57 protein-coding genes and 2 pseudogenes (2 of these 59 running past the window's edge) are annotated in these 56,297 nt (G+C 53.1%); 34 read left to right on the top strand and 25 right to left on the bottom strand.

Translation table 11 applies throughout. From position 1 onward, the window contains the following. Positions 1-1,265: the 5' portion of a glycine betaine/L-proline transporter ProP gene (gene proP / locus KAJ71_RS11225; protein ID WP_248945811.1), read on the bottom strand. 238 nt of this gene lie to the left of the window's left edge; only the first 1,265 of its 1,503 coding nucleotides appear in the window; it begins with the start codon at positions 1,263-1,265; the stop codon falls past the left edge of the window. 559 nt (positions 1,266-1,824) lie between these two features. Here proP and KAJ71_RS11220 point away from each other — a divergent pair. The 3 genes from KAJ71_RS11220 (at position 1,825) to KAJ71_RS23445 (ending at position 2,959) form a co-directional block, all read left to right on the top strand. Next, on the top strand, positions 1,825-2,130 hold the full coding sequence (locus tag KAJ71_RS11220) for a hypothetical protein (protein ID WP_248945810.1): 306 nt from the start codon (positions 1,825-1,827) through the stop codon (positions 2,128-2,130). Between the two features lie 124 nt (positions 2,131-2,254). Next, a complete protein-coding gene (locus KAJ71_RS11215; RefSeq protein WP_248945809.1) occupies positions 2,255-2,758 on the top strand; it encodes a YlaC family protein in 504 nt (167 codons plus the stop codon). 69 nt (positions 2,759-2,827) lie between these two features. Then, a complete protein-coding gene (locus KAJ71_RS23445) occupies positions 2,828-2,959 on the top strand; it encodes a hypothetical protein (protein WP_283106725.1) in 132 nt (43 codons plus the stop codon). Between the two features lie 179 nt (positions 2,960-3,138). Here KAJ71_RS23445 and KAJ71_RS11210 read toward each other — a convergent pair whose 3' ends face one another. The 4 genes from KAJ71_RS11210 to mdoC all read right to left on the bottom strand — a co-directional run bounded on the left by KAJ71_RS11210 (position 3,139) and on the right by mdoC (position 7,009). Then, the gene (locus tag KAJ71_RS11210; RefSeq protein ID WP_248945807.1) at positions 3,139-3,318 is read right to left on the bottom strand and encodes a hypothetical protein; all 180 of its coding nucleotides are present in this window, start codon (positions 3,316-3,318) and stop codon (positions 3,139-3,141) included. Positions 3,319-3,377: 59 nt separating this feature from the next. Next, on the bottom strand, positions 3,378-5,099 hold the full coding sequence (locus KAJ71_RS11205) for a potassium/proton antiporter (protein WP_248945860.1): 1,722 nt from the start codon (positions 5,097-5,099) through the stop codon (positions 3,378-3,380). Positions 5,100-5,377: 278 nt separating this feature from the next. After that, entirely contained in the window at positions 5,378-5,602 is a 225-nt protein-coding gene (locus KAJ71_RS11200) for a hypothetical protein (protein WP_248945805.1), read from the bottom strand. Between the two features lie 279 nt (positions 5,603-5,881). Beyond that, positions 5,882-7,009: a glucans biosynthesis protein MdoC gene (mdoC, locus tag KAJ71_RS11195; protein WP_248945803.1), complete on the bottom strand. Its 1,128-nt coding sequence runs from the start codon at positions 7,007-7,009 to the stop codon at positions 5,882-5,884. 253 nt (positions 7,010-7,262) lie between these two features. On the opposite strand from mdoC, the gene KAJ71_RS11190 reads away from it, so the two are divergent. Further along, positions 7,263-8,831 carry a glucan biosynthesis protein G gene (locus KAJ71_RS11190; protein ID WP_248945802.1) on the top strand — a complete coding sequence of 523 codons (1,569 nt, stop codon included), beginning with the start codon at positions 7,263-7,265 and terminating at the stop codon, positions 8,829-8,831. Then, the gene (gene mdoH, locus KAJ71_RS11185) at positions 8,824-11,385 is read left to right on the top strand and encodes a glucans biosynthesis glucosyltransferase MdoH (RefSeq protein ID WP_248945800.1); all 2,562 of its coding nucleotides are present in this window, start codon (positions 8,824-8,826) and stop codon (positions 11,383-11,385) included. The genes KAJ71_RS11190 and mdoH overlap by 8 nt, the downstream gene beginning before the upstream one ends. A gap of 50 nt (positions 11,386-11,435) precedes the next feature. Here the strand turns inward: mdoH and KAJ71_RS11180 are convergent, their stop codons facing one another. Together KAJ71_RS11180 and KAJ71_RS11175 are read right to left on the bottom strand one after the other, a co-directional pair. Continuing rightward, positions 11,436-11,984 carry a GNAT family N-acetyltransferase gene (locus tag KAJ71_RS11180; RefSeq protein ID WP_248945798.1) on the bottom strand — a complete coding sequence of 183 codons (549 nt, stop codon included), beginning with the start codon at positions 11,982-11,984 and terminating at the stop codon, positions 11,436-11,438. Positions 11,985-12,062: 78 nt separating this feature from the next. Continuing rightward, positions 12,063-12,515: pseudogene (locus KAJ71_RS11175) on the bottom strand (AraC family ligand binding domain-containing protein); the annotation flags it as partial. A 132-nt stretch (positions 12,516-12,647) separates the two neighbouring features. Here KAJ71_RS11175 and KAJ71_RS11170 point away from each other — a divergent pair. Next, positions 12,648-13,046, top strand: a complete 399-nt coding sequence (locus tag KAJ71_RS11170; protein WP_248945796.1) for a VOC family protein — start codon at positions 12,648-12,650, stop codon at positions 13,044-13,046. Between the two features lie 48 nt (positions 13,047-13,094). Here the strand turns inward: KAJ71_RS11170 and KAJ71_RS11165 are convergent, their stop codons facing one another. The 4 genes and pseudogenes from KAJ71_RS11165 to KAJ71_RS11150 form a co-directional block, all read right to left on the bottom strand. Then, positions 13,095-14,648 carry a peptide MFS transporter gene (locus KAJ71_RS11165; protein WP_248945794.1) on the bottom strand — a complete coding sequence of 518 codons (1,554 nt, stop codon included), beginning with the start codon at positions 14,646-14,648 and terminating at the stop codon, positions 13,095-13,097. Between the two features lie 486 nt (positions 14,649-15,134). Next, a pseudogene (locus KAJ71_RS11160) lies at positions 15,135-15,488 on the bottom strand (MFS transporter); the annotation flags it as partial. Positions 15,489-15,749: 261 nt separating this feature from the next. Then, on the bottom strand, positions 15,750-16,034 hold the full coding sequence (locus KAJ71_RS11155) for a YciI family protein (protein ID WP_248945793.1): 285 nt from the start codon (positions 16,032-16,034) through the stop codon (positions 15,750-15,752). 61 nt (positions 16,035-16,095) lie between these two features. Next, the gene (locus KAJ71_RS11150) at positions 16,096-17,016 is read right to left on the bottom strand and encodes a Kdo(2)-lipid IV(A) acyltransferase (RefSeq protein ID WP_248945791.1); all 921 of its coding nucleotides are present in this window, start codon (positions 17,014-17,016) and stop codon (positions 16,096-16,098) included. A gap of 327 nt (positions 17,017-17,343) precedes the next feature. Between KAJ71_RS11150 and KAJ71_RS11145 the strand changes: the two genes are divergently transcribed. Beyond that, positions 17,344-17,505, top strand: coding sequence for a histidine kinase (locus KAJ71_RS11145; protein WP_248945789.1), 162 nt, complete (start codon positions 17,344-17,346; stop codon positions 17,503-17,505). 19 nt (positions 17,506-17,524) lie between these two features. Here the strand turns inward: KAJ71_RS11145 and KAJ71_RS11140 are convergent, their stop codons facing one another. Beyond that, positions 17,525-18,622: an NADH:flavin oxidoreductase/NADH oxidase gene (locus tag KAJ71_RS11140; RefSeq protein WP_248945788.1), complete on the bottom strand. Its 1,098-nt coding sequence runs from the start codon at positions 18,620-18,622 to the stop codon at positions 17,525-17,527. 207 nt (positions 18,623-18,829) lie between these two features. Between KAJ71_RS11140 and trhO the strand changes: the two genes are divergently transcribed. Next, positions 18,830-19,882, top strand: a complete 1,053-nt coding sequence (gene trhO, locus KAJ71_RS11135; protein WP_248945786.1) for an oxygen-dependent tRNA uridine(34) hydroxylase TrhO — start codon at positions 18,830-18,832, stop codon at positions 19,880-19,882. Positions 19,883-19,946: 64 nt separating this feature from the next. Here trhO and KAJ71_RS11130 read toward each other — a convergent pair whose 3' ends face one another. After that, on the bottom strand, positions 19,947-20,525 hold the full coding sequence (locus KAJ71_RS11130) for a YceI family protein (RefSeq protein WP_248945784.1): 579 nt from the start codon (positions 20,523-20,525) through the stop codon (positions 19,947-19,949). Positions 20,526-20,551: 26 nt separating this feature from the next. Further along, on the bottom strand, positions 20,552-21,106 hold the full coding sequence (locus tag KAJ71_RS11125; protein WP_248945782.1) for a cytochrome b: 555 nt from the start codon (positions 21,104-21,106) through the stop codon (positions 20,552-20,554). Positions 21,107-21,534: 428 nt separating this feature from the next. On the opposite strand from KAJ71_RS11125, the gene KAJ71_RS11120 reads away from it, so the two are divergent. Further along, a complete protein-coding gene (locus tag KAJ71_RS11120) occupies positions 21,535-22,593 on the top strand; it encodes an AI-2E family transporter (protein ID WP_248945781.1) in 1,059 nt (352 codons plus the stop codon). A gap of 3 nt (positions 22,594-22,596) precedes the next feature. Here the strand turns inward: KAJ71_RS11120 and KAJ71_RS11115 are convergent, their stop codons facing one another. The 5 genes from KAJ71_RS11115 to pyrC form a co-directional block, all read right to left on the bottom strand. Next, positions 22,597-23,235 (bottom strand): helix-turn-helix transcriptional regulator, encoded by a 639-nt coding sequence (locus tag KAJ71_RS11115; RefSeq protein WP_248945779.1) that lies wholly within the window; start codon positions 23,233-23,235, stop codon positions 22,597-22,599. A gap of 217 nt (positions 23,236-23,452) precedes the next feature. Beyond that, positions 23,453-24,565 carry an N-methyl-L-tryptophan oxidase gene (gene solA, locus KAJ71_RS11110; protein ID WP_248945777.1) on the bottom strand — a complete coding sequence of 371 codons (1,113 nt, stop codon included), beginning with the start codon at positions 24,563-24,565 and terminating at the stop codon, positions 23,453-23,455. A gap of 145 nt (positions 24,566-24,710) precedes the next feature. After that, positions 24,711-24,965, bottom strand: a complete 255-nt coding sequence (gene bssS / locus KAJ71_RS11105) for a biofilm formation regulator BssS (RefSeq protein ID WP_024485935.1) — start codon at positions 24,963-24,965, stop codon at positions 24,711-24,713. Positions 24,966-25,297: 332 nt separating this feature from the next. Then, positions 25,298-25,537 (bottom strand): DNA damage-inducible protein I, encoded by a 240-nt coding sequence (gene dinI / locus KAJ71_RS11100; RefSeq protein WP_025123282.1) that lies wholly within the window; start codon positions 25,535-25,537, stop codon positions 25,298-25,300. A 74-nt stretch (positions 25,538-25,611) separates the two neighbouring features. Then, positions 25,612-26,661, bottom strand: a complete 1,050-nt coding sequence (pyrC, locus tag KAJ71_RS11095; protein ID WP_248945776.1) for a dihydroorotase — start codon at positions 26,659-26,661, stop codon at positions 25,612-25,614. Between the two features lie 392 nt (positions 26,662-27,053). Here pyrC and KAJ71_RS11090 point away from each other — a divergent pair, with 392 nt between their 5' ends. Next, positions 27,054-27,329: a putative quinol monooxygenase gene (locus KAJ71_RS11090; protein ID WP_248945775.1), complete on the top strand. Its 276-nt coding sequence runs from the start codon at positions 27,054-27,056 to the stop codon at positions 27,327-27,329. Between the two features lie 58 nt (positions 27,330-27,387). On the opposite strand, the gene rne is transcribed toward KAJ71_RS11090, so the two are convergent. After that, complete coding sequence (gene rne / locus KAJ71_RS11085; RefSeq protein WP_248945773.1) at positions 27,388-30,675, bottom strand: ribonuclease E; 3,288 nt, start codon at positions 30,673-30,675, stop codon at positions 27,388-27,390. A 553-nt stretch (positions 30,676-31,228) separates the two neighbouring features. Between rne and rluC the strand changes: the two genes are divergently transcribed. Further along, entirely contained in the window at positions 31,229-32,197 is a 969-nt protein-coding gene (gene rluC / locus KAJ71_RS11080; RefSeq protein WP_248945772.1) for a 23S rRNA pseudouridine(955/2504/2580) synthase RluC, read from the top strand. Positions 32,198-32,199: 2 nt separating this feature from the next. Here rluC and KAJ71_RS11075 read toward each other — a convergent pair whose 3' ends face one another. Continuing rightward, the gene (locus KAJ71_RS11075; protein ID WP_248945770.1) at positions 32,200-32,781 is read right to left on the bottom strand and encodes a Maf family protein; all 582 of its coding nucleotides are present in this window, start codon (positions 32,779-32,781) and stop codon (positions 32,200-32,202) included. 141 nt (positions 32,782-32,922) lie between these two features. Between KAJ71_RS11075 and yceD the strand changes: the two genes are divergently transcribed. The 14 genes from yceD to ptsG all read left to right on the top strand — a co-directional run bounded on the left by yceD (position 32,923) and on the right by ptsG (position 45,322). Continuing rightward, positions 32,923-33,444 (top strand): 23S rRNA accumulation protein YceD, encoded by a 522-nt coding sequence (gene yceD / locus KAJ71_RS11070; protein ID WP_025123531.1) that lies wholly within the window; start codon positions 32,923-32,925, stop codon positions 33,442-33,444. A gap of 16 nt (positions 33,445-33,460) precedes the next feature. Next, positions 33,461-33,628: a 50S ribosomal protein L32 gene (rpmF, locus tag KAJ71_RS11065; protein ID WP_004943042.1), complete on the top strand. Its 168-nt coding sequence runs from the start codon at positions 33,461-33,463 to the stop codon at positions 33,626-33,628. A gap of 12 nt (positions 33,629-33,640) precedes the next feature. Continuing rightward, a complete protein-coding gene (gene plsX, locus KAJ71_RS11060; protein WP_025123530.1) occupies positions 33,641-34,675 on the top strand; it encodes a phosphate acyltransferase PlsX in 1,035 nt (344 codons plus the stop codon). 6 nt (positions 34,676-34,681) lie between these two features. Then, the gene (locus KAJ71_RS11055; RefSeq protein WP_248945769.1) at positions 34,682-35,635 is read left to right on the top strand and encodes a beta-ketoacyl-ACP synthase III; all 954 of its coding nucleotides are present in this window, start codon (positions 34,682-34,684) and stop codon (positions 35,633-35,635) included. Between the two features lie 18 nt (positions 35,636-35,653). Next, entirely contained in the window at positions 35,654-36,583 is a 930-nt protein-coding gene (gene fabD, locus KAJ71_RS11050) for an ACP S-malonyltransferase (RefSeq protein ID WP_248945767.1), read from the top strand. 12 nt (positions 36,584-36,595) lie between these two features. Then, positions 36,596-37,330: a 3-oxoacyl-ACP reductase FabG gene (gene fabG / locus KAJ71_RS11045; RefSeq protein ID WP_024528544.1), complete on the top strand. Its 735-nt coding sequence runs from the start codon at positions 36,596-36,598 to the stop codon at positions 37,328-37,330. Positions 37,331-37,484: 154 nt separating this feature from the next. Next, positions 37,485-37,721, top strand: coding sequence for an acyl carrier protein (gene acpP / locus KAJ71_RS11040; RefSeq protein WP_004719003.1), 237 nt, complete (start codon positions 37,485-37,487; stop codon positions 37,719-37,721). A gap of 81 nt (positions 37,722-37,802) precedes the next feature. Then, positions 37,803-39,044 carry a beta-ketoacyl-ACP synthase II gene (fabF, locus tag KAJ71_RS11035; protein ID WP_248945765.1) on the top strand — a complete coding sequence of 414 codons (1,242 nt, stop codon included), beginning with the start codon at positions 37,803-37,805 and terminating at the stop codon, positions 39,042-39,044. A gap of 243 nt (positions 39,045-39,287) precedes the next feature. After that, positions 39,288-40,085 carry an aminodeoxychorismate lyase gene (gene pabC, locus KAJ71_RS11030; protein ID WP_248945764.1) on the top strand — a complete coding sequence of 266 codons (798 nt, stop codon included), beginning with the start codon at positions 39,288-39,290 and terminating at the stop codon, positions 40,083-40,085. A 13-nt stretch (positions 40,086-40,098) separates the two neighbouring features. Beyond that, positions 40,099-41,124, top strand: coding sequence for an endolytic transglycosylase MltG (gene mltG, locus KAJ71_RS11025; RefSeq protein ID WP_248945762.1), 1,026 nt, complete (start codon positions 40,099-40,101; stop codon positions 41,122-41,124). After that, positions 41,114-41,752 carry a dTMP kinase gene (tmk, locus tag KAJ71_RS11020; protein ID WP_248945760.1) on the top strand — a complete coding sequence of 213 codons (639 nt, stop codon included), beginning with the start codon at positions 41,114-41,116 and terminating at the stop codon, positions 41,750-41,752. Before mltG ends, tmk begins: the two co-directional genes overlap by 11 nt. After that, complete coding sequence (gene holB, locus KAJ71_RS11015; protein ID WP_248945758.1) at positions 41,752-42,759, top strand: DNA polymerase III subunit delta'; 1,008 nt, start codon at positions 41,752-41,754, stop codon at positions 42,757-42,759. The genes tmk and holB overlap by 1 nt, the downstream gene beginning before the upstream one ends. A gap of 14 nt (positions 42,760-42,773) precedes the next feature. Continuing rightward, positions 42,774-43,550, top strand: a complete 777-nt coding sequence (locus tag KAJ71_RS11010; protein WP_248945756.1) for a metal-dependent hydrolase — start codon at positions 42,774-42,776, stop codon at positions 43,548-43,550. A gap of 338 nt (positions 43,551-43,888) precedes the next feature. Beyond that, positions 43,889-45,322: a PTS glucose transporter subunit IIBC gene (ptsG, locus tag KAJ71_RS11005; RefSeq protein WP_248945755.1), complete on the top strand. Its 1,434-nt coding sequence runs from the start codon at positions 43,889-43,891 to the stop codon at positions 45,320-45,322. A gap of 83 nt (positions 45,323-45,405) precedes the next feature. Here ptsG and KAJ71_RS11000 read toward each other — a convergent pair whose 3' ends face one another. The 3 genes from KAJ71_RS11000 to KAJ71_RS10990 all read right to left on the bottom strand — a co-directional run bounded on the left by KAJ71_RS11000 (position 45,406) and on the right by KAJ71_RS10990 (position 47,613). Further along, entirely contained in the window at positions 45,406-46,161 is a 756-nt protein-coding gene (locus KAJ71_RS11000; RefSeq protein WP_248945753.1) for an SDR family oxidoreductase, read from the bottom strand. A gap of 134 nt (positions 46,162-46,295) precedes the next feature. Further along, complete coding sequence (locus tag KAJ71_RS10995) at positions 46,296-47,012, bottom strand: T9SS type B sorting domain-containing protein (RefSeq protein ID WP_248945752.1); 717 nt, start codon at positions 47,010-47,012, stop codon at positions 46,296-46,298. A 19-nt stretch (positions 47,013-47,031) separates the two neighbouring features. Then, positions 47,032-47,613, bottom strand: a complete 582-nt coding sequence (locus KAJ71_RS10990) for a TetR/AcrR family transcriptional regulator (protein WP_248945750.1) — start codon at positions 47,611-47,613, stop codon at positions 47,032-47,034. A gap of 261 nt (positions 47,614-47,874) precedes the next feature. Here KAJ71_RS10990 and KAJ71_RS10985 point away from each other — a divergent pair, with 261 nt between their 5' ends. From KAJ71_RS10985 to KAJ71_RS10945, 9 genes are all read left to right on the top strand, one after another. Then, a complete protein-coding gene (locus KAJ71_RS10985; protein ID WP_248945749.1) occupies positions 47,875-48,165 on the top strand; it encodes a winged helix-turn-helix transcriptional regulator in 291 nt (96 codons plus the stop codon). Between the two features lie 148 nt (positions 48,166-48,313). Further along, the gene (gene hinT / locus KAJ71_RS10980; RefSeq protein ID WP_248945748.1) at positions 48,314-48,664 is read left to right on the top strand and encodes a purine nucleoside phosphoramidase; all 351 of its coding nucleotides are present in this window, start codon (positions 48,314-48,316) and stop codon (positions 48,662-48,664) included. 12 nt (positions 48,665-48,676) lie between these two features. Then, a complete protein-coding gene (locus tag KAJ71_RS10975) occupies positions 48,677-49,066 on the top strand; it encodes a YcfL family putative periplasmic lipoprotein (protein ID WP_248945747.1) in 390 nt (129 codons plus the stop codon). Between the two features lie 26 nt (positions 49,067-49,092). Further along, the gene (gene lpoB / locus KAJ71_RS10970; RefSeq protein ID WP_248945745.1) at positions 49,093-49,674 is read left to right on the top strand and encodes a penicillin-binding protein activator LpoB; all 582 of its coding nucleotides are present in this window, start codon (positions 49,093-49,095) and stop codon (positions 49,672-49,674) included. Continuing rightward, positions 49,655-50,518, top strand: coding sequence for a phosphotransferase (locus KAJ71_RS10965; protein WP_248945744.1), 864 nt, complete (start codon positions 49,655-49,657; stop codon positions 50,516-50,518). The genes lpoB and KAJ71_RS10965 overlap by 20 nt, the downstream gene beginning before the upstream one ends. Before the next feature lie 37 nt (positions 50,519-50,555). Next, on the top strand, positions 50,556-51,575 hold the full coding sequence (gene nagZ / locus KAJ71_RS10960; RefSeq protein ID WP_248945743.1) for a beta-N-acetylhexosaminidase: 1,020 nt from the start codon (positions 50,556-50,558) through the stop codon (positions 51,573-51,575). Positions 51,576-51,651: 76 nt separating this feature from the next. Continuing rightward, positions 51,652-52,194: an alpha/beta hydrolase YcfP gene (gene ycfP, locus KAJ71_RS10955; RefSeq protein ID WP_248945742.1), complete on the top strand. Its 543-nt coding sequence runs from the start codon at positions 51,652-51,654 to the stop codon at positions 52,192-52,194. A 332-nt stretch (positions 52,195-52,526) separates the two neighbouring features. Beyond that, the gene (locus KAJ71_RS10950; RefSeq protein ID WP_248945741.1) at positions 52,527-53,831 is read left to right on the top strand and encodes an NAD(P)/FAD-dependent oxidoreductase; all 1,305 of its coding nucleotides are present in this window, start codon (positions 52,527-52,529) and stop codon (positions 53,829-53,831) included. Positions 53,832-54,131: 300 nt separating this feature from the next. Next, positions 54,132-54,656, top strand: a complete 525-nt coding sequence (locus tag KAJ71_RS10945; RefSeq protein WP_248945859.1) for a glycine zipper 2TM domain-containing protein — start codon at positions 54,132-54,134, stop codon at positions 54,654-54,656. Between the two features lie 113 nt (positions 54,657-54,769). Here the strand turns inward: KAJ71_RS10945 and mfd are convergent, their stop codons facing one another. Then, a protein-coding gene (gene mfd, locus KAJ71_RS10940) for a transcription-repair coupling factor (protein ID WP_248945740.1) crosses the window boundary here: on the bottom strand, positions 54,770-56,297 show its final stretch. 1,949 nt of this gene lie beyond the right edge of the window; the window shows 1,528 of its 3,477 coding nt (coding positions 1,950-3,477); its start codon lies beyond the right edge, outside the window; the stop codon is at positions 54,770-54,772.

Raw genomic sequence — 56,297 nt, 5'->3', positions numbered from 1 at the left:
GCTGGCATATACAGGTTGCCGGTGGTTTCAACCAGCCAGGCGGCCAGCGTTGGTGTGACACCCGCAATCAGTACCGAGATATTGAATGAAATCGCCAGCGCGCTGTAACGGATGTGAGTAGGGAACATCGCAGGCAGAATGGAGGCCATCACCCCGATAAAGGAGTTGAGCAACACGGCCAGTATCAACAGGCCAACAAAAATCAGGCCAATAACGTTACTGTTGATCAAGATAAAGCTAGGGATGGCCAGCAACAGCAGGCCGACGCTACCGCCAATGATGAAGGGTCTACGGCCAATGCGGTCGCTGGTCATGCCGACCAGTGGCTGGACGAACAACATACCTAGCATGATGGCAATGATAATCAGCACGCCGTGGTCTTCGGAATAGTGCAGGTTATGCGACAGGTAGCTTGGCATGTAGGTCAACAGCATGTAGTAGGTCACGTTGGTCGAGATCACGATACCTACGCATACCAGCAGGCTTCTCCAGTGCTTGGTGGCGATCTCTTTGAACGAAGTCTTCGGCGGGTTCTCAATTGCCGCACGATCGTTCTGTTCCATTTTGTCCATATGCTGCTGGAACGCTGGCGTTTCTTCCAGGGCGTGACGCAAATACAGGCCAATCACACCCAGCGGTGCTGCCAGGAAGAACGGAATACGCCAGCCCCAGTCGAGGAAGTTAGCCTCACCCACGATGCTGGAGATAAGTACCACCACACCAGCCCCTAATACGAAGCCGGCGATGGAGCCAAAGTCGAGCCAGCTGCCCATAAATCCGCGTTTACGGTCTGGTGAATACTCGGCCACAAAGATGGCTGCGCCAGAATACTCCCCACCGACGGAGAAGCCCTGTGCCAGTTTGGCCAGCAACAGCAGGATAGGGGCCCAGATGCCAATTGAGGCGTGGGACGGGATCAGGCCGATACAGAAGGTACTGATCGCCATAATAATGATGGTGATGGATAACACTTTCTGGCGGCCGAATTTATCGCCCATGGCACCGAAGAAGACGCCGCCCAAAGGACGTACCAGGAAAGGAACCGAGAAGGTGGCCAGAGCGGCAATCATCTGCACGCCGGGCGTGGCGCCAGGGAAGAACACCTGGCCAAGTGCGTAGGCGACAAAGCCGTAAACACCGAAGTCAAACCATTCCATGGCGTTGCCTAATGCGGCGGCGGTAATGGCTTTCTTTAACTTGCTGTCATCAATAATAGTGATGTCATTAATCTGTAGTGGTTTATGCTTTTTTTTTCTTAGCTTCATAAATCATCCCATGCAAAATTGATCGTAGGCGAGTTCGTCGGCCCGCTCATTTTTATTGGTCAAGATATCAGTCAGGCTAATGTCACCTCTGTTTTGAAGATTTTCCTTTTGGCTTTTTTCTGAGAGTCTCATCACAATAAATAGAGTTTTAAACAAAAAATGTCATCCTTAGGATTAGTTTTTCTTGTCATATAGCTTAGCGTTATCTGGGGTTTGAATCAAATTGAGTAAAAAATGTTATGTTTTTCAGTGGCTTTTGCTACAGGATTGTCTGAGGGATGGGGGCGAAATGCGCATTTGCCAACTGATAAGTGGCATGGCGGGCGTGTCTTTCAACGCTGCTTTGTGAGGCAGTACAAGCGCAAAGCAATAACGTGGCTAACAACGGGATCGAGCGGTAATGTTTCGATAGCATGTGATGCTCTTTGTTATAGGTATTGAAGGTTCCAGAGGATGTCCCGCTATTCTATCCCAGTAGCAACATATTGAAACCCATCATGATAGCGCAACCCTTGCTACACTTATTACAGGCAGCGTTGCCCGGTTAGTGGAGGTGGATATGTCTGATACCGAACTGCTTCAAGTTCTTTTGCAGCGTATAGAGGCATTGGAAGCCCGTGAACAGGCACTCACTGCGGCCTCCAATGCCTACCAGGCAATCATCACCACCCTATTGGGTAATATGGATAAAACAGCGTGCGACAAGGTGATCTCGATGATCGAACAGGCACATGAAATCGCCTATGTGCGCGCTGCGCATCGCGGTGACGAACCGCAGAAACGTAAAATCAAGCAGGCGGATGACGTGGCACAACGTATGTTTATGGTCGCGCAGGGGCAGGGAAGGGCATCACAATCACGCTGAGCCGAGCTATAACAGTTTGCCGCAATTAATACAGGAATTGATCTACCTCAATAAACTGTCATTGTGATAGCTTGGGCTAAGATTGGTGACAGTAACGATGCGCTGAGGCATTAAGGTTATGGCGATGGATACGATTAAGAACATCCTGGTTGCAGAGATAGAACAGATTAACCGGCGGGAAGGGCGTGATGGTAAGCCGCGTTTTAACAGCGAGTTTGCACGTACCCACCGTTGGTTATGTTTTGCCATGTTCGCTGGCTATTTTGCGGTGATCGCGGTGATGTACCCAGTGCCCTACATGGGGCTGTATTCATTCCTGGGTTTTACTGCCTTTGTTCTGTTTATGTTTGCCATGCTGCTGATTGAAATCAAACCGGTTTACCGCTTTGAGGATATCGGCGTGCTGGATCTGCGAGTCTGTTACAATGGGGAATGGTACTTTACACGCGCATTATCGCCGCAGGCCATCCAGGCTCTGTTGAACGAACCTACGGTGAATTCGGTGTTGAAAACCCGTATGCAGGAAATCATCGCCAACAAGGGAGAGATTGATTTCTATGACGTTTACGATCTGGCCTATGCCAAAAGGTTAGCTACCCCGTCAGCACCGCAGGCCGTGCTGAGCTGAATAGATTGCGCCGGTGTCGATGTTGGCTATAATATCTGTTGGGCATGAGACTATTCTTGGGAAATAGCGATGAGTGATGATGTTTTCGATTTTGACATTGATGCTGAATTAGCCAAAGCGGAAAAAAATGCTGCTCAGAAGGTCAGGGAAGTTCCTGAAATTCTTGAGGATGAAGAAGACTGTGAAGGTTGCAAGATCTGATAGAATTGCCAAAAAAACCGCTGCGGCGGTTTTTTTATGTCTGACAGCCAAACATTGCCTCAATCCAGCACAAAAGCCCAGATCAACAGCCCGGCCACGGTGACGAGGCACAGGGCAGAAACGGTCAGTAGAGCCTTTCCCAGTAAGTCTTTCTCTTGTTGTTTTTGCATCAGGTTGCATCATCCAAGTAGTATTCGATGGACCAAATCGGCGATACCCAAATCCAGTAAGGCAACGCTCAAAGCGATGACGGTCAAGGCTGAAAGGAATTTCGCTTTGTTATTCAAGATGTTATCCGCTTGTTGATGTGCCATAAAACGGCCGACCTCGACGCTGAGGTGGGCATTAATGACCGTCATTAAGAGTTTTGCTGGCCGGATTAGTTCCCGCAGCCGGGCTGTTAATGGCGAATAACGGATTAATCAGTAACGATTTTGACGCCTATTTTACTGATTTGATTAGCCTCCATCTCCGCGATAGTCCAGGTTAAACCATCCCATTCCACCTGATCCCCCACCACGGCTTCGCCCCCGATTAACCGGGTGACGAACTGGCCGAGCGTTTGTTGATCGTCCACGCCGTCTTGCAGATTCAGGCCATAGACCTGTGAGATATCACTCAGGCGCGCATCGGATTGTAGAATGAAGTCACCGAAGAATCGCTCATCCAGAGTAACCGTAGGCGCCTGGCTGAACAGTTTACCCAGCGCAGGCAGATCGTGCTCATGGCCAATAACGCACAGGGTATCGCCTGCAAGCAAGCGGGTACTACCGCTCGGATGTAAAAGTTCTTTGCCACGGAACAGGGCTGCAATGTGGGTTCCCTGCGGCATCTTAAGCTCACGCAGCGCCGCGCCAACGCACCAGTTCTCTGCGCTTAGCTGATAGACAAACTGCTCCCATTGGTTTTCCTGGTGGACATCCAGCCCCACGCGGGAAATCGGGGCCAAAGCCGGTGGTACCACCACCTTGGCCTTTTTGGCAGCAAAGGACAGCGACGTCCCCTGCAACAACAGTGAAACCAACACGACAAAGAATGCGACGTTAAAGAACAAATTGGCATTGGGTAGCCCGGCCATCATCGGGAACACCGCCAGGATCACCGGCACCGCGCCGCGTAACCCCACCCAGGAGATAAACATGCGTTCGCGCAGGTTGAAGTTGCGAAACGGCAGCAGGCCGATAAACACTGAAATCGGGCGTGCAAACAGGATCATCCACAGTGAGAGTAGCAGGGCAGGGATGGCGATAGGCAACAGGTCGTGCGGGTTAAGCAATAGCCCCAGCACCAGGAACATACCGATCTGGCTCAGCCAGGCCAAGCCGTCGAAGGTTTGCACAATGCCGTGGTAGTTACGGATTGGGCGGTTACCCAGCAACAGGCCACACAGATAGACCGCCAGAATGCCGCTGCCATCGAGAGCGGTAGTCAGGGCGAAGATCAAGATGCCGCCGCTCACCGCCAGCAGTGGATATAAACCTTCTGCCAGCTTGATGTGATTAATTAACGTCATCAGTAACCAGCCACCACCCAGGCCTATCACGATGCCCATGCCGAACTGTTGCAATAGGTGGACGATGAACATCCAGCTTAGCGAGGTTTCGCCTGCGGAAATCATGGCAATCAGGGTGATGGTTAAAAACATCGCCATCGGATCGTTGCTGCCGGATTCAATTTCCAGCGTAGCGCTGACACGTTCGTTCAGCCCTTTGCCCCCTAACAGCGAAAACACCGCGGCCGCATCGGTAGAGCCAATAATGGCACCGATCAACAACCCCTGGATCAGGTCGAGTTTAAACAGCCAGGCGGCGGCCATTCCCGTCAGACCCGCAGTGATCAGTACGCCGACGGTGGCCAGAGACAATGCTGGCCACAGTGCGACACGGAAAGAGCTGACGCGGGTACGCATACCGCCGTCGAGCAGGATCACGGCCAAAGCCAGGTTACTGACCAGATAGGCGGCGGGATAGTTATCGAAGGCAATGCCTCCGGGGCCGTCAACACCGGCCAGCATACCTATCGCCAGGAAGATCACCAGAATGGGAATACCCAGGCGTGAAGAGAAAGAACTGAGCAGAATACTTGCCCCCACCAACACGGCACCGATGATGAACAAGCTATTAATCGTGCTGGCATCCAAAATAATGTTCTCCTGCGAGTTGAGCTGAAAGGGTGGGGCACCAAAGCAATGGCACCGAGTCATAATAGCCTGTTTTTCCTGTACAACGCCAAGGCTGATTGCCAAAAAATGGGTGCCATTATGGCTACTTGCCGCAAAATTTAGTGAAAAGAGAGGTGAAATGCGGGTATTTCGGCTTTTATGCCTATTTATCAGCTGATTGAGGATGGGGGAAATAGGTTATTGAGGAAAAACCATTAGCCCCCCGGCAGGAGGCTTAATGGTTTGCAGACGGGAGGTTAGTGATCGAGTGATTGCAGGGCACGCTTGATTAATTCGGCTGCCAGTTTCCTTTCGGCCTCGGAGATCCCGTCCAGGTTGAGGCTGGAAAGCTCGGTTACCAATACGCTGCGATCTTTGCCGCTGATGGAAGAATCCAGTGCAGATAGCAGTCTGCCCAGGATTTTCAGTAGTGTGGCATTTTCTGCTACGGCTTCGGTTACCGCGGTCGGTTTATCGGTCATGAAAAATCCTCTCTGTCGTGGCGGAAGGGAATGTTACCGACGCACGCGATGGTGATGCGCCATCCCTAGGGTTAGTCAGCCCAATCGCTACCGTGAGGCAGGGATGTGGATTTTCTCTTATGCACTGTAGTTATAACAACTCACCGCAATATGCTCCAGCACAACTTTGCATCAACGGGGCACGAGAGGTTGAGCAATATGTGCGCTGACCACCGGCTCGCCAGGGGAGTGATCAATTATAGCCAAGCGGGCGTGGCATGCAGCGCCCGGACAGGGAGGTTAGGCTTTTCCGGAGAACAGGAAGCGTAACAGTGGGATGCGCTTGTGCAACTCATATAACATGAAGGCGCAGGCAAAGACGAATACCAGGCCCAGCAGGAAACCCAGAAGATTGTTATCGATCAGCGGAGTCATGAAGGCCCCGTATATCAGCGTCAGCGGGTGATGAACCAGATAGATAAACAGCGAAGCGTTGACCAGATAGGTAATGCGTGGCGAATGGTAGTCGAGTAACGCATGGCCAAATGAGAACACTACGTTGGCCATCAGGATCCCAAGCACGGTTTTGATCATCATTTCCAGTTCAAATCCAAAGCTGCTGTTCGCCAGCAGTTTCTGGTTGAGCATGTAGGCAACGAACAGCACAAGCGAGCCTAGTACGGCTGGCCATGAGGGCTTGAGGAACACCGCTTTCAGCCACGGGTACTTAAAGGCGTAGGCACCTACAATGAAGAACGGCAGGTAGAACAGGGTTTCCATCACCACGAAGTTGAACAGTCCGTTAGACAGTAAATACGGCGCGGTGATTAAAATAACGCGATGAAACACGCCGTATACAAAGGCATACAATAAAAACCACAATGAGATATTGCTGAGAGTGGTCATTTTATTTATCGGCCGTGGTGCCATCGGCGTTTTTATCGCATTAATTTTTTTAAACAGATAAAAACAGGCGCAGGTCAATAAGCATAAGGTTAATAAAAACCACAGATGGGAAACCAGCTCCCAAACCGCCACGTTTATTTTTTGATAGGGAGTAAAATCATCCCAGCCGATGAGTTTATCGGTAAAGTTCTTGAGTAAAAAAAACTGCGGCAGAGTAATCAATGGGATAGAACTCAGCAGCGGAATAGCAACCCGCTCCAGGCGTACCTTTAACCAGCGGTGGCTGTCATAACGTTCGTACAGCATGTAGGAGAAGTAGCCAGAGATGATGAAGAACACCTGCATGCGAAAGGCGTGAATAAAGTCGTTGAGCACCGTCAGCGAAAACGACGGGGTTGCGCTGTTCACCGCCCACGAGTGGCTGGAGTAAATCAGAGAAAGATGAAAAGGAATGCCCAGCAGCATCAAATAGGCCCGGATCGAATCCAAGAAAAACTCGCGCTGGTTAGTGCCGTTAGTCATAGGTTACCGCTGGTGGTTGCATCTGGGGGTGTGTAAACCCGCTTAATAAGTCGGCAATGGGGTGATCGTAAACTCAAACCCTACTATAGCGACCGACATTTTTCCATAGCGTCTTTGAGCACAGCTTGCTACGCTGCACAACTGCTTAAACTCTAAGCCGTAAACATCAACACACGTTTATCATGTTGTCGGCGAGCTGAATAATCCATTAATATGGATTTTGAATATTTTGAGCACACGAATAGGGGGGGATGTGCTAGTAAATCTATTATCAAAAAAACCACGCGCCACGAGCGTAAGTTGGTTAAGTGCTACCGTTTTGTGCACGTTGTTGAGTTCGCAGGCATGGGCTTTTTCTATCGACGATGTGGCCAAACAGGCGCAGGATCTGGCGGGAAAAGGCTTTGAAGCCCCGAAGAGCAACCTTCCTTCTCAGTTTCGCGATATGAAGTTCGCGGACTATCAGCAGATACAGTTCAACCACGACAAAGCCGTATGGAACAAGCTGAAAACCCCTTTCAAGCTTGAGTTCTACCATCAAGGGATGTACTTCGACACGCCGGTTATCATCAACGAGGTTACGGCGACCACAGTCAAAGAGATCAAATACAGCCCGGATTATTTCAACTTTGGCCCCGTCAAGCACGATCCCGATTCGGTGAAGAAACTCGGTTTCGCCGGGTTTAAAGTGCTCTATCCGATCAACAGTGCGGATAAGAACGACGAAATCCTGAGCATGCTGGGTGCCAGCTATTTCCGCGTGGTGGGTAAAGGGCAGGTTTATGGGCTTTCTGCTCGTGGGCTGGCTATCGATACCGCTTTGCCATCGGGCGAAGAGTTCCCGCGTTTCCGTGAGTTCTGGATCGAACGTCCTAAGCAGGGCGACAAGCATCTGGTGATTTATGCCTTGCTGGATTCCCCACGTGCTACTGGTGCCTACCGTTTCGTGGTTTACCCCGGCCGCGACACCACGGTAGATGTTGAGTCCAAAGTGTTCCTGCGTGACAAAGTGGGCAAGCTGGGTATGGCTCCATTGACCAGCATGTTCCTGTTTGGGCCGAGCAACCCTTCGCCAACGTTGAACTACCGCCCGGCGCTGCATGACTCCAACGGTCTGTCGATCCATGCCGGTAACGGCGAGTGGATCTGGCGTCCGCTGAACAATCCTAAGCACCTGTCGGTCAGCACTTACAGCATCGAAAACCCGAAAGGTTTTGGTCTGCTGCAGCGTGGCCGTGATTTCCGTGACTACCAGGATCTGGACGATCGTTACGATTTGCGTCCAAGCGCCTGGGTTGAGCCGCGCGGCGATTGGGGCAAGGGCAAGGTTGAGCTGGTAGAAATCCCAACCGCGGATGAAACCAACGATAACATCGTGGCATTCTGGACGCCGGACGTACTGCCAGATGCAAAAATGCCGCTGGCATTGAATTATCGTCTGTACTTCACCCGCGATGAGGAGAAGCTGCATTCGCAGGATATTGGCTACGTGGGTAAAACCATGCGTTCAACCGGCGATGTGAAGCAGTCAAACCTGATCCGCGAACCAGACGGCAGCGTGGCGTTCCTGGTTGACTTCGTTGGCCCGGCTCTGAAAGCGCTGGATGCCAAGACGCCGGTAGCTTCTCAGATCAGCATTGGTGACAACGGGGAAATGGTGGAAAACAGCGTCCGCTATAATCCGGTAACCAAAGGCTGGCGTTTGACGGTGCGTTTGAAAGTGAAAGACGACAAACAACCGGTAGAAATGCGTGCTGCGTTGGTCAACGGTGACAAGATCTTGTCGGAAACCTGGAGCTATCAGCTACCTGCCAATGAATAAGTCTACTGAAACTGCCCAGGAATATCTTGCGGCAATGCCCCTGACCGATGAGCGGTCAGGGGTGCTCAAACAACAAATGATGGCGGGTGATACCCCGGCACTGGAGGCTCTGCATCGTCAGATGGGAGCCTCTGATGTCAATGTGGCATCGCTGCCTGCCGATGACATTGCCCTGGCCTCGGTCAAGGCACGCATCAGCCAGGCTTGGCCAGATGCCGTCGATGACGACGATTTTGATTGTGACCCGGAAGGGCGCACCATCCTGAAAGCCACACCGCCGGTAAAACGCACCAGCATGTTCCCCGAGGCCTGGCGCACCAACCCGGTGGGTCGTTTCTGGGATTCTCTGCTGGGCCGTAAGACGCACAATCGCCATGCCAGTAAAGAAGAAGCTGCGGCGGAAAACCGCTGGCGTGTCGTTGGTTCAATGCGCCGTTACGTGCTGTTGATCCTGATGCTGGTGCAAACCGGCATCGCCACTTGGTACATGAAAACCATCCTGCCTTATCAGGGCTGGGCGCTGATCGATCCTATCGCCATGTTCGATCAGGATCTGATGCAGTCGATGTTGCAACTGTTACCTTATCTTTTGCAGACCGGCATTCTGATCCTGTTTGCCGTTCTGTTCTGCTGGGTCTCTGCCGGTTTCTGGACGGCGTTGATGGGATTCCTGCAGCTGTTGATCGGCAAAGATAAATACAGCATTTCTTCGACCATCAAAGGCGATGAGCCTATCGATCCGGCGCACCGTACCGCGTTGATCATGCCGATCTGTAACGAAGACGTCGAACGGGTATTTGCCGGGTTGCGGGCAACCTATGAGTCGGTGAAGGCGACCGGTCAGCTTGAGCATTTCGATATCTATGTGCTGAGCGACAGTTACGATCCCGATATTTGCGTCGCTGAACAGAAAGCCTGGATGGAGCTGTGCCGCGATGTTGAGGGGCACGGGCGTATATTCTACCGCCGTCGCCGCCGTCGTGTGAAACGCAAGAGCGGCAACATCGACGACTTCTGCCGTCGCTGGGGCGGTGAATACAGCTACATGGTGATCCTGGACGCGGACAGCGTGATGAGCGGCGAGTGCCTCACCGGCCTGGTACGCTTGATGGAAGCTAACCCGAATGCCGGTATCATCCAGTCTGCGCCAAAAGCCTCAGGTATGGATACGCTGTATGCCCGCGTGCAGCAGTTTGCCACGCGCCTCTATGGCCCGTTGTTCACCGCTGGTCTGCACTTCTGGCAGTTGGGTGAATCCCATTACTGGGGGCATAACGCCATCATCCGGGTGAAACCCTTTATCGAGCACTGTGCATTGGCCCCGTTGCCGGGTGAAGGCTCGTTTGCCGGTTCCATCCTCTCCCATGACTTTGTGGAAGCCGCATTGATGCGTCGTGCTGGCTGGGGCGTGTGGATCGCCTACGATCTGCCGGGTAGTTATGAAGAGTTACCGCCTAACCTGCTAGACGAGCTGAAACGCGACCGCCGCTGGTGTCATGGTAACCTGATGAACTTCCGCCTGTTCCTGGTGAAAGGCATGCACCCGGTACACCGCGCGGTGTTCCTGACCGGGGTGATGTCCTACCTGTCGGCACCGTTGTGGTTTATGTTCCTGGCGTTGTCCACCGCGTTGCAGATAGTGCATACCCTGGTGGAACCGCAATACTTCCTGCAACCGCGGCAGCTGTTCCCTGTGTGGCCACAGTGGAAGCCAGAGCTGGCTATTGCGCTGTTCTCCACCACCATGGTGCTGCTGTTCTTACCGAAGTTGTTGAGCATCGTGCTGGTCTGGGCGAAAGGCTCGAAGCAGTACGGCGGGCCGATCCGGCTGTTGATTTCCATGCTGATGGAAGTGCTGTTTTCAGTGCTGTTGGCGCCGGTGCGTATGCTGTTCCATACCGTGTTTGTGGTCAGCGCGTTCCTGGGCTGGGAAGTGGTGTGGAACTCACCGCAGCGTGATGATGATGACACCCCTTGGGGCGAAGCCTTCAAGCGTCACGGTTCGCAAATGCTGCTGGGGCTGGTTTGGGGCGGCGGCATGGCATTGCTGGATCTGAATTTCCTGTGGTGGCTGTCACCGATCGTCTTCTCGCTGATCCTGTCACCGTTTGTTTCGGCGCTGTCGAGCCGGGCAACGCTTGGCCTCAAGAGCAAGCGAGCCAAGCTGTTCCTGATCCCGGAAGAGTACGATCCGCCGCGTGAGCTGGTTGCTACGGACACTTATCTGCAACTTAATCGCCAGCGTGCCTTGCGCAACGGCTTTATGCATGCGGCGGTGGACCCATCCTACAACGCCTTGGCTGCCGCGCTGGCAACGGCTCGTCACCATCTGCGTACCATCATTGATCGGACGCGGGAAGAGCGAGTGAACGAGGCGCTGGAGGTCGGGCCAGAGAAGTTGGCGAAAGCCAAACGCCTTGAGCTGTTGAGCGATCCGGTGGCGTTGTCACGCCTGCATCAGCGTATTTGGCTGCTGCCGCAGGGCGAGGCTTGGCGCGAGCATTATCGGCAGTTACCGCGTAATGAACTGGCTCACCCTGTCGGCCAACGCTAACGATAAGCGTTGATAAAAAGGGGAATGCGCACTGCGTGTTCCTCCTTTTTTTAACCGTTGGTGGCGAAGACCACCAGGTGATAATTTTGATTGTTAGAGTGGAAAGTGGTCAACGTTGTCATCCCCAAGCCGTCGACATGGGCGGCCAGCGAGTGCGGGTTATCCTCATTAACAAACAGTGCGCCAACGTCAAAATCCTGCTGAGTTCGCGCTTTTACCGCTGCAAACAACTGGCGTAGCACGCCTTTTCCCCGCCATTCGGCACTCAGGCATACCGGGCCGTAGAGAAATACCCGCCGTTGATCCAACGCCTGGTTTTGAAACCGTTGCGTGGCCAATGTGTGCAGCATGGCATCCACTACCGGTGGCCGGGGCTGGGCATCGGTTGGCATCAGGCAGACAAACCCAGCCAACCGATCATCTTCGGTGGCGATCAGAATACCCAGGCTGCTATTGATACTTGCCAGCTGTTTTTCGTTCATCTGCGAGACGATAAAACCCTGATGTCGCTGCTGGGCGCTGAGGTTGTCTGGTGTATTTTGCGCCTGTAGAGCCAGAATTGCGGGATAATCACCGGGAACCGCTTGCCTGATGAGCATGATACCTGCCTGTGTTAAAGGGATAATGTAGCACAATGCAACGCGTAGCCAGAGGCTTCAAGGCGAGGGTGGGTAACCGCGTGGCTCGGGAAGGTGTAGGGGCAGGATCGGCAGCATACGCAACTCATCGAGGAGCAGTTCCATAATGCGTTCTTCGCGTCCGCCGGGCCGATAGCCGGGCTGAATACCCATCGTGCTGATAATCAGCTCACGCAATAAAGGAGAAATCTGCACGACCTGGCACTGAGCAGGCAAATCGGCACGGGCCAGGGGATCGACGAACAGCGTGCGTGCCGCCACGTTACCGCTAAAACGCAGGTTATGTTCCACTTTGGCCGGTAACCACACACCACGGCCAGGGGGAACCACCCAACTGCCTACGCGCGTATTTACCTGTACCACACCGCTGAGGCCATGGATCAGTTGAGCGCAGCTGTGGTAATGATCCGGTTCGCTATCGCCATCCTGATAGTCCTTTGAAAATGGCACGATAGACTGATTCTCTGGGAGAAAATCGACGTTAAACAGCATTATTCCTCCTCTGGATCCTGATGACGTGTTTTTTGCAGCATGCCATGTCTTGCAGCTACCGCAAAGCGCATTTCCTGTACGCCGTTTTGCCATGAAACGGCTTAGGCTAGCTGTTTGCCAACGGGAGGAAATATGGATCTTGCCAACGCGGTGTTACGGATCGCCCGCCCCACTGACCATTTGGTCGCGATTGCCAAAATGTATTGCCAGGGCCTGGGGTTTGAACAACTGGGTGAGTTTGAAGATCACCAAGGGTTCGATGGCATTATGCTTGGTCATCCGCATCATGCCTATCATCTGGAATTCACCCATCACCGTGGTGTGCTGGTTGGTCGTGCACCCACGCAAGACAACCTGTTGGTATTTTATCTGCCAGACATCGCATGTTGGCAGTGCAGGTGCGATCAGATGCTAGCCAGTGGCTTTGAGCGCGTGCAGGCATACAACCCTTATTGGGATGTGCATGGGCAAACGTTTGAAGATTTGGATGGTTATCGCGTGGTGCTGCAAGCACGTGACTGGCAGGCATAAAAAAAGCCAGCGCAGAACGCTGGCTTAAGGCTGATTACTCAGTGTCTATCAGGCGTGCGTGACCGGTTTGTCACCGCTTTTACCCTGGGTGTTTTCCAGCATGCGGCGGATCGGGACGATCAGCAGGATAAGCACGGCGGCACAGATCACCAGCGCAATAGAGCAGCGGGCGAACAGAGTTGGCAGCATGTCCAACTGATCCGCTTTCACGTGGCCACCGATCAAGCCGGCGGCAAGGTTGCCCAGCGCGCTGGCACAGAACCACAGGCCCATCATCTGGCCACGCATTCTATCCGGTGCCAACAGTGTCATGGTTGCCAGGCCAATCGGGCTCAGGCAAAGTTCACCCAGCGTCAGCATCAGGATACTGCCCACCAGCCACATCGGTGACACGCCAGCGCCGCCATTAGCCAACACTTGTTGTGCGGCCAGCATCATCAGGCCAAAGCCTGCGGCGGCAAACAGAATACCGATCACGAATTTGGTGATGCTGCTCAGGCGGATTTTGTTACGAGCCAGAGCCGGCCAGGCCCAACTGAAGATTGGCGCCAACAGGATAATGAACAGTGCGTTAATCGATTGGAACCATACCGCCGGGATCTCGAAGTCGCCGATCATGCGGTTGGTGTAGTCGTTAGCGAACAGGTTGAACGAGGTTGGTTTCTGTTCGAAGGCCGACCAGAAGAAGGCGGCAGAAATCAGCAGGATAAAACAGACCAGCAGACGCGCACGTTCTTTGCGGCTCAGGCCGGCAAAGAAGAACAGGTAGATAAAGTACAGCGTGACCGAGGCGGCGATGACGTAAACCAGCATACTGGCAACGGCGACCGGGTTAATCACGATAATGCCTTGAGAGATCATAATCACGATCGCGGCAACGCCCACGGCTAGCGCAATCAGCCAGGCACCCACGCCATTTTTCTTGGCAACCGGGCTATTCCAGGTTGAGTCCAGGCCCACTTCGCTGTCATAGCGCTTCATGGCCGGTACGGCGAACACCCGGAAAATTACCAAGGCCACCAACATCCCGATACCACCGATGCCGAAGCCCCAGTGCCAACCGTGTGAACGGATCAGCCAGCCGGAAATCAGCGGGGCAATAAAGGAGCCCATGTTGATGCCCATATAGAACAGCGAGAAGCCACCGTCACGGCGCGCATCGCCTTTTTTGTACAGGGTACCGACCATCACTGAAATACAGGTTTTGAACAGGCCAGAGCCGAGCACGATAAACATCAGGCCGACGAAGAACAGGTCGTTGCCCAAAAAAGCGGACAGGGCAATCGACAGGTGGCCCAGAGCGATCAGGATCGAACCATACCAAACGGCTTTTTGCTGGCCGAGCCAGTTATCGGCTAACCAGCCACCCGGCAGAGCCGCCAGGTACATACTGCCAGCAAAGATACCGACGATTGCCGAAGCGTTTTCGCGCGCTAGCCCCATCCCGCCGTCATAAACCGTAGCGGCCATAAACAGGATCAATAACGGGCGAATGCCATAAAACGAGAAGCGCTCCCACATTTCAGTGAAGAACAGCGAGCCGAGAGGATATGGATGGCCGAGGAACGTCCGGCTTTCTTTCTGATTAACAGAGGATTGCATAAAGTCTTCCCAATATAATGTGCTGCGCGATGGCAGCAGATACTGTGGTATGTCTGTGTCTGTAAGCGAGGAAATCCTGCTGATGCGGATTACCTGACAAAACCTCAGCCGCAGCGCCTATTAAGCTTGAAATACCCGCAGGCCATTTTATTCACTTGGTCAGAATTTTACTTCTGGCGTGATATTATTTAACCATTTGATAACTGAATGGTGGTTTTGTCTAGTACCTGTATCCCATTTTTTAGACGAAAAGTCGACAAACATCTACTTTATTGGTTTTTATGTTGGCTGTGGCATTATTTTCATTGACAGGTTGTTTATTGCTCTAAATATAATTTTTTCACCTAAAAACAATATGTTAATAATATTATTCTTAGGCGTTGGGGGCGCGTCGTCGCGGGGTGATAACAATAATAAAAGTAAGGGAAATGGGGCTTGGTCAATATTTATCAGAACAACTGGCGATAAATGGCGCTATTACTCTTGCGTCAGGATTGGAGCAATCGAGCCAGTGGCTATCTGGATGATCATGGTGGTGACAAACAGGCTGAGGATCAGTTTGGGGCTTTTGAGAGAGGTAAATACCTGGCGCGCATGCAGCATGTCTTTTTTCTGCACCGGGGTGAACTGTTCCCGCACGCAGAACAGCGTCAACAGGAAGCAGATAAACAGCACCGTGGCGGTAATAAAGAACACGGGGCGCAAGCCATACTGGTCAGCCAGCAAGCCGCCAATCAGGGCACCACTGATGCCGCCGGTCGAGAGAGTGCCCAGCGCCCAACCGCTGCGATGGCGTGGCACCTGGGTAGCAATCAGCGCATTGGCGTTGGGAATAAAGCCGCACCGGTAAGAAAGCAGCCAAGCCAAGTGATGAACAGGTTACGTTGCCAATTGATAGGTTCTGCTACCGGGGCCATAGGTTTCCGTGCGGGGAAGAGGTGCCTTGCGCTCGCGCAAGGTAAAAAGTTAGCTTGGTAAGTATGCGCTTAATAACGCAGGTTATCAATTGAGCAGTTGTGTGATTTTGCGTGAAATGAAATAAAGTTTTAAAAATTGGAATGGCAATTATTCCCGCGCCGGATAACGCGGGAGCGGGGTATTTCAGACACCGACCAAGGCTTCGAATCCGGCACCGGTGGTGGTGAGAGCGACATCGGTCACCTCATAATTGGCCACGGCGACGAAGGGATCCTCTGCCAGGATGGCATCCAGCTTGGTGCGCTCCATGTCTTTTACCAGGATCACACCGCCAGTACGTGGGTTCTTACGGCCAGAGGCAATAAAACTGCCGGCTTGAAAATAGTGTTTCAGCCACGCGATATGCCCTTCGAGATGGCTTTCAACTTCTTCAATCGGGCGGTGATAGGTCAGGCTGACGATATACATAGAAGCTCCTGTAGCTGGATAAAGTGATCATATCATGTGGGACATCGCTGGCCCGTAGTGATTAATAGAGCGAAGGTTCACCTTCCGGGCGGGTCTTGAAGCGGCGGTGCAGCCACATATATTGATCCGGTGCCATCAGGATCTCTTTTTCTACCACCTTGTTCATAAAGGCTGCGGCCTCGACTTCGTTATCCAGAGGGAAGTTTTCCACCGCAGGCTGCATGATGAGTTCGTACCCTTTGCCTTCTGGCAGGCGGCGCGGCGTAAAGGGAATGATCGCCGCTTTCCCCATGCGTACCAGCACATAGCTGCCGGTGGTGGTCGCCGCTTTTTCCACCGCAAACAGCGGGGCAAACACGCTGCTGCGCGGGCCGTAATCATGATCCGGTGCGTACCAGATGATCTCACCCTGTTTCAAGGCGCGGATCATTCCCTTGACGTCTTTACGATCCAGCATGGATTTGTTCGAGCGCATACGGCCCCAGGTCTGTAGCCAGTCCATCAGCTTGTTATCGTGTGGACGATAGACGCCGATACCCGGATTGTGGATACCAAAGATACGAGCACCCAATTCCAGCGTAAGGAAGTGCAGGCCAATCAACAGCACCCCTTGATGATTGTCCCGTGCCTTTTGAATGTGCTCTAGGCCACTGACGGTGAACCAGCGCTCAATGCGCCAATTAGGCCAGAACCAGGCCATGCCGGTTTCAAACAGCCCCATCCCGACGGATTCGAAGTTCTTGGCAATCAACGCATCACGTTCGGCTTTTGGCATATCTGGAAAGCAAAGTTCCAGGTTACGTTCAGTTATTGCTAGCCGGCGTTTGAGGAAACGCATTGAAAATCGACCTAACCCAGTCCCCAAGCGATAAATAATCGGGTACGGCAGCAGAACTAACAGGTAAAGTAAGCCGATGCCAAACCAGGTGAGCCAGTAGCGCGGATGCAGTAAAGATCGATTGAAAGAAGGAACTTGCGTCATGGGTTCTCAGCTTAGAAGCAGTCATTTAACAGTAATAACAGATCAAATGCATAGACACGGCGAATTGCCATATGTCGTGTTACGGGGCGTTGTCAGCATTTTTTGCTGACAACAGCTTGCTCGAACGACTCGGTCTATGCGATGGTTTTCTGCCGTTTATAATAGCGTATTGTGACATTTTTCTTTTGTAACGGGAAAACTCACCGCATTAAAACACCATTTTTGGGCCAAAATAAGGTGCGGCTGCTGGTTTTTTCGCCAGGCGCAGTAAGAATGGACCTATTAATTAGACCGAATTTTATTCGCTTATTGATTCAGGAGGTAACTATGTTGGCGTCATGGTTAAGTGCCGGACTGCTGGTGATCGGTGGGGTGCTTGGTTGCCTGGGGGCGTATTTGCAGTACAACCCTTTGCTGGCCGTAGCGGGAACCGGGTTGCTGGCGGGGGCAGTTATTTCTGGGGCTACGGAATGGTCAAGCGGGCGCTAAACACCCGCTTGAGGTTCTGTTAATGGTCTTTGAACAACCCTTTTACCCTGTGGGGTTCTGAGCGCCAATACTGTGGCGGAGCCTGCACTTGGGCACCCAGTTTTGCAGCCGCATGCCATGGCCAACGGGGGTTATAGAGAATACCGCGCGCTAGCGCGACCATATCGGCCTGACCGGTGGCAACGATCGCTTCTGCCTGTTCCGGCTCGGTGATTAATCCTACGGCGATGGTTGGCATCCCCACTTTATGTTTGATGGTTTCGGCAAATGGCACCTGGTAGTTCGGCCCCACCGGGATTTTTTGCTGCGGTGACAGGCCGCCGCTGGAAATATGAATATAATCGCAGCCCAATTCTTTTAAAGCACTGGTCAGCTCAACGGACTGCTGCTCATCCCAGCCCCCATCAACCCAGTCGCTGGCGGAGATCCGCACGCCAAGCGCTTTGTTGGCCGGGAACACTGCCCGTACCTCGCTGAAAATCTCCAGCAACAATCGCATACGATTTTGCAGGCATCCGCCGTAGTGATCGGTGCGTTGATTGGCCAGTGGCGAAAGGAACTGGTGTAACAGGTAACCATGCGCCCCGTGTAGTTCGATCAGCTCGAAGCCGAGACGGTCGGCGCGCCGTGCTGCTGCGACAAACTGTGCCTTCAACTGCTCAATTTGCTCCAGGCTCATGGCCTGTGGAGCTTCATCCAAAGGATTAAAGGGCTGGGTAGAGGCAGATAGCGTTTGCCAGCCGCCCTCGCTCTTGGCCAGTTGTGCACCGCCTTGCCAGGGAAGGGCGCAAGAAGCTTTGCGGCCAGCATGCCCCAGTTGGATCCCCAAAGGTATAGTGGCGTGTTTTTTTACTGCCTGAACCACGTCGCCAAGAGCCTGTTCGGTGGCGTCGTCCCACAGGCCTAGATCTCCCAGGGAAATACGCCCTTCCGGTGAAACCGCAGTGGCTTCCACAATCAGCAAACCCGCCCCGGAAAGGGCCAGATGGCCAAGGTGCATCGTATGCCATTCGGTGGCTTTGCCGTTGTCGGCAGAGTACTGGCACATGGGGGCGATGATAATACGGTTAGGCAACCGCAGTAGCCCCAGGGTGATCGGAGTAAACAGCTGGCTCATAATTTCCTCATGGTCCGTCAAAATGGGTGGGTTGACTTGCACTAGGCTTATCGGTATTTGCGAATAACGTCAAGCTTTGTGCGGAAATCATTGCTGCTGGGTTAATGCTGTGTTGCAGTCTATTTTCGGGTATTATGTGCGCCGCGCACGGGCTAACGGCCCGTGGGCACTCAATCAGTCACCTCCCGAAAGACAGGAAAGTACACCATGCCAGTGTTACATAACCGAATTTCTAATGAGGAACTGAAGGCGCGTATGCTGGCCGAAACCGAGCCACGCACCACAGTTTCTTTTTATAAATATTTCACCATCGACGATCCCAAGGCATTTCGCGATAGCCTGTATATTCAGTTCGATAAACTGAAGGTGTTTGGCCGTATCTACGTGGCCAAAGAGGGGATCAACGCGCAGATCAGCGTGCCACAGAGTCACTTTGACGCGTTCAAAACCGTGCTTTTTGCTTCGCACCCGGCTCTGGATCAGGTACGCCTGAATATTGCGCTGGAAGACGATGGCAAATCCTTCTGGGTACTGCGCCTGAAAGTGCGTGAACGTATTGTGGCCGACGGGATTGAAGATGAGACTTTCAACCCTGCTAACGTGGGCGAGTACTTGCAGGCCGATCGCGTTAACCAGATGATCGACGATCCGAATACGGTGTTCGTTGATATGCGCAACCATTATGAGTACGAGGTCGGGCACTTTGAGAAGGCGATAGAAGTGCCTTCTGACACGTTCCGCGATCAGCTACCTATGGCGGTAGAGATGTTACAGGAGCAGAAAGACAAGAATATCGTCATGTACTGTACCGGTGGGATCCGTTGTGAGAAAGCCAGCGCCTATATGCTGCACAATGGCTTCAAAAACGTCTATCACGTGGAAGGTGGTATTATCGAATATGCCCGCCAGGCGAAGGCACAAGGGTTGCCATTGAAGTTCATCGGCAAGAACTTTGTGTTTGACGAGCGCATGGGAGAACGTATCTCAGAAGACGTGATCGCCAACTGCCATCAGTGCGGTGCGCCTTGTGATACTCATACCAACTGCCTGAACGACGGTTGCCATTTGCTGTTTATCCAGTGCCCAAGCTGTGCCGAGAAGTTTGCCAGCTGTTGCAGCGAGACTTGCCGTGAAGAGCTGAAGTTACCGCGAGAGGAGCAGCGAGCCCGCCGGGCTGGCCGCGAGAATGGCGTAAAAATCTTTAATAAGTCGAAAGGGCTGTTGCAAACCACCATGCATATCCCTGAACCGAAAGAATAGGGTGATGCACGCAGGATAGAGATGGGGCGCTGAAGTTCAGCGCCCTTGTTGTATAAAGAATGTATTACTTCTCGCGAACGCCTTCGACCGAGATGATCAGCTCAACTTCCTGTGAAGCCGGGCCGAGATCGGTGGTGATGCCAAAGTCTTTCAGCTTGATTTTACCGTTGGCTTCGAAACCGGCGCGGTAACCGCCCCAAGGATCTTTACCTTCGCCGACCAGTTTGGCTGCCAGCGTAACCGGCTTGGTAACGCCGTTCAACGTCAGGTTGCCGATTACCGCATAACCTTCACCATCTTTCTTCACTTCGGTAGAGGTAAAGGTAGCCTGTTTGTTCTTTTCGACGTTCAAGAACTCGGCGCTGCGCAGGTGTTTATCACGCTCGGCATGGTTGGTGTCTACGCTGGCGGTGTTGATGGTTACGTTGACTTTATCGTTAGCCGGGTCTTTTTCATCGAAGGTAAAGCCACCGTCAAAATCTTTGAAAGAGCCATAAATCCAGCTGTAACCCAGGTGCTGGATGCGGAATTCGATAAAGGCGTGCTGGCCTTGTTTGTCGATTTTGTAATTGGCAGCCAGTGCGGAACCGGCGTTTAACAGCAGGGCGCCTGCGGCCAGGCCTAATACGGTTTTCTTCAACATAGCAATAACTCCATAAATCCAAAGGGTTAATCGGTGCTGCGGCCCAGCATCCGTTTTAAAGTAACATCACCATCAATAAAGTGATGTTTAAGCGCAGCCAGGGCGTGCAGTACCGAAAGCACGACGACGGCCCAAGCCAGATAAAGATGGATAGTCCCGGCGGTATCGGCTTGCTGTGGCAAACCGGTCACGGTGGCCGGTACGTCAAACCAGCCAAACACGCTGATTGCCTGACCATCGGCGGTAGAAATCAGGTAGCCGCTGATCAGGATGGCGAACAGCAGGGTGTAAAGTGCGATATGGGCAAGCACGGCACTGATATGCGTAAGACGGCTGTAACTGGCCAGAGGCTTGGGCGGCGGCGAGATAAAACGCCAAACCACTCGCACCACCATTACGATAAACAGCAACGTACCAATACTTTTGTGGATCTCCGGTGCCTGGTGATACCAAACGTCATAATAACCCAGTGTCACCATCCATAAGCCGAGGGCGAACATGCCGTACACGACCAACGCCACTAACCAGTGGATCAGTACAGAAATGTGACCAAAGCGGTCAGCGGTATTTTTCCAGAGCATCCGTTTTCCTTACAAAACTCATTTACTAGTAGCAATATTTAAACTTTAAGAAACATAAAGCAATAATAAATTTAACTATGTTACTGCATAAAAATATTAATCAGTAGATTTGTTTGAGTTGTGGCAAGTTGGTCAAAGGAATCGTTGGAGAGGGTGTTTTTTTGGCGGTATTGGGGAGAAGCTGGCCAATTGAAATTTATCGGCTTTATTCCTTATTGTCAGTTTTTGTCATTTTTAGTAAATAACCAGAAGATCCCTGGAAAATAACTGAATAACGACTACGGGTGATTATTTGTGCGCCTTGTTAACCAGGATTAATTTAATTCCTTCAGCAACTTGAGGGTAATATGCCTGCGACAGCGAGAAATAATTTGCTAACATGTATTTATCAATGGCTCTGGCGGGCCTGTATCATACAAGGAAATTTCATGGGCATACCCGAGTTCAATGACCGCAAGCTACGTTTGATCATGATGCTGGCCATGCTGGTGGTGATCCTGGCAGGCATAAAGGCGGCAGCAGATATCGTGGTGCCGTTCCTGCTGGCGGTGTTCTTAGCCATCGTGTTAAACCCGCTGGTACTGCTACTGGAACGTTTTCGCGTGCCCAGAGGGCTGGGCGTGATGCTGTTGGTGATCGCCATTGTCGTGCTGTTACTGACCCTTGTTGGCATGCTGGGTTCTTCATTAAATGAGTTTGCTCGCTCATTACCACAGTATCGGGGCATGATGCTGGAGAAGCTGAGCGAACTGCAATACCAGGCGCAACGCTTCAATCTGGATATTACCTTCTCGGCAGATGCGGTGGTCAAATACGTCGATCCTGGTGCCACCATGAACCTGGTGACCCGCCTGCTGGGACACCTTTCCGGGGCGATGACCAGCATCTTCCTGTTGTTAATGACGGTGGTCTTTATGCTGTTTGAGGTGAAGGTATTGCCCTTCAAGCTGCAGCAGGCGTTGGAAAATCCTACCGAAGGGATGGCCACTATCCGCCGAGCCTTGCAAGGGGTCACGCACTATTTGGTGATCAAGACCGCCATCAGCCTGGCAACTGGCCTGATCGTCTGGGGTTTCCTGAGCTGGGTTGGCGTTCGCTTTGCCTTTATCTGGGGCATGATGGCGTTCATGTTCAACTATGTACCCAATATTGGCTCGATCATTGCCGCTATTCCGCCGCTGATCCAGGCTTTGCTGTTTAACGGCTTTGCCGATGCGGCCGTGGTGGCTGCGGGCTATATTCTGATCAACCTGATCATCGGTAATATTCTGGAACCGCGGATCATGGGCCGTGGGCTGGGGCTTTCTACGCTGGTGGTGTTCCTTTCCCTGATCTTCTGGGGCTGGCTGATGGGGCCCGTGGGGATGTTGCTTTCGGTCCCCTTGACCATTATTGCGCGCATCACGTTGGAAACTATGGATGGAGGTCGCAAGGTGGCCATGATCCTCGGTGATGGGCGTCAGATAGAGGAAATGACGCCGAAGTGAGGCTTACATAGCGGCCCGCAGTTCTAAAGAAGCCGAACCTACAGTGTTAAAGGTGGGTTCTGGCGGATAGAAATAGCGCAGTATGTTATACAGCGAATAAAATTCCAGCCGGTTACGCACGTTGATTTTCTCGGTGATATGGCGTTTATGTACATACACCGTATGGGAGCTGATGTGTAATTTCTTGGCGATGCGATAATTCGGCATCTCGGACATCCAATAGCGCATTACCGTCAATTCTTGCGGGCTGAAAAGTGAATGAGCCTCTTGATCCTTCATTAGCACACTCGGGCTTTTACTTAGCGTTTTTAGCGCATTGGATAACACGGCTTTGCTGAATAAAAAGGTATTGCTGGTGATGCGCAGCGGGCTTTCACTGTAAGGATAAGGAACATCCAGGTAAATATGTACAGTTGTACGCTGGGCCGCCGTGAAAAACGCTGAAAGTAACTGATTATCTGTCGTGTAGCGGCAGTAGTTGGTCAGATTCACCAAAATATGGCTGGGTTTGAAACTGGCCAGAAGAGGGAGTGCGGTATCGATGTCTGGGCAGCACTTTACTGATGCAAACGCGTTGTCAGTAAAGTGGTTGGCGATCCCAACACGAGTGAAACAGCATTCGTCCACAACGAGTAGCTTCATAGTGACGTCCTTGTTGAAGATACAAAAACAGGCTAGAGCCTAATTATGTAAAATAGGCCTTACCCGGTTGTGGGATCAATTCGGAAATCCAGTGGCTATAGGAAGATATTTCCGTTCATAGGAAATTTTTTCATAAATATCATTGCATTGACGGGTTCTTATCGCTGAGGGTTTCCCCTGTCGCTGGACTGAACGGTGCGAACAGGGGATTGAATGGTTAGAAACGCTGCAGGCTGAAGGGAGTGATGTCCAGGGATGAAGGCTTATCCTGCGCAAACAGCGCGGCGATTTCACCCAGTACGCTGGCAAACTTAAAGCCGTGGCCACTCAGGCCGGTGATCACCATCAGCCGTTGGCAGTCTGGCAGGGTGTCAATGATAAAGTCTTCATCCGGGCTCATATCATAGCTGCAGGCTTCCCCGTGCAAACAGACGCCAAGCCCCGGCAGGAAGTGGCGCAAAAAACCGAATACTTCAGTACCGTCGCTGGCCAGGGAGCCGAACGGCTTACGCTGCTCTGCTGTCTCTATGGGTTGTCCGCCATCGTGTTTACCGACCTTTAAGCCGTCATTCTCGGACGGGAATCCGTAGTAGTGGCAGCCGTCTTGCGCTTCGACGGTGAAAGCAGGAAAGCGGTTGTTTTCGCTGTAACGTCCATCGGCCTGATACCAGGAAAACACTTTACGCACCGGTGAAATAGGGAGCTGCGGTAACAGATTTTTGACCCAGGTTCCCGCACAGACCACGGCTTTACGCCCCTGGTAGCGCCCCTCTGGAGTAATGACCTCAACCCCTTGCTCGATTGGCTCGATGGCGGTTACTGGGCAATTAAACAGTTGGGCGCATCCCGCTTCTCTGGCCAATTTGACGTAGCTGGCAACGATCAGTTCCGAACGCAGTATTCCCGCATCCGGTTCGAACAGGCCGACATAACCCGCTGGTGCAGTAAATTCTCGCCAACGCTGTTGGATCTGTTCGGCGCTCAGTAACTGGGTATTGAGGTTAAAGTTTTTGGCACTGCGCTGTGCCGTGGTGACAAATTCACTATTCTGAGGCCCCAGTGTGAGCACGCCACAGGGATGAAACAGCTTGTCGCCGCTTTTCTGCTCTAATCCGTTCCACAGTGCCTGAGCACGCAACAGAAACGGCACATATTTTTCGCCCTCGCCGTAGGCATGGCGGATGATGCGGGTATCGCCGTGGTGGCTGCCCTGACGATGCGGGGGGAAAGCGCTGTCGATCATTAAGACCTTAAGGCCCGCGGCCGTTGCATAATAGCCTGCAGCAGCCCCAACCGAGCCGCTACCCACGATGATCAAGTCATATTCCACGTGCCATGTCCTTTCTTTGATGTGTCGCTGATGGCGGATATGATAAGAGTTTGGCGGCGGTAATGCACCAGGAACCGATGCGGGCCAATACAAAAGAAAAGGCGCCGGATAATTGCCGACGCCTTAGCGGGTGAGGGTGAATGGGTTAATGTTTTCTTCGATCAAGGTCTAAATAATCCGTTGATTCTATCTTGGCGATGCCAGCCTCTAAAATATTGATCAATTGGCGGGCTACGTCTGTGGTTAGCCAAAGAGTCCGATCCACTTGTGCTTCTTCGGCTGTTTGGTCTAGTGAAGACAGGTAATGAAGGCGAATCATCATGGCATCATAAACATCGACGGTACTGATATCCCAGCCAACAAGCGGATGTGTCTGTATTACTTCATCATTTCTGTCCATAAAGACCCCTTATCAAGTAGTGACTAGCTGGAGTTACTAACGAGGATCAATGTGTCTCAACTTCATGGTGAGCTTTTACAGTATACGCATCCAGGATCTGACATGGGGTATTTTCCTGCGGTTTATTGCAAATAAATATTTTTTTGTGCAATTAATCGGCTAGCGGAGTGAATACCTGGGGCTTTGGGTAAACGGCGGAGGCGCCCCAAATATGACTCTTTGCAAGCAGGAGGAAGTTGAACGTGTGCATAGGGCTGTTTCCTCCAGGGAGAGGTAATACGGCAGAAACAAAAAAGCCGGAGAGCGACCCCGGCAACAACTACATTGCAGAATTATTCTGCACTGAACCAATCGTCGGCACTTTCCCAGGTTTCCTGGAGTATCTCCTCGATCAGGTCTTTATCTGTTTTGGCACCGCCTAATACGGAAAGGCCATTGGCACCGGCATAACGGATCTGGACGGTAGTGTCAGGAAACTGGCGATTGACCCGTTTACTGAATTCGCCAGTTAGGGCTTCGATAGCCCCCGGCGGCAGTGGTTTGGTTTTATCTATAGTGACTTCAACACGCATAATTGCCCCCGGAACTGTATACTGGATATTTGTACAGTAAATTAATGCCGGAGGCAAGAGCAGAAATAAAATAATTAGCAGCGGGTCACCGACCAGTTGATATTCTCACCGGCGAGGAAGGGCACCACGGCTTCATTACCCAAAGTTATCTCCTCTGGCTGGGCCACCGGCAGGCGTTGCAGCGTGATAAAGTCCTGGTTGACCGGCAAGCCGTAGAAACGCGGGCCATTAAGCGAGCTGAAGGCTTCCAGATGCTCAAGTGCGCCTAATTGCTCAAATACGGTGGCGTAGGCGGGCATGGCGTTCGGGGCGTTAAATACCCCTGCGCAGCCACAGCTGGACTCTTTACGGTGTTTGGCATGAGGTGCCGAGTCGGTGCCCAGGAAGAAGCGATCACAACCGCTGGCGACGGCGCTGCGCAGCGCTTCCTGATGGACGTTGCGCTTGAGGATCGGTAGGCAGAACAGGTGTGGCCGGATCCCGCCTGCCAGCATGTGGTTGCGGTTAAACATCAGGTGCTGCGGCGTAATGGTGGCACCGAGGAAACGATTGCCTTCCTGCACGTACTGAGCGGCTTCCCGGGTGGTGATATGCTCGAATACGATTTTCAATTCCGGGAACTGGCGGCGTACCGGCTCCATCACCTGGTCGATAAAGCGAGCCTCGCGATCGAAGATATCCACGCTGGCATCGGTGACTTCGCCATGGATCAGCAGCGGCATACCGATCTTCTGCATCTGCTCAAGCAGGGGATAAATCCCGGTCACATCACTCACGCCGTGGCTGGAGTTGGTGGTGGCATTGGCGGGATAGAGTTTGGCGGCGGTGAATACCCTTTGTTCAAACCCGTTGACCAACTCCGCCGCAGCCAGTGAATCTGTCAAATAGCAGGTCATCAACGGCGTGAAGTTATGTTCTGCAGGGAGAGCTGCCAGAATACGCTCACGGTAGCTACGTGCTGCGGCAACAGTTGTGATCGGTGGAGCCAGGTTCGGCATCACAATCGCCCGGCCAAAGACCTGACTGGTATAGGGCAGAACCGTTTTCAGCATGTTGTCGTCACGCAAATGGATGTGCCAGTCGTCAGGGCGACGGATTTTCAGGGCTTGGGGTTGTGCGGTCATGGTGCAGAGCTCCGGCGGTCAAAAAGTCTTAGTGAATGTGAAGTTACCCGATGCATTTCAAGTTGACCGCTCTTGCACGTCCCTGCGCTCGCGGCATTCGTACATCCCTGTACAGCACTGCGAGACGATAAACTTACTCATCCCCAGGAGCTTACTTTCTTGTAAGTGACCGGGGCGACTAAGTGCAGGTAACAATGCTGCAGTTTGAAAGGTGACGGATATGGTTTTGGGTTGTTCACGCCGGGGTGAGAGCATAAGCGGAAAACGTTTCAGATGCATCTATTTGTTAAGGCGAGTTGAAATCGGTGGGTTAATGCGGGCATAGTAACTGAGATGTATCTGTTCCCTCGGGCCAGATTAGTGAGGGATATATTGTTGAAATGGAGAGTTAAATGGAAGTACGTGTCATTGCTACATTGCAAGCCAAACCTGACAGCATCGATGCGGTACATGAAATCATCGAGGCCAGCCGCCTTGAAACGGGAAACTTGCAATACGATCTGCACCGGGATATGGATAAGTCAGGCTCCTTTGTCTTCTTTGAGCGTTGGGCCAGCAGTGAAGCTTTAGAAAAGCATAATGTGACCGAACACTTCAAGCGCTTCGTCAGCCAGATTGATGGCAAACTTGAGTCGCTGGAAATTAAAAAACTCAAAAAAATTGCCTGAATTTTAGTGATAAAAAAAACCCGCCATCTAGGCGGGTTTTTTTATGGCAGGGATTAACTTAGTCGTTAACCGGCTGCGGTTTGGTCGCTGGAGCAGTGGCTTGATTTGCCGCTGCATGACCGCCAGCAGAGCCTTTTCCATCAAAGTTGAAGGAAGGGCGCTGCCACTCGCTGGTCTTCGCGGCTTCCGGCTGATAATCCGGCGCAGGCGCTTTGGTCATCGGGGCGGTAGCGATATGCTTGTAGAGCGCCGGTTGCGGTTGTGCAACCACTGGGGCCACTTGCACAGGAGCTGGAGCAGCCTCTGGCTGTGCTGGCACCACTTCCGGCTCGACAGGGGCCACAGCAGGCTCTGCAGGGGCGGCCACAACGGCTTCCGCTACAGGTTGTTCTACAGCCTCTTGCATAACGGGTTCAGCGATAACCGGCTCAGCTTGCACCGATTCATCCGCAACCGTCTCATTGGCAGTTGTTTCACTGACAACGGTTTCACCCACAACAGCGGCTGTCTCGGCAGTAACGACAACGTCAGCTACGGCTTCAACAGGTGCGGTTTCTACAGGGGCTTCAACTACCGGTGTTGCCACCGCCTCAGCCACTACTGGAGCTGCCACGTTTTCAACTACGGCTGGTGCTTCGTTGACTACTGGCTGAACAGGTGCAGCTTCAACAGCCACTGGTGCTTGAGCTTCTTCGTGTTCAACGTAGGCTGCTGCATGTGCCACAGGATAGCTGACCCAAACTTTGCCTGAAGCCATCTCTGGTGAGGCAAACGCCCCGGCCAACGGCATTGGTGACTGGTTCGGATAACGCTCGTCACGATAGCGACGACGACGTTGACCACTGACGCGCAGATGGCGTGGAGAACGACGAGAGCGACGTGGCATGCCGTTTTCACCGTTACCACGGTTGTCAGCTTGCGCGTCATCTTCAGACTGGGCCGCAATGGTCTGTGGCAACAGTTTAACGCTCTCAGCCAATACCGGAGCCTGGTTTTCTTCAACCTTGGCGACCGGCGCCTTAGGCGCTAACAGTTCTTCAGCGGCGCGATGCAGTTCTTCTTCCACCGACAGGACGCGAACTTTCTGCGCGAGCGGGCGGCGTTGACGACGCTGCGTTGGTTGCTGATGACGGTCTTCATCTTCGTCATTGCTATGGCTGGCAACAACGGCTTCCGCAGTTTCTGGCACTTTGACGTCTTGCGGAGCCTGGCGTTTTTCTTCCTGACGACGGCGTTGACGCTCGGCACGTTGTTCACGGCGCTGTTGCTGATCTTCGCGCTGTACCTTGGCCGCTTCTTCAGTCTGCACTTCGGCGTTGGCAGCCACTGGTGCAGTCTGTTGCTGTGCGTTACGGCGGTTGTTGCGGCGCTGGTCGTCACGGTTTTCACGTGGTTCACGCGGCTCGCGATTTTCGCGTGGCTCACGATCACCTCGTTCACGGTTGTCACGCCCTTCGCCACGTTCTCTACGCTCGCCACGTTCACCTTTACGGCCAGAACCCTGGCGGCGTTGGCCACGACGATCCTGACGACGGTTGTCGCTGTCTTCCGTTTTCTCGGCTACAACCGGTTTAGCTTCTACCACCGGCGTTTCTTCACCGGCGAACAGTGACTTCAGGCCACCGAACAGGCGGCTTAACAGACCTGGTTTGGCCTCAGCGGCAGCGGTTGGTGCAACTGCCGCTTTGGCGGCAACAGCAGGCTTGCTAACCACAGGTTCTTCTTCCGGTGGTGGAGCATCCTGTGCCAGAGAGAAGGAAGCCAGAGCCGGTTGCTCGCGTTTGCGCTCGATTGGCGCATCTTCCTGCGGCTGGGCCATTTCTTCTTCATGCAGCTTCGGCAGCAGGTAGCTCAGGGTTGGTGTTTCTTCACCCTTGCGTACGCGCAGCACGGAGTAATGCGGAGTCTGCATCTGATCGTTAGGCACGATGATCGCTTTCACGCCACCCTGGCGCTTCTCGATCGCGCTGACAGAATCACGTTTTTCGTTCAGCAGGTAGGAAGCAACCTGAACCGGTACGATGGCGTGAACTTCTTTGGTGTTCTCTTTCAGCGCTTCTTCTTCGATCAGGCGTAGAATAGACAGTGCCAGCGATTCGTTATCACGGATGGTGCCGGTGCCGGTACAACGCGGGCACACGTGGTGGCTGGATTCACCCAGTGACGGGCTGAGGCGCTGACGGGACATTTCCAGCAGGCCGAAGCGAGAGATACGGCCAATCTGAATGCGGGCACGATCCTGGCGGACGGCATCGCGCAGACGGTTTTCCACTTCACGCTGGTGGCGAACCGGGGTCATATCGATAAAGTCGATAACGATCAGGCCACCCAGGTCACGCAGGCGCAATTGACGAGCAATTTCATCTGCAGCCTCCAGGTTGGTATTGAATGCGGTTTCTTCGATGTCGCCACCGCGGGTTGCGCGCGCGGAGTTGATGTCGATAGCGGTCAGGGCTTCGGTGGTGTCGATCACGATGGAACCACCGGAAGGCAGACGCACTTCACGTTGGAACGCGGATTCGATCTGCGATTCGATCTGGTAATGGCTGAACAGCGGAATTTCACCACTGTACAATTTGATCTTGCTGCTGAAATCCGGACGGCCCAGGGCAGCGATGTGCTCTTTGGCCAGATCGAGTACCTTCGGGTTGTCGATCAGGATTTCGCCGATGTCCGGGCGCAGGTAGTCGCGGAATGCACGCACGATAACGTTGCTTTCCTGGTGGATCAGGAATGGAGCAGGGCGGCCTTCGGCGGCTTTCTTAATCGCTTCCCAATGCTTGAGGCGGAATGACAGGTCCCATTGCAGAGCGTCGGCGGATTTGCCAACGCCAGCGGTGCGGACAATCAGCCCCATGCCGTCTGGCAATTGCAGCGAGGAGAGCGCTTCTTTCAGTTCGGTACGGTCGTCACCTTCGATGCGGCGGGAAATACCACCGGCACGCGGATTGTTCGGCATCAGAACCAGATAGCTACCAGCCAGGCTGATGAAGGTGGTCAAGGCGGCGCCTTTATTACCCCGTTCTTCTTTATCAACCTGTACGATGACTTCCTGACCTTCACGCAGCACATCTTTGATGTTTGGGCGACCATGAGAGGAGTAATTGCTTGGGAAGTATTCGCGAGCGATTTCTTTCAGGGGGAGGAAACCATGTCGTTCAGCGCCGTAATCTACAAACGCGGCTTCGAGACTAGGTTCAATACGAGTGATTTTACCTTTGTAAATATTCGCTTTTTTCTGCTCATGGCCAGGGCTTTCAATATCCAGATCGTACAGCCGCTGTCCATCTACAAGGGCAACACGCAACTCTTCCTGCTGAGTTGCGTTAATCAACATTCTTTTCATCTTAACTTACTCGTTTTTTTTACATTATCGACAAAGCTGCGGGCAAATTAACCTCATGGCCGGGTTAAAACCGAAAACCCCGTGTCTTCTCGCAAAGTCGTCAACCTCACGGTTGTCGCCTGCATAGGGGCGCATTATCTCGGTAAGCCTGTATTTCTTTGTGAAACACAGCGCTTTTGACTCAGGGAATAGCCTCTGGAATATGCTGCCAGATCTGATTCCATTTGCCGGCCAAGCTGCAACCCGCAGCCCGCTAATTGTTTGATTTCACATTACGTCTTACGCCATTGCTGCGTTTTTGTGCAACCAGACAAACCGTATAATTCCGCAATTCTCCTCGTTTCAAGGGGATCGGCACGGAAAGTTACAGCATTATTCCATTGCAAGCACCGTTATAGCAAGGTGACTTTTCCTTAACTACGATCGAAACCGCAAACGATCAACCTGGCTTGCTGCCTTATTGTTCGCTGGCGCTTCTTTCAAAGTCTGAGAGACAGTTAAGCACATAAAAAGAGGTGGCGCTATTGACTCGCTCTATTTAGAATCCCGCCCCATGAAAACGAACAATCCCGCAGTACAATTAGTGACGATTTCTGACGACGAAGCTGGTCAGAGAATCGACAATTTTTTGCTTGCCCGCCTGAAAGGCGTGCCGAAGAGCATGATTTATCGCATCGTGCGTAAAGGTGAGGTGCGGGTTAATAAAGGCCGCATCAAGGCTGAATATAAACTGGCTCCTGGCGATGTGGTGCGCATTCCTCCGGTACGGGTCGCCGAGCGTGAGGACGCGCCGGTTTCGGCCAAGCTGGATAAAGTTGCTGCCCTGGCGGACTGCATCCTTTATGAGGACGATCATCTGTTGCTGCTGAACAAACCCTCGGGGACGGCGGTGCACGGCGGTAGCGGCCTGAGTTTTGGCGTGATCGAAGGATTACGGGCATTGCGCCCCGAAGCGCGTTTTCTGGAACTGGTGCACCGTTTGGACCGCGATACGTCCGGTGTATTGATGGTGGCCAAGAAGCGTTCGGCGCTGCGTTCGCTGCACGAGCAACTGCGCCTTAAAGGGATGCAGAAGGATTATTTGGCGTTGGTACGTGGTGAGTGGCAGTCGCACTGCAAGGCAGTGCAGGCTCCACTGCTGAAGAATATTTTGCAGAGCGGTGAGCGCATTGTTCGCGTAAACAGCGAAGGCAAACCGTCGGAGACCCGCTTCAAGATCGAAGAGCGCTTTGAACATGCCACGCTGGTGAAGGCCAGCCCGATCACCGGGCGCACCCACCAAATTCGCGTGCATACCTTGCATGCCGGGCATCCTATCGCCTTTGATGACCGTTATGGTGACCGGGAATTCGATCGCCAATTGGCGGGCACTGGCCTGAAGCGCCTGTTCCTGCATGCGGCAGCGCTGCGCTTTGAACATCCCGCCACCGGCGAAACGATGCGTATCGAAGCGCCGATGGATGACGAGCTACGCCATTGCTTGCAGGTATTGCGGCAAAGAACCGCCGCAGCCAAAAAATAAGTTTATACCAGCGGGTTGATTCCTTCAGCCCGCAACATTTTCAGCAATGCGATCAGCGGCAGACCAATCAACGTATTCGGGTCGCGGCCCTCCAGCTTGTCAAACAGCGCAATGCCCAAACCTTCACTCTTAAAGCTGCCCGCACAAAAGAGCGGCTGCTCAAGGCGCACGTAGGTCGCTATCTCCTCGTCACTTAAGGTACGGAAATGAACGTGGAAAGGTTCACATATCACCTGTAGGTGTTGGCTACGGCTATTATAGAGCGCCAAACCGGTATAGAAGGTCACCTGCTGGCCGCTGGCCTTACGCAGTTGCTGGCGGGCGTTCTCTTCGCTATGGGGCTTACCGGTGATTTCTCCGGCGATAACGCAGACCTGGTCGGAACCGATAATCAGATAATCAGGGTAGGCAGTAGCTAGCGCCTGAGCCTTGGCTGCCGACAAACGCAGCACCAGAGCTTCGGCACTTTCCCCAGGCAGCGGTGTTTCATCGGTTTGCGGCGCTGCACAAATAAAAGGCAGGTGCAGCTTCTCCAACAGTTGTTGGCGATAGACCGACGTTGAGGCGAGTAAGAGTCTTTGCATAATTTTTTCCACAAACCATAGCGTAAATATGTCGCACATCTTAAACTGTCGGCCGCTCTGGAAGCGAATATTGGTGAAAGGTGCCGTTTTAGGGCCTTTTTCTTTGACTCTATGACGTTACAAAGTTAATATGCGCGCCCTATGCAAAAGGTAAAATTACCCTTGACCATTGATGCGGTACGTACCGCTCAGAAACGCCTGGACTATGTTGGTTCCTATGCGCCTGAGCTGGTTACACGTGTTGCCGACTCCGTGGTCAGTGTGGACAGTGATGTCGAAGTGCAGTTGTCGTTTGATATCGATAACCAGCGCCTCGCGGTGATAACAGGGCAGGCGGACGTCGCGGTAACGCTGATGTGCCAACGCTGTGGTGTCCCGTTTGCCCATCAGGTCCACACAACATATTGTTTTAGCCCGGTCGTCAATGATGAGCAGGCTGAGGCATTACCGGAAGCGTACGAACCGATCGAAGTTGACGAGTTTGGCGAAGTCGATCTGTTGGCAATGATTGAAGATGAAATTATTCTTTCACTGCCTGTCGTTCCGGTACATGAATCTGAACACTGTGAAGTGTCCGAAGCGGACATGGTGTTTGGCAAACTGCCTCCTGAGGCGGAGAAACCAAATCCATTTGCCGTATTAGCCAGTTTAAAGCGTAAGTAATCGAGGAGTAAGGTCCATGGCCGTACAACAAAATAAACCAACCCGTTCCAAACGTGGCATGCGTCGTTCACACGATGCCCTGACCACCACCACCTTGTCTGTAGATGCGACTTCCGGTGAAACTCATCGTCGTCACCACATCACTGCCGACGGTTTCTACCGCGGTCGCAAGGTTATCGGCTAAGTCAGCGATACTTTGACTCGTCTAACCCTGGCGTTAGATGCAATGGGCGGGGATTTCGGTCCCTGCGTCACAGTGCCTGCTTCATTGCAGGCACTGGCCTCTAATTTACAGCTTCATCTCCTGTTAGTCGGCGATCCCGACATCATCTCTCCGTTACTTGCCAAAGCCGATCCGTCTGTCCTGGAACGCTTGCAAGTCGTACCTGCCGAATCGGTTATTGCCGGTGACGCCAAGCCTTCACAAGCGATCCGGGCCAGCCGAGGCACCTCTATGCGTATTGCGCTGGAGTTGATTAAAAGCGGTGAGGCGCAGGCTTGTGTCAGTGCAGGGAATACTGGAGCGTTGATGGGGCTGGCCAAACTGCTGATCAAACCGTTGGACGGTATTGAACGTCCGGCGTTGATGACCGTGATACCCAACCAACAGCGCGGTAAAACCGTGGTGCTGGATCTGGGGGCCAACGTAGAGTGCGACAGCACGATGCTGGTGCAATTCGCGGTAATGGGAGCAGTGATGGCGGAAGAGGTCTTGGGTATCGCGCAGCCACGTGTGGCGCTGCTCAATATCGGCGAAGAAGAAACCAAAGGCCTGGATAATATCCGCGAAGCCTCCGCCGTGCTTAAAAAAACTCAGGCAATCAACTATATTGGTTATCTGGAGGGCAACGACCTGCTCACTGGCAAAACCGATGTGATGGTCTGCGACGGCTTTGTCGGCAACGTCACTCTGAAAACCATGGAAGGTGTGATAAGACTGTTCTTGTCACTACTTAAGTCATCCTCCGAAGGGGGGAAGCAGGCGTGGTGGTTAAAATTGTTGGGTCGTTGGTTACAAAAAAGGGTGGCAAGGCGTTTTGGTCATCTGAACCCCGACCAGTATAATGGTGCATGTCTGTTAGGATTGCGGGGAACCGTGATTAAGAGCCACGGCGCCGCGAACCAAAACGCGTTTGCGGTGGCAATCGAACAGGCTGTACAGGCGGTGCAGCGGCAAGTTCCGGACAGGATTGCTGCGCGCCTTGAAGCTGTATTACCCAAGAGTGACTGATCGTTCATGTATACAAAGATTCTCGGTACGGGGAGTTACTTACCCGCACAAGTGCGCACCAACGCTGACTTAGAAAAAATGGTGGATACGTCTGACGAGTGGATCGTGACTCGCACCGGTATTCGTGAACGTCGTATCGCTGCCCCGGATGAAACCGTGGCAACCATGAGCTTCCATGCTGCGTCTCACGCGCTGGAAATGTCGGGTGTGGCTAAAGAAGATATCGGCCTGATCGTGGTGGCTACCACCACCTCGAGCCATGCGTTCCCAAGTTCTGCCTGCCAGGTGCAGCAGATGCTGGGTATTCAGGACTGCGCGGCGTTTGATATCGCGGCGGCCTGTGCTGGCTTTACCTACGCCTTGAGCGTGGCCGATCAGTATGTGAAGAACGGCGCGGTAAAACACGCGCTGGTGATCGGCTCTGATTTGCTGTCACGCACGCTCGATCCTGAGGATCGTGGCACCATCATCCTGTTTGGTGACGGTGCGGGCGCGGTAGTGCTGGGGGCTTCTGAGGAGCCGGGCATTATCTCTACCCATCTGCATGCCGATGGCCGTTATGGCAATCTGCTGGCGCTGCCGAATAAAGATCGTCAGAACCCGGATCAGCCTGCCTACGTCACCATGGCGGGTAACGAAGTGTTTAAAGTGGCAGTCACTGAACTGGCACATATCGTTGATGAAACGCTGAAGGCCAACGATCTTGACCGCAGCGAACTGGATTGGCTGGTTCCGCACCAGGCCAACCTGCGCATCATCAGCGCAACGGCAAAAAAACTGAGTATGGGGATGGAGAAAGTGGTGGTGACGCTCGATCGTCACGGAAACACTTCTGCCGCCTCGGTACCTGCGGCGCTCGACGAAGCCGTACGCGACGGGCGCATCCAGCGTGGTCAGCTGGTGTTGCTGGAAGCATTTGGCGGTGGCTTTACCTGGGGCTCGGCGCTGGTTCGTTTTTGATTCAACAGGAACAAAAAAATGACGCAAACTGCTTTTGTTTTTCCAGGCCAGGGTTCACAAACCGTTGGCATGTTGGCTGATTTGGCCGCACAGTTTCCCATTGTGGAACAAACTTTTAGCGAAGCTTCTGCGGCTTTGGGTTACGATCTGTGGCAGTTGGTGCAGGCTGGCCCGGCAGAAGAGTTGAATAAAACCTGGCAGACACAGCCAGCGTTGTTGGCGGCCTCCGTTGCCATCTTCCGTGTCTGGCAGCAGCAGGGCGGTAACATGCCTGTGATGATGGCTGGCCACAGCTTGGGTGAATACTCAGCGCTGGTGTGTGCCGGTGTGTTGGATTTTGCTGCGGCTATCCGTTTGGTAGAGCTGCGCGGCAAGCTGATGCAGGAAGCGGTACCGGAAGGGACTGGCGCCATGTACGCCATCATCGGTCTGGATAATGCCTCGATTGCCAAAGCCTGTGAGGAGTCAGCTCAAGGTCAGGTAGTTTCACCGGTGAACTTCAACTCTCCGGGGCAGGTGGTTATCGCGGGTAACAAAGACGCGGTAGAGCGTGCTGGTGTGGCTTGCAAGGCGGCGGGTGCCAAACGTGCACTGCCGTTGCCGGTGAGCGTGCCTTCGCACTGCGCACTGATGAAACCGGCTGCCGATAAGCTGGCTGTAGCGCTGCAAGAGATCACCTTCAACGCACCGCTGGTGCCGGTGGTCAATAACGTTGATGTACGTGCAGAGACCGCGCCAGAAGCTATCCGCAGTGCGTTGGTTCGCCAGCTGTACAGCCCGGTTCGCTGGACGGAGAGCGTAGAATTTATGGCGGCAGAGGGTGTGACTCTGCTGTTGGAGGTGGGCCCAGGCAAAGTGCTGAACGGCCTGACCAAACGCATTGTCGACACCTTGACGGCGGCAGCGGTTAACGATACTGCCAGCCTGTCTGCGGCGTTAGAACAGTAAAAGAGGATAACCATGAGCTTCGAAGGGAAAATTGTCCTGGTCACCGGCGCAAGCCGCGGTATTGGCCGGGCTATTGCAGAGTTGTTTGTTGCACGTGGCGCCAAGGTTATCGGCACCGCTACCAGCGAGAGCGGTGCTGAAGCCATCAGCAGCTATCTGGGTGAGAACGGCAAAGGCTATATGCTGAACGTGGTTGATGCTCAATCTATCGACAACGTTTTGACCTCGATTCGTGCGGAATTTGGCGAAATCGACATTTTAGTGAATAATGCCGGGATTACGCGTGATAACCTGCTGATGCGAATGAAGGATGATGAGTGGCAGGATATCCTGGACACCAATCTGACTTCCGTATTCCGTCTGTCAAAAGCGGTAATGCGAGCTATGATGAAAAAGCGGTTTGGCCGTATCATCTCCATCGGTTCCGTTGTTGGCACCATGGGGAATGCAGGGCAGGCTAACTACGCGGCGGCTAAAGCCGGTCTGATTGGTTTTAGTAAGTCTTTGGCACGTGAGATCGCTTCACGTGGCATTACGGTCAACGTCGTGGCTCCTGGCTTTATTGAGACGGACATGACACGGGCGTTGACAGAAGATCAACGCGCAGGCATTTTGACTCAGGTTCCGGCTAGCCGGCTTGGGGAAGCTAAAGAAATCGCCAGCGCTGTTGCATTTTTAGCCTCTGACGAGGCCAGCTACATCACCGGTGAGACGTTACATGTCAATGGCGGCATGTACATGATTTAAAAAATGCGAAAACTATTTGCGTTATTTGGGGTAAAAACCGCAAAATAGCGTAAAATCGTGGTTTGACCAGCCGGGATTTAGTTGCATCTTTTTCAACATTTTATACACTACGAAAACCATCGCGAAAGCGAGTTTTGATAGGAAATTTAAGAGTATGAGCACTATCGAAGAACGCGTTAAGAAAATCATTGTTGAGCAACTGGGTGTTAAGCAGGAAGAAGTATTGAACAACGCTTCTTTCGTTGAAGACTTGGGCGCTGATTCTCTTGACACCGTTGAGCTGGTAATGGCTCTGGAAGAAGAATTCGACACCGAAATTCCAGACGAAGAAGCTGAGAAAATCACTACTGTGCAAGCAGCTATTGATTTCATCAACGCTAGCCAGCAGTAAGCGAACATATCTAGGCGGTCATTCGACCGCCTAAGTTTTTTCTATCCCTAGCGTCATATTTTCCCTCCTTGGAGGACAAACGTGTCTAAGCGTCGAGTAGTTGTGACCGGACTGGGCATGTTGTCTCCTGTCGGCAATACGGTAGAGTCCACATGGAATGCTCTTCTTGCCGGTCAGAGTGGCATCAGCCTGATCGACCATTTCGATACTACTGCCTATGCAACGCGCTTTGCTGGCTTGGTAAAGAATTTTAACTGTGAAGATTTCATCTCGCGCAAAGATGCGCGCAAGATGGATGCCTTCATTCAATACGGCATCGTTGCCGGCATGCAAGCCATGCAGGATGCGGGGCTGGATATCAACGAGGCGAACGCTAATCGTATTGGTGCCGCTATCGGCTCCGGTATCGGCGGCCTGGGGTTGATTGAAGAGAACCATAGCTCATTGGTTAACGGTGGCCCACGGAAAATCAGTCCGTTTTTTGTGCCTTCGACCATTGTGAACATGATTGCCGGTCACCTGACCATTATGTACGGCATGCGTGGCCCAAGTATTTCCATCGCTACCGCCTGTACGTCAGGTGTCCACAACATTGGCCATGCCGCACGTATCATTGCTTACAATGATGCCGATGTGATGCTGGCCGGTGGCGCAGAAAAAGCCAGTACCCCTCTGGGTGTCGGCGGCTTTGGGGCGGCTCGTGCGCTCTCAACCCGCAATGACAACCCACAGGCCGCAAGCCGCCCCTGGGATAAAGACCGTGATGGTTTTGTTCTGGGCGATGGTGCGGGGATGATGGTGCTGGAAGAGTACGAACACGCAAAACGTCGCGGTGCGAAAATTTATGCCGAAGTTGTCGGGTTTGGTATGAGCAGCGATGCCTACCACATGACATCACCACCGGAAAACGGTGCTGGTGCAGCCTTGGCGATGGAAAATGCACTGCGTGATGCAGGTGTGACAACGTCACAAATTGGTTATATCAACGCCCATGGCACTTCGACGCCGGCCGGTGATAAAGCCGAAACCCAGGCGGTGAAGTCCGTCTTTGGCGGCGATGCCAAGCGGGTGATGGTCAGCTCCACCAAGTCGATGACCGGCCACTTGCTGGGTGCCGCTGGGGCGATTGAGTCGATCTTTACCGTGTTGGCCCTGCGCGATCAGGCGGTTCCACCCACCATCAATCTGGACAATCCAGATGAAGGTTGCGATCTGGACTTCGTACCGCACGAAGCGCGCCAGACCAAAGATATGGAGTTCACGCTGTGTAACTCCTTCGGCTTCGGTGGCACTAATGGCTCGCTGATTTTCCGTCGCGTATAGATACCCGTCGCCTTTCAAGCTGTAGCGTTGTTACCTGCACTAACTTACCTCAGTCACTTACTAAAGTAAGCTCCTGGGGATAAGCTAGCTTGTCGCCTAGCTACAACTTGAAATTCATAGGGTATGAGAGCTATGAAGCTGATAAAGGCCCGGTGCATTTTGACCGGGCTTTTTTTATGCTGCCAGGCCGTCTATCGTAGTATGCGCCTGTTATGCTGTAGTGAAACCACAGTGAGGAAACGCATGTACTGGATAAATGGACAACAACATGACGCCCTAGCCCCCAGCGATCGCGGTTTGCAGTTTGGCGACGGCTGCTTTACCACCGCCAGGGTGGTGGATGGCAACATCGATCTGTTCCCCTGGCATCTTGAGCGCATGCAGCAGGCGGCGCAGAGGTTGCTACTGCCAGGGGGGGACTGGGCTGCACTGGAACTTGAGATGCGCCATGCGGCAGGATCTCTCTCCCTTGGCGTGGTCAAAGCGATACTGACCCGAGGTAGTGGCGGGCGAGGCTACAGCCCGCACGGGTGTGTGGCTCCTACCAGGATCGTTTCACGCAGCACCTATCCCACACATTACCTGTCATGGCGTGAAGAAGGGATCAATCTGGCGCTCAGCCCGGTTGCGCTGGCACGTAATCCGCTGCTGGCTGGTTTGAAGCATCTTAACCGCTTGGAACAGGTATTGATCCGTGCACATCTTGACCAGGCCGATGCCCATGAGGCGCTGGTGCTTGACACTGCGGGTATGCTGGTGGAATGCTGTGCGGCTAATTTGTTCTGGCGCAAAGGAAAAAGTGTCTTTACGCCAAATCTGGATCAGGCGGGTGTCGCCGGTGTGATGCGCCGCCGCGTGATTGAACTTCTGGCGGGCAGCGAGTATCTACTGCATTACGTCAGTGAGCCGCTAGGGACGCTGGCCGATGCGGAGGAAGTATTGATATGCAACGCGCTGATGCCGCTGCTGCCGGTGAATAGGGCACAATCATGGCGCTACCTCTCGCGCCAACTGTATGATTTTTTGCGACCACACTGTTAATGATGGCTGATTGATGAAGAGAAAAAAGCTCAAGATTGTTGTACTGCTGCTGATCCTGGCGTTGGCTTCGCTGTATTGGGGGCATCAGCGGATTGAACGCTTTGCCGAGACTCCGCTGGCGATTGGGCAGGAAACCTACTTCAAACTGCCCGCAGGCACTGGCCGCGTGGCGCTGGAAGGGCTGCTGGTACGCGACAAGCTGATCCACAATGGCCGCTGGTTCCCCTGGTTGCTGCGCCTGGAGCCGGAATTGGCCGAATTCAAGGCTGGCACCTACCGTTTAACTCCGGGGATGACGGTGCGCCAGATGCTGAAACTGTTGGCTAGCGGTAAAGAAGCCCAGTTCAGCGCGCGCTTTATCGAAGGTTCTCGTCTGAAAGATTGGTTGCAGGTGTTACAAGAGTCAAAGTATGTCAAACATACCCTGGCAGGTAAAAGCGAGGCGGAAATCGCTGCGGCGCTGGAGTTAACGGAAGGTGGCGTACTGGAAGGCCGTTTGTATCCTGACACCTATCTCTACACGGCGGGAACCACCGATTTGGCATTGTTAAAACGCTCGCAGTTGCGGATGTACAAGACCTTGCAGGACGTTTGGCATGCGCGAAATACCAGCTTGCCATACAAAACCCCGGAAGAGCTGCTGACGATGGCCTCAATCATTGAGAAAGAGACTGCGGTAGCGGAAGAACGAACCAAGGTCGCTTCGGTGTTTATCAATCGCCTGCGTTTGGGCATGCGTTTGCAAACCGATCCTACGGTGATCTACGGCATGGGTGACAGTTACACCGGTAACATCACCCGTAAGGATCTGGAGACGGCAACGCCCTATAACACCTATGTGATCAGTGGATTGCCGCCAACGCCGATCGCCATGCCGAGCCGTGCTTCGCTGGAGGCTGCGGCCAATCCGGCTAAAACCGATTATTTGTACTTTGTTGCCGACGGCAAAGGGGGGCATACGTTCACCACCAATCTGGCCAGCCATAATGCGGCGGTACGTGCCTATCGGCAGGTACAAAAGGAAAAGAATGAAAAGTAACTTTGTAGTGATTGAAGGGTTGGAAGGTGCGGGCAAAACGACCGCGCGCAATACCGTGGTCAACGTGCTCAACGAGCAGGGTATTAACGATATTGTCTTTACCCGCGAGCCGGGCGGTACACCTCTGGCGGAGAAGCTGCGTGAACTGTTTAAATGCGGTGCAGAGGGTGATTTGCCGACCATCAAAGCGGAACTGCTGATGATATATGCCGCGCGCGTGCAACTGGTGGAAACCGTGATCCAACCGGCGTTGGCGCGGGGAGCCTGGGTGGTTGGCGATCGTCACGACCTTTCCGCACAAGCCTATCAGGGCGGAGGGCGGGGAATCGACCCACACTTGATGAGTTCGCTACGTGATACGGTACTGGGTGACTTCCGCCCCGATCTGACCCTATATCTCGACTTACCGCCATCGGTGGGCCTGCAAAGGGCGCGTGCGCGTGGAGAGTTGGATCGTATTGAGCAAGAAGCGCTACCGTTCTTTGAACGTACCCGCGCGCGCTATCTTGAGCTGGCCTCACAGGATGCGAGCATCGTTACCGTGGATGCGGCACAAACGCTGGAACAGGTCACCGCCGATATTCGCCAGGTGATTACACAGTGGTTGCAACAGCAGGAAGGAGCGTAATGAACTGGTACCCGTGGCTTAACGTTCCCTATCGTCATTTGGTGGGGCAGTATGCGGCTGGGCGTGGCCATCACGCATTACTGCTGCATGCGGCGGCGGGCAACGGCGATGCTGAGCTACTCTATGCCCTGAGCCGCTGGCTGATCTGCCAAAAGCGCAATGGTGAAAAGAGCTGCGGTGAGTGCCACAGCTGCCGGTTGATGCTGGCAGGCAATCACCCGGACTACCACGTACTGGCCCCGGAAAAGGGCAAAAGCAGCCTGGGTATCGAACCGATCCGCCAGGTGATTGAGATCCTCTATTCCCATGCCCAGCAGGGGGGGGCCAAGGTGGTGTGGCTGTCGCAGGCAGAACTGTTAACCGAGGCCGCCGCCAACGCCTTGCTGAAAACCCTGGAAGAGCCTCCGGCCAATACCTACTTCCTATTAGGTTGCCGTGAGCCAGCACGCCTGCTGGCGACGCTGCGTAGCCGCTGTTTCTACTGGCATCTGGCCAGCCCGGATGAACAGCTTAGCCTGCAATGGTTGAACCGCCAGGGGGTGGGCAATCCGATCGATCGTCTGACCGCATTACGTTTGCATGACGGCGCTCCCCTTGCAGCCGAACAGTTGCTGCAACCGACTCGTTGGCAACAGCGGGCCACACTGTGCAATGCTTTGAGCACCGCTCTACCACAGTGCGATATGTTGGCCCTGTTACCAGCACTGAACCATGACGACGTGGCGGACCGGCTACACTGGCTATGCGCATTGCTGATGGACGCGATGAAATATCAGCAGGGTGCCGCGAGCTATGCTTTGAACCAGGATCAACTGCCATTGGTCCAGCAGTTGGCCAGCCGCTTGAGCAGCGTTTCGCTCCAGCAAATCATGCAGCAGTGGCTTAACTGCCGTCATCAGTTACTCAGCGTGGTTGGCGTTAACCGCGAGCTGTTGCTGACAGAACAGTTACTCGGTTGGGAGCAGATGCTCGGCGTTACCGGTTACTCCCCCCCTCATTCGTTGTAAAAGAGTTAATTATCATGTTATTAGTAGATTCTCACTGCCACCTCGACAGCCTGGACTTTGCCACCTTACACCACAGCGTGGACGATGCCCTGGTCAAAGCCAAAGCACAGGATGTGGGTTTTGTGCTGGCGGTTGCCACCACGCTGCCGGGTTATCAGGCGATGACCCAGCTGATCGGTCAACGTAACGACGTCGCCTTTTCCTGTGGCGTTCATCCGTTGAATCTTGAGGGGGGTTACGATTATGCCGAATTGCGCAGTCTGGCAGCGGCAGAGCAGGTGGTTGCCCTGGGGGAAACCGGGCTGGATTACTTCTATCAGCAAGACAATATCCCGTTGCAACAAGAGTCGTTCCGCCAACATATTCGTATAGGCCGGGATCTCAACAAGCCGGTGATTGTGCATACGCGTGATGCGCGTGACGATACGTTGGCCATTCTGCGTGAAGAAAACGCACAGGATTGCGGCGGTGTGCTGCACTGCTTTACCGAGGATTTGCCGACGGCGAAAGCCTTACTCGATCTGGGCTTCTATATCTCGTTTTCCGGCATTGTCACTTTCCGTAACGCCGAGCCGCTGCGCGAGGTAGCCCGTTACGTGCCATTGGATCGTATGCTGGTGGAAACCGACTCGCCATACCTGGCACCAGTTCCCCATCGCGGCAAAGAAAACCAACCTGCCTATGTACGTGATGTTGCAGAATACCTGGCCGTATTGAAGGGTGTGAGCCTGGAAAACCTGGCGCAAGCGACTACTACCAACTTTTCACAGTTGTTTCACATCGATCTATAATCCTTCGCCTAGGCTTAACTAACGCCATAGTTAAGCCAATTCTTTTTAAGCTCGTAATTAATCCTTGAAACGGGTAATGTTCCCACCCGTTTCTGGGGGGCCGCCGGGCAAGTTTTCATCTTTCATCACAAAAAATAGACGATTTTTGAAAAATGACCGGTCAGATTCATCGAAACGTGACTGTCATCAAACATTGTTCAGGGTATTTATTTTACTCTGCGTAAAAATTAAAGGGGTGCTCAGACACCCTGAAAATGCAGGGGTTTTCTCTCCCCCCTCTGCAACGCGAAAATTCGCGAGAAGTAGCAAAGCACTATTACTCAGGAGCACACTCAACTATGTTCAAGAACGCATTTGCCAACCTGCAAAAAGTAGGTAAATCGCTGATGCTGCCGGTTTCCGTATTGCCTATCGCAGGTATCCTGCTGGGCGTCGGTTCCGCCAACTTTAGCTGGCTACCTCTGGTAGTCTCACACGTGATGGCGGAAGCCGGCGGTTCCGTATTCGCCAATATGCCGTTGATCTTCGCTATCGGTGTGGCCCTGGGCTTCACAAACAACGACGGCGTTTCTGCACTGGCTGCGGTAGTAGCTTACGGCATCATGGTGAAAACTATGGCCGTGGTTGCACCACTGGTACTGCATTTGCCAGCCGAAGAGATTGCGGCCAAACACCTGGCGGATACCGGTGTGCTCGGGGGGATTATCTCCGGTGCCATTGCTGCCTACATGTTTAACCGCTTCTTCCGTATTCAACTGCCAGAATACCTGGGCTTCTTTGCCGGTAAGCGTTTTGTACCGATCATCTCTGGTCTGGCCGCTATCATTCTGGGTGTGATCCTCTCCTTCATCTGGCCGCCAATCGGTACGGCTATTCAGACCTTCTCCGAATGGGCGGCTTATCAGAACCCGGTGGTGGCGTTTGGTATCTACGGTTTTGTTGAGCGTTCTCTGGTGCCGTTTGGTCTGCACCACATTTGGAACGTTCCGTTCCAAATGCAGATCGGTGAATACACCAATGCGGCCGGTCAAGTGTTCCACGGCGACATTCCGCGTTACATGGCGGGTGACCCAACTGCGGGTATGCTGTCTGGTGGCTTCCTGTTCAAAATGTATGGTCTGCCTGCTGCAGCGATTGCCATCTGGCACTCTGCCAAGCCGGAAAACCGTGCCAAAGTCGGCGGTATCATGATCTCCGCTGCGCTGACCTCGTTCCTGACCGGTATTACCGAGCCGATCGAGTTCTCCTTCATGTTCGTTGCGCCGATCCTGTACGTAATCCATGCGATCCTGGCCGGTCTGGCGTTCCCAATCTGTATTCTGTTGGGTATGCGTGACGGTACCAGCTTCTCACACGGCCTGATCGACTTCATCGTACTGAGCGGCAACAGCAGCAAAATCTGGCTGTTCCCAATCGTTGGTATCATCTACGGTCTGGTGTACTACACCATCTTCCGTGTGCTGATTGCCAAACTGGATCTGAAAACCCCTGGCCGTGAAGATAATTCTTCCGAGCAGGTGGCTCAGGGCGGTTCTGAAATGTCTGCTGCGCTGGTTCAGGCATTCGGCGGTAAAGAAAACATCACTAACCTGGATGCCTGTATTACCCGTCTGCGCGTTAGCGTGGCCGACGTATCCAAGGTTGACCAGGCTGGCCTGAAAAAACTGGGTGCTGCCGGTGTGGTAGTCGCTGGCTCAGGCGTTCAGGCGATCTTTGGTACCAAATCCGACAACCTGAAAACCGATATGGATGAATACATCCGTAACAACTGATTCAGGTAGGGGAGTTAATGGGGAGGCTTAGGCCTCCCTTTTTTTATGGGGATTATTAATAAAAATAGGGAAGGGGGCATCTTTCAACTCCCTGCCAGACTCCCTACGCCACCGTCGATTAATAGTTCACTGCCCACCATATAACTGCATTCGTCAGACGCGAGGAACACGGCGGCTTTGGCCAATTCCAGCACGGTCCCCATGCGGCCAATCGGTACCAGAGCGTGGATCTCTTCGCGCAATGCCTGTTCAGCCTGTGCCGGTAAGCCCAGCTTGCCCAGCGCCGGAGTTGCCGTTGGGCCAGGACTGAGGCCGTTGACGCGAATACCGCGCGGGTGCAGCTCGGCTGAAAGCGAACGCGCCAAAGACAAAATTCCGGCTTTACTGGCGGCATAGACGCTACTTTGCGCCAGGCCAATATGGGCGCTGACGGAACCACACAGGATCACCGAGGCGGGATTGCCCAGCAATGGCAGCAGAGCCTGGATCAAAAACAGTGGGCCTTTGAGATTGGTGTTCATCAGTTGGTCATATCGCTGCTCATCCCATTCCTGCAACGGCAGGTGCGTGACATCACCGGCATTGATATACAGAATGTCCAATCGGGGCCAGCATTTAGCCAACTGCGCGGCCAAAATCGGCTGTTGATCGATATCCCCGGCATCACTGTGTAACAGTACGACTTCCCCTAGCGTTTCGCCAGCTGCTGTTAACCTGCTTGCGCTGCGCCCAGTGATCGCCACTGTGGCCCCTTCGGCAATAAACTGCCGGGCTGTCTCCAGCCCGATGCCGCTGGTTCCCCCAGTAATCAACGCGTATTTACCTGCTAATCGTGACATAACCCTTCCTCTCGTTGGACAGTTACGCCATTATTGATGTGTTAGTACCTTTTGCATAGTAGGTGCCATTTGGATACTAAAGGACAAGGTGGGATGCAATGGCGTCAACAGTGAAACGAGCGGCAGAAATATATTTAATCGACGATATCAACGACGATCTCTTTTACGATATCTTTCGCTGAAGTTATGGTTGATAGATCGTCAAATAGTTCACCGTTACTGCCATTTGGGCTGCTATGGCCAATGAGTTGCGCCTTAAACGTTTTTTGTTGTGAACTAAGATCAATCACCGCCTGGTAAACCAATGCGGGCTGGCCGCTGCCTTCTTCACCTCCAGAGTAACCGGCATCACCTGGCTTGGCAGATTTGGGGTAGTAATCATTGAAGTCAGTGGAGTGGTTAAATTCTGCTTTTAAAATGAACTGCGCTTGTCCATTTGGTTGCGAGATTTTAAGGTCGAAGTCAGCCGACGGAGTTGCCCCGGTGATAGCATCAGGTAATGGCGCTTTTTTACTTGGTAGATATAAGCCGTCGTTATCTTGTACCCCACGCTTATGACTCCAGTAGGGTAGTGCTTCTTTACGTCGATTGCCGCCGGAAAATATCCATCCCTGTGTGGCAATTTTCTTGCTGACATACACTGTTGAAAGATATCTTCCCTCCATATCTTCTAGCCAGATGGCAATCTGAGGATCGTTTTTGACTTTAATTCCCCAAAATAGTTTAAAAGAATGTTGCCATTGTTCGCCAGTTTTTATATCCACGCTAATATTTCCGTGGGTAAACTGTTTGGTCTCTTGTTGGCATGCAGTAAGGAATAATAAACTGAGTGCGACGGTTGTTTTCTTCATGGTGTTAGCTCCTTGCTATTTAATATATGAGATCTATTAACTTATCTATACCTTGAATGATGTGTTCCCAGCCGGTATCGCTCCGAATATTTATCCCATTATACTCATGGCAGTTTTCTTCTAATAATATCAGATAACTGACCGCTGCACTCGTGATCGTAGCGATGGCTGCGTGCTCGGTTTGGGATACTTTACTAAATTGACTAATAAACTTCGTCAGGCGTAACCCATTTAACTCTCTTTGCTCACGCAATTTATTAATCAGGGGGTTATCTGCAGATAACTCCCAGCGATGAAGGCGCTTTAATGCGATATTTGCTCTCATTTGAGTTATTTGCTCGCGGAACATCTGTTTTAAATATATTTTTATATTTGATTTTTCGGGGAGCTTCTGCGGTAAGTTGATCCAAAAATCATTTTTCTCCATATAACGATATATTAATTCATCCAGTGAATTGAAGTATCGGTATATTAATGCTTTCGAGACGCCAGCTTCTTTTGATACGATATTTACACCAATGTTTTCAAATCCTACTTTCTCAATGAGATGACCTATGGAATCAATTAGTTTTTGCTCCGTTATTTCTCTGTCTTTGACCATTCTCTTATCTCATTAATTCTCTGAAATTTAAAACTCATCTTATGTTACCATGTGGTAACATTGCAAGCGTTTTTTAACCAGATGAGCACAATAGAAAAATCTATTGGGACGTAACCTTGCCACTGATTGACAAGTTACTGCTTCATTGATGCTATAGTACCTTTTAGGTACTAAAGGAAAAGGTAGGATGCAATGGCGTCAACAGTGAAAGGGCCGGTCGAAAAAATTTTTCCACTTCCGCCCGCGGGGGAACCGTGCCCGATGGTGAGCTTCGTCAATTTGATTTCAGGCAAATGGGCGATCCCGATCCTGTATCGCCTGATGGTGATCGACGGCCCGATACGCTTTAGCGAGTTACAGCGCGCGGTTGCCCCAATCGCGCAAAAAGAGCTGACGCGTCAGTTACGCCAGTTTGAACAATGTGGCCTGGTTACCCGTCAGGTGTTTCCACAGGTGCCACCACGGGTGGAGTACCAGATAACGCCACTGGGTAAAACGCTGCGCCCCACGTTGGACTCGTTGGCTGATTGGATGCGTGGCCATGCTCCGTAGTTGATCGGCAGTAAATCATCTAGCTAATACCGGTTTGATTGAGTGATTCTCCATCACTCGATACGGAAAGTGCGCAATCGGGTTGATAGCAGTAGAATTTGTCACGATACTGCGTAAACCAATATTTTCGCTGAACAAGGAGTTCCAGATGGCCGAAGAAACGATTTTCAGTAAAATTATTCGCCGTGAAATCCCTGCCAATGTGGTTTACCAGGACGAACTGGTCACCGCATTTCGTGATATTTCTCCACAGGCACCGACCCATATCCTGATCGTGCCGAACGTGCTGATCCCAACGGTGAACGATGTGACCGTGGAACATGAGGCTGCGTTGGGCCGGATGATCACCGTGGCGGCCAAAATTGCCGAGCAGGAAGGGATTGCCGAAGACGGCTACCGCCTGATCATCAATTGCAATCGTCACGGCGGGCAGGAGGTCTATCACATTCATATGCATTTAGTCGGTGGGCGCGTTCTGGGTCCGTTGTTGTCACGTTAACCGAGGAAGGCCATGCGCTATATCCACACGACGCGTTACTTGATGGCGTTGGTACTCCCCGCCGCAATGTTGATGGGCTGTAGCAGCCCGAAGGGTATCTCGGTCAATGAACGGCAAACGGTGGTGATGGATTCACCGGTACTGACGGCGGGTATTCTGGCGGATAACCCGTCGATTGCCGACGCGTCTGGCCGTCTGCGGGCCAGTTCGGTGCTCAGCAACACTCAGACGACGCCAGTGACCCTCCACTACCGTTTCTACTGGTATGACAAACAGGGGCTGGATATCCTGCCTTTTGAACAGCCGCGCACGGTCACCGTTGCTGCCAATTCAGACGCCGAGATTTATTCGTTGAATAGCAACCTTGATGCCAAACGTGTACGGCTGTATTTATTCTTGTAATTCTTGGTTTATGTGGGAGAAGGGTAATGAAAAAGTTCCTATGGGTGGCGCTGGCCGCGTTGGTGTTAACCGGCTGTCCATCGCGCCCGCCAGAGCCTACGGCTCCGGTGACGGTCGAGCCACAGCCGCAACCAGAGCCTCAGCCTGAACCGTTGCCACCGACCACCGAACCGGTGCCACAGCCGCCGAAGATCCAGCAGCTTGACTGGCTGGGCAGCGTGCAGCCGTTGGTCAATCAGATGTTGAAGGCCGATGGCGTAGCACCTGGCAGCGTATTGCTGTTGGACAGCGTGAAGAACAATACCAATGGTTCATTGAGCATCGGTAACGCCACGTCGGCGCTGCACCAGGCTTTGGCCTCCAACAAAATCTTTGCCGTCGTGCCGGAAGCACAGTTGGCAAGCGCCAAACAGACGCTGGGCCTGTCGGCGGAAGACAGCCTCGGATCGCGCAGCAAAGCCATTGGCCTGGCGCGCATCGTCAACGCGCAATACGTGTTGTATAGCGACGTTAGTGGCGATGTGAAGTCACCGGCAATGGAAATGCAGCTGATGCTGGTACAAACCGGTGAGATCGTCTGGTCAGGCAATGGCGACGTCAAATACTGAATCCCAACTGCGGCGACTCTTGAGTAACAGGCTGCCGGCGGTAAATACCGCCGGTTGTCATTTTAGCCGGGTGCAGGGGTTGACCGGAGAAAGCTGGCGGATCGACGGCGACGATGTGCAACTGCTGGCCCGTCCACAAACGCCGGAAAAACGCATGCTCGGCGTTAACCGTCGGCGTGAGGGGCAAGTACTCAAGCGCGTTGGATTGGGCCTGGGTCCAAAGGTATGGCTACAGAGCCCAGAATGGTTGATCGTCGAATGGCTTGCTGGCGAGAGCGTTGACGAAACGGCGTTTGCTTCCTTCACGGCCAATGGCGAGTTGGCCGAACTGACCGCCCGGCTGCATAACCGTGGGTTGAGTGGTTACCGGCTGGATCTGCAACAGCAGTTTACCCGCTATTGGCAGCAGATCGATCGCCGGCGGGTCACGCCTGCCTGGCTACGCTGGCAGCGCTATTTCATCAGTGGCACCCTGCCGTGCCCGTTGCAGCTGGCACCGCTACACATGGATATTCATGCCGGTAATCTGCTGCTACAGGGTGGGCAACTCAGGCTGATCGACTGGGAGTATGCTGCCGATGGCGATATTGCCCTGGAGCTGGCGGCAATGTTTCGCTTCAATCAATTTTCCCCGGCTGTTAAACAACGCTTTTTAGAGCAATACCAAGCACACGGCTATGCCGATTTGCCGCAGCTGGCCTCACAGGTTCAGCGTTGGTTGCCGTGGGTGGATTACTTGATGCTGATGTGGTGCGAAGTGCGCTGGCAGCAGTGTCGAGATGAGGAGTTTTTGCGTTGGGGCGCAGCGTTATACCGGCGTTTTTGTTTATTATCGTCCAATTAATCATGAATACTGATGTGAGGTGGCCGTGGGCCCAGTAATGCTAGATGTCGTCGGCTATGAGCTGGACGCAGAAGAACGCGAGATTTTAAAACACCCGCTGGTAGGGGGCCTAATCCTGTTTACCCGCAACTTTGCCGATCCGCAGCAGTTGCGTGAGCTGGTTCGCCAGATCCGCGCGGCCTCGCATTCGCGGCTGGTGGTGGCGGTGGATCAGGAGGGCGGGCGCGTGCAGCGCTTTCGCGAAGGTTTTACCCGCTTACCGGCGGCGCAGTCCTTTGCGGCAATCAACGATGCCCAGGAAGGCGGCCGTCTGGCTCAGGAGGCCGGGTGGTTGATGGCCTCGGAAATGATTGCCCAGGATATCGATATCAGTTTTGCCCCGGTATTGGACATCGGCCACGCCAGCGCGGCGATTGGCGAACGTTCTTTCCATAGCGATCCGCAGCAGGCGTTAGTGATGGCTGAACGCTTTATCCAGGGGATGCACAGTGCCGGGATGAAAACCACCGGCAAGCATTTCCCAGGGCATGGTGCGGTCACGGCAGACTCGCACAAAGAAACTCCGCGCGATCCACGGCCATTGGCCCAAATCCGCGAACATGATATGACCATTTTTCGTGAGCTGATCCAACGCGGGTTGTTGGATGCCATCATGCCAGCCCATGTCATCTATACTGAGGCAGACCCGCGCCCGGCCAGCGGCTCACCTTACTGGCTGCAGCAAATCTTGCGTCAGGAGTTGGGCTTTGAGGGCGTGATCTTCTCTGACGATCTGTCGATGGAAGGGGCGGCGATCATGGGCAGCTATGCCGAGCGTGGCCAGGCTGCGCTGGATGCCGGTTGTGATATGATCCTGGTTTGTAATAATCGGGCAGGGGCGGTCAGCGTGTTAGATAACCTGTCCCCGGTCAAAGTAGAGAAATTGCAGCGGTTATATCATCGCGGTCAGTTCACCCGTCAGGAACTGCGCGATTCCGACCGTTGGCAAAAAGCGCATAGTGCGCTGAGTCAATTGCATGAACGCTGGGAAGAGCATAAGCAACGCTCAGCGGGGTGAACTGCCAGGGCGCCGCAAGAAGGCGGCGTTAATAATGGGGGCTGCCAGCGGCCCCCAGCTTGTTGCGAGGAACCACATGATTATTTATTTGCATGGCTTCGATTCCACCAGTCCCGGCAATCATGAAAAGATTCTGCAGTTACAGTTCATCGATCCGGACGTGCGTTTTATCAGCTACAGCACTTTGCATCCCCGCCATGATATGCAGCATTTATTGAAAGAGGTGGACAAGGCGGTTCAGCAGGAAGGGGATGCCCATCCGTTGATCTGCGGCGTGGGTCTTGGGGGCTTTTGGGCCGAACGTATCGGCTTTTTGTGCGGCATCCGTCAGGTGATCTTCAACCCGAACCTGTACCCGGAAGAACATATGCATGGCAAGATCGACCGGCCGGAAGAGTATCGCGATATCGCCACCAAATGCGTGGAAGATTTCCGTGAGAAGAACCGCGATCGTTGCCTGGTAGTGCTTTCTCGTCAGGACGAAGTGCTGGACAGCCAGCGTAGTGCTGAGTTGCTGCACAAATATTATGAAATTGTCTGGGATGAACAGCAGAGTCACAAGTTTAAAAACATCTCGCCACACCTTCAGCGCATCAAAGTGTTCAAAACGTCAACGTAACAGTTTTATAACGCGTCATCGGGCCGTGAACGCTGTTTCCCAAGGGCAGCAATTGCGGCTTTTTTGTTTTTATCGTGCCCGTTTTCGCCGTTTGGTAGCAAAATGCGAAACTGTGATCTCACGCTAACTATCTGAATCACAATCCTCAAAAAATCCCTTCGTCCAGCCTTTAACCAAAAAACTTTGACGTACATCAATTTTGGTATGACCAAATAACCTCTCGTGCTATTCTGGCCTCAGATTGCAGGTTTAACTTAAGCGAACCCTATGTATTCTAAGGATATTATTTATTTACCCTTAGGCAACAATTGGTTCACATTCAGGGGGTCATTTTGACAACACCAAAGAAGAAAATAGTTATTGTCGGCGGTGGTGCCGGTGGTCTGGAGCTAGCAACCAGCCTGGGCCATAAACTGGGTCGTAAGCACAAGGCGGATATCACGCTGGTGGATCGCAACCACAGCCACCTGTGGAAACCGCTATTGCATGAAGTGGCTACCGGCTCCCTGGATGACGGTGTAGATGCGTTGAACTACCTGGCGCATGCGCGTAATCACTTCTTCAACTTCCAACTGGGTTCACTGGTCAATATTGACCGTGAAAAGAAAACGTTGCAGTTAACGCAGATCTGCGATGAGCAGGGCTGTCAACTGGTTCCCGCCCGTGAGTTGAGCTACGACATCCTGGTGATGGCGCTCGGCAGCACCTCGAACGACTTTGGCACCCCAGGGGTGAGGGATAACTGTATCTTCCTGGATAACCCGAATCAGGCGCACCGCTTTCATAACGAAATGTTGAACCTGTTCCTCAAGTTCTCTGCCAATCCGGCAGAGAAAGAGAGCGTGAATATCGCCATCGTGGGTGGTGGCGCTACCGGCGTTGAGCTGTCGGCAGAACTGCATAACGCGGTCAAACAGCTGCACAGCTACGGTTTTGAAGGGCTGGATAACAGCGCCTTGAAGGTTACTTTGGTTGAAGCCGGTGAGCGTATTCTGCCAGCGCTGCCGCCGCGTATTTCCGCAGCGGCGCACCAGGAGCTGAACAAGCTTGGGGTACGCGTATTAACCAATACCATGGTGACCAGTGCCGATGAACATGGCCTGAACACCAAAGGCGGCGAGTTTATCAATGCCGATCTGATGGTATGGGCAGCGGGCATCAAGGCTCCGGACTTTATGAAAGAGATTGCCGGGCTGGAAACCAACCGCATCAACCAGCTAGTGGTTGAGCCAACGCTGCAAACCACCCGTGATGCTAACATCTTTGCCATTGGTGACTGCGCTTCCTGCCCGCGTGAAGGCGGCGGTTTTGTGCCACCACGGGCACAGTCTGCCCACCAGATGGCATCGCGTTGCTATAGCAACATCCTGGCTATGATGCACGATAAGCCGATGAAACCTTACGTTTATAAGGATCACGGTTCACTGGTCTCGCTTTCCCGCTTCAGCACCGTAGGTAGCTTGATGGGCAACTTGATGCGCGGTTCGATGATGGTCGAAGGGCGTATCGCCCGCGTGGTGTATATTTCGCTGTACCGTATGCACCAGGTAGCGCTGCACGGCTATACCAAAACCGGCCTGATGATGTTGGTGGGGGGGATCAACCGTGTGATCCGTCCGCGCTTGAAGATGCACTGATGTTTTAATCCGCTCATTTGGTTGATGAAAACCCACGTAGGCTTGCCGCGTGGGTTTTTTATTGCCGTGATAAAGAGGCAGGCATACTTAGGATTTCTCTTAATTCACCGTTTTTTGCCTCCTTTCAGCGCGTTTTGCTCCCTGAGTCTTATTGTGGGGGTGAACTTCCTTGTGCAAACTTTAGGGCGTTTACAGACGGCGCGTCACGCACGCCGTAAACCGGGGGAGCGTTTGAATGGGAGCTTGCCCGGTGCATAATGCGTGGTAACACATTCAGGAGGATTTCCTGTGAACAAATCAATGTTAGCCGGTGTTGGGATTGGTATTGCGGCCGCTCTGGGAATTGCTGCCGTGGCCAGCCTGGACGTATTTACTCCCGGCCCACAATATGCGCAGGTTCTCGCCGCAACACCGATCAAGGAAACCATCAAAACCCCTCGCCAGGAGTGCCAGAACGTCCAGGTGACCCATCGTGCACCGGTTCAGGATGAAAACCGCATCGCGGGTTCCGTGCTGGGTGCGGTTGCTGGGGGCGTGATTGGTCACCAGTTTGGCGGCGGCCGGGGTCGTGATGTTGCGACTGTGGTAGGTGCGCTGGGGGGCGGTTATGCTGGTCATCAGGTACAGGGGGCCATGCAGGACAACGATACCACCACCAGCACGCAGCAGCGCTGCAAAACGGTGTATGACAAATCGCAAAAAGTGCTGGGTTATGACGTGACCTACAAGATTGGTAACCAGCAGGGTAAAATCCGCATGGATCACGATCCAGGCACCCAGATCCCGCTGGATAAAAGCGGTCAGTTGGTGCTGACCAAGGTCTGATCTTCGGCGTTTACCCCTTACCCCAACCCTCTCCCACTGGGAGAGGGAGCCGTTCTGGCGCCATGATTAGGGAACCGCGTTCCCCTTAAAATGGCGCTGGAACGGTGCGGACATCAAACCGCCAAAGTATGTTCCCGGAATGCAGCTAACAGCTCGCCGATAAACTTCAGTCGTTCTGCCCGGTCGCTAAGATCCAACATAAACTTCAGCTTGGTTGGCCCATCCAGGCGGTAAACCTGCGGTTTGCTTTGCAGTAGGCCAATCAGATAACCCGGATCGACCCGGTTCTTCTCGCCAAACTCGATAAAACCCCCGCGCTCGTTGCCTTCGATACGCTTGATCCCCAGTATCTGTGCCTGTTGACGCATTGCTGCACTTTGCAGCAGGTTACGCGCCGCATCAGGCAACAGGCCAAAGCGATCGATCAGCTCGACCTTCAATTCCTCCAGCTCACCCTCATTTTTAGCGCTGGCAATGCGTTTGTAGAAGGATAAACGGGTATTCACGTCCGGGATAAAGTCATCGGGCAGCAGCGCTGGCATACGCAGTTCCACCTCCGTTTGATTGCTGGTGAGATCTTCCAGCGAAGGTTCACGCCCGTTCTTCAGTGCGTCGACAGCGCTTTCCAACAGCTCCATATACAGCGAGAAGCCCACTGTGGTCATCTGGCCGCTTTGGTCTTCCCCCAGCAGTTCGCCAGCACCACGAATTTCCAAATCGTGGGTGGCGAGCGCGAATCCTGCCCCCAAATCTTCCAGCGTTGCGATTGCTTCCAACCGCTTGTGGGCGTCGGTGCTCATGACCTTCGGGTTCGGCGTTAACAGATAAGCATAGGCCTGATGGTGCGAACGCCCAACGCGGCCACGCAACTGATGCAGCTGCGCCAAGCCAAAGCGATCGGCCCGTTCGATAATGATGGTATTGGCACTAGGGATATCGATGCCGGTTTCAATAATGGTGGTACAGACCAACACGTTGAAGCGCTGGTGGTGGAAATCGTTCATCACCCGCTCCAGATCGCGTTCCCGCATCTGGCCGTGACCAATGGCAATCCGTGCTTCTGGCACCAGCTCCGCCAGGCGTTCGGCGGCCTTATCAATATTCTCGACGTCGTTATACAGGTAATACACCTGGCCGCCGCGCAGTACTTCACGCAGGATGGCCTCGCGCACCACCAGGCTGTCGTACTCACGGACAAAGGTTTTCACTGCCAGACGGCGGGCTGGTGGCGTAGCAATGATCGACAGATCGCGCATGCCGCTCATGGCCATATTCAGGGTGCGCGGGATTGGCGTGGCGGTCAGCGTCAGAATATCTACGTCTGAACGCATCGCCTTGATACGCTCTTTGTGACGTACGCCAAAGCGGTGTTCTTCATCGACGATCAACAGCCCCAGATCTTTCCAGCGCAGATCGCTCTGCAACAGCTTATGGGTGCCGATAATGATATCCACTTTGCCTTCGGCCGCGTCTTCCAGGATCTGCTGCTGCTCTTTGGCACTGCGAAAACGCGACATCATTTCGATGCGGATTGGCCAGGTGGCAAAGCGATCGCGGAAGTTGTCGAAGTGCTGTTGCGCCAGCAGGGTCGTCGGCACCAGTACCGCGACCTGTTTGCCGTTTTCGACGGCCAGGAAGGCG

The organism is Serratia silvae (assembly GCF_023282985.1).
In the GTDB taxonomy this organism is placed as follows: domain Bacteria; phylum Pseudomonadota; class Gammaproteobacteria; order Enterobacterales; family Enterobacteriaceae; genus Chania; species Chania silvae.
This window is presented reverse-complemented; position numbering and strand designations above follow the sequence as displayed.

Excerpts from the sequence above, each read along its gene's own strand:
- KAJ71_RS11140 (WP_248945788.1), bottom strand. The coding sequence starts at position 18,622 with ATGAGCCAGCTGTTTACTCCGATCACCCTGGGGCTACTGCGGTTGCCT.
- KAJ71_RS10965 (WP_248945744.1), top strand. The coding sequence starts at position 49,655 with ATGGCGACGTCAAATACTGAATCCCAACTGCGGCGACTCTTGAGTAAC.
- KAJ71_RS11090 (WP_248945775.1), top strand. The coding sequence starts at position 27,054 with ATGGAAGTACGTGTCATTGCTACATTGCAAGCCAAACCTGACAGCATC.
- KAJ71_RS11115 (WP_248945779.1), bottom strand. The coding sequence starts at position 23,235 with ATGAAGCTACTCGTTGTGGACGAATGCTGTTTCACTCGTGTTGGGATC.
- KAJ71_RS11200 (WP_248945805.1), bottom strand. The coding sequence starts at position 5,602 with ATGACCGATAAACCGACCGCGGTAACCGAAGCCGTAGCAGAAAATGCC.
- KAJ71_RS10975 (WP_248945747.1), top strand. The coding sequence starts at position 48,677 with ATGCGCTATATCCACACGACGCGTTACTTGATGGCGTTGGTACTCCCC.
- fabD (WP_248945767.1), top strand. The coding sequence starts at position 35,654 with ATGACGCAAACTGCTTTTGTTTTTCCAGGCCAGGGTTCACAAACCGTT.
- rne (WP_248945773.1), bottom strand. The coding sequence starts at position 30,675 with ATGAAAAGAATGTTGATTAACGCAACTCAGCAGGAAGAGTTGCGTGTT.
- ycfP (WP_248945742.1), top strand. The coding sequence starts at position 51,652 with ATGATTATTTATTTGCATGGCTTCGATTCCACCAGTCCCGGCAATCAT.
- KAJ71_RS11055 (WP_248945769.1), top strand. The coding sequence starts at position 34,682 with ATGTATACAAAGATTCTCGGTACGGGGAGTTACTTACCCGCACAAGTG.
- tmk (WP_248945760.1), top strand. The coding sequence starts at position 41,114 with ATGAAAAGTAACTTTGTAGTGATTGAAGGGTTGGAAGGTGCGGGCAAA.
- yceD (WP_025123531.1), top strand. The coding sequence starts at position 32,923 with ATGCAAAAGGTAAAATTACCCTTGACCATTGATGCGGTACGTACCGCT.
- KAJ71_RS10985 (WP_248945749.1), top strand. The coding sequence starts at position 47,875 with ATGGTGAGCTTCGTCAATTTGATTTCAGGCAAATGGGCGATCCCGATC.
- KAJ71_RS11155 (WP_248945793.1), bottom strand. The coding sequence starts at position 16,034 with ATGTATATCGTCAGCCTGACCTATCACCGCCCGATTGAAGAAGTTGAA.
- KAJ71_RS11120 (WP_248945781.1), top strand. The coding sequence starts at position 21,535 with ATGGGCATACCCGAGTTCAATGACCGCAAGCTACGTTTGATCATGATG.
- KAJ71_RS11145 (WP_248945789.1), top strand. The coding sequence starts at position 17,344 with ATGTTGGCGTCATGGTTAAGTGCCGGACTGCTGGTGATCGGTGGGGTG.
- holB (WP_248945758.1), top strand. The coding sequence starts at position 41,752 with ATGAACTGGTACCCGTGGCTTAACGTTCCCTATCGTCATTTGGTGGGG.
- mltG (WP_248945762.1), top strand. The coding sequence starts at position 40,099 with ATGAAGAGAAAAAAGCTCAAGATTGTTGTACTGCTGCTGATCCTGGCG.
- pyrC (WP_248945776.1), bottom strand. The coding sequence starts at position 26,661 with ATGACCGCACAACCCCAAGCCCTGAAAATCCGTCGCCCTGACGACTGG.
- pabC (WP_248945764.1), top strand. The coding sequence starts at position 39,288 with ATGTACTGGATAAATGGACAACAACATGACGCCCTAGCCCCCAGCGAT.
- KAJ71_RS23445 (WP_283106725.1), top strand. The coding sequence starts at position 2,828 with ATGAGTGATGATGTTTTCGATTTTGACATTGATGCTGAATTAGCCAAA.
- ptsG (WP_248945755.1), top strand. The coding sequence starts at position 43,889 with ATGTTCAAGAACGCATTTGCCAACCTGCAAAAAGTAGGTAAATCGCTG.
- mdoH (WP_248945800.1), top strand. The coding sequence starts at position 8,824 with ATGAATAAGTCTACTGAAACTGCCCAGGAATATCTTGCGGCAATGCCC.
- KAJ71_RS11125 (WP_248945782.1), bottom strand. The coding sequence starts at position 21,106 with ATGCTCTGGAAAAATACCGCTGACCGCTTTGGTCACATTTCTGTACTG.
- KAJ71_RS10945 (WP_248945859.1), top strand. The coding sequence starts at position 54,132 with ATGTTAGCCGGTGTTGGGATTGGTATTGCGGCCGCTCTGGGAATTGCT.
- KAJ71_RS11000 (WP_248945753.1), bottom strand. The coding sequence starts at position 46,161 with ATGTCACGATTAGCAGGTAAATACGCGTTGATTACTGGGGGAACCAGC.
- mdoC (WP_248945803.1), bottom strand. The coding sequence starts at position 7,009 with ATGACTAACGGCACTAACCAGCGCGAGTTTTTCTTGGATTCGATCCGG.
- trhO (WP_248945786.1), top strand. The coding sequence starts at position 18,830 with ATGCCAGTGTTACATAACCGAATTTCTAATGAGGAACTGAAGGCGCGT.
- KAJ71_RS11170 (WP_248945796.1), top strand. The coding sequence starts at position 12,648 with ATGGATCTTGCCAACGCGGTGTTACGGATCGCCCGCCCCACTGACCAT.
- KAJ71_RS10990 (WP_248945750.1), bottom strand. The coding sequence starts at position 47,613 with ATGGTCAAAGACAGAGAAATAACGGAGCAAAAACTAATTGATTCCATA.
- KAJ71_RS11215 (WP_248945809.1), top strand. The coding sequence starts at position 2,255 with ATGGATACGATTAAGAACATCCTGGTTGCAGAGATAGAACAGATTAAC.
- KAJ71_RS11210 (WP_248945807.1), bottom strand. The coding sequence starts at position 3,318 with ATGACGGTCATTAATGCCCACCTCAGCGTCGAGGTCGGCCGTTTTATG.
- KAJ71_RS11165 (WP_248945794.1), bottom strand. The coding sequence starts at position 14,648 with ATGCAATCCTCTGTTAATCAGAAAGAAAGCCGGACGTTCCTCGGCCAT.
- KAJ71_RS10995 (WP_248945752.1), bottom strand. The coding sequence starts at position 47,012 with ATGAAGAAAACAACCGTCGCACTCAGTTTATTATTCCTTACTGCATGC.
- bssS (WP_024485935.1), bottom strand. The coding sequence starts at position 24,965 with ATGGACAGAAATGATGAAGTAATACAGACACATCCGCTTGTTGGCTGG.
- rpmF (WP_004943042.1), top strand. The coding sequence starts at position 33,461 with ATGGCCGTACAACAAAATAAACCAACCCGTTCCAAACGTGGCATGCGT.
- KAJ71_RS11075 (WP_248945770.1), bottom strand. The coding sequence starts at position 32,781 with ATGCAAAGACTCTTACTCGCCTCAACGTCGGTCTATCGCCAACAACTG.
- KAJ71_RS11180 (WP_248945798.1), bottom strand. The coding sequence starts at position 11,984 with ATGCTCATCAGGCAAGCGGTTCCCGGTGATTATCCCGCAATTCTGGCT.
- KAJ71_RS11010 (WP_248945756.1), top strand. The coding sequence starts at position 42,774 with ATGTTATTAGTAGATTCTCACTGCCACCTCGACAGCCTGGACTTTGCC.
- dinI (WP_025123282.1), bottom strand. The coding sequence starts at position 25,537 with ATGCGTGTTGAAGTCACTATAGATAAAACCAAACCACTGCCGCCGGGG.
- KAJ71_RS11130 (WP_248945784.1), bottom strand. The coding sequence starts at position 20,525 with ATGTTGAAGAAAACCGTATTAGGCCTGGCCGCAGGCGCCCTGCTGTTA.
- hinT (WP_248945748.1), top strand. The coding sequence starts at position 48,314 with ATGGCCGAAGAAACGATTTTCAGTAAAATTATTCGCCGTGAAATCCCT.
- KAJ71_RS11150 (WP_248945791.1), bottom strand. The coding sequence starts at position 17,016 with ATGACGCAAGTTCCTTCTTTCAATCGATCTTTACTGCATCCGCGCTAC.
- lpoB (WP_248945745.1), top strand. The coding sequence starts at position 49,093 with ATGAAAAAGTTCCTATGGGTGGCGCTGGCCGCGTTGGTGTTAACCGGC.
- fabG (WP_024528544.1), top strand. The coding sequence starts at position 36,596 with ATGAGCTTCGAAGGGAAAATTGTCCTGGTCACCGGCGCAAGCCGCGGT.
- acpP (WP_004719003.1), top strand. The coding sequence starts at position 37,485 with ATGAGCACTATCGAAGAACGCGTTAAGAAAATCATTGTTGAGCAACTG.
- nagZ (WP_248945743.1), top strand. The coding sequence starts at position 50,556 with ATGCTAGATGTCGTCGGCTATGAGCTGGACGCAGAAGAACGCGAGATT.
- KAJ71_RS11220 (WP_248945810.1), top strand. The coding sequence starts at position 1,825 with ATGTCTGATACCGAACTGCTTCAAGTTCTTTTGCAGCGTATAGAGGCA.
- rluC (WP_248945772.1), top strand. The coding sequence starts at position 31,229 with ATGAAAACGAACAATCCCGCAGTACAATTAGTGACGATTTCTGACGAC.